At 53.1% G+C, this 44,814-nt stretch carries 43 protein-coding genes and 3 tRNA genes; 29 read left to right on the top strand and 17 right to left on the bottom strand.

Going from position 1 to position 44,814, the window contains the following annotated elements; translation table 11 throughout:
• From AC128V_RS01010 to AC128V_RS01000, 3 genes are all read left to right on the top strand, one after another.
• The coding region (locus tag AC128V_RS01010; protein WP_482762820.1) for a hypothetical protein at nt 1-128 on the top strand (128 nt) is incomplete at its 5' end.
• A gap of 29 nt (nt 129-157) precedes the next feature.
• Nucleotides 158-229, top strand: a tRNA-Gln gene (locus AC128V_RS01005).
• Between the two features lie 22 nt (nt 230-251).
• Nucleotides 252-635 carry a hypothetical protein gene (locus AC128V_RS01000; RefSeq protein WP_482762818.1) on the top strand — a complete coding sequence of 128 codons (384 nt, stop codon included), beginning with the start codon at nt 252-254 and terminating at the stop codon, nt 633-635.
• On the opposite strand, the gene AC128V_RS00995 is transcribed toward AC128V_RS01000, so the two are convergent.
• On the bottom strand, nt 632-1,267 hold the full coding sequence (locus tag AC128V_RS00995; protein ID WP_482762817.1) for an MBL fold metallo-hydrolase: 636 nt from the start codon (nt 1,265-1,267) through the stop codon (nt 632-634). The two genes, AC128V_RS01000 and AC128V_RS00995, sit on opposite strands and share 4 nt — an antisense overlap.
• Nucleotides 1,268-1,320: 53 nt before the next feature.
• Between AC128V_RS00995 and AC128V_RS00990 the strand changes: the two genes are divergently transcribed.
• Nucleotides 1,321-2,214 carry a diacylglycerol/lipid kinase family protein gene (locus tag AC128V_RS00990; protein WP_482762816.1) on the top strand — a complete coding sequence of 298 codons (894 nt, stop codon included), beginning with the start codon at nt 1,321-1,323 and terminating at the stop codon, nt 2,212-2,214.
• A gap of 45 nt (nt 2,215-2,259) precedes the next feature.
• A tRNA-Glu gene (locus tag AC128V_RS00985) sits at nt 2,260-2,332 on the top strand.
• Between the two features lie 46 nt (nt 2,333-2,378).
• Here the strand turns inward: AC128V_RS00985 and AC128V_RS00980 are convergent.
• Nucleotides 2,379-3,617 carry an MFS transporter gene (locus tag AC128V_RS00980; RefSeq protein WP_482762815.1) on the bottom strand — a complete coding sequence of 413 codons (1,239 nt, stop codon included), beginning with the start codon at nt 3,615-3,617 and terminating at the stop codon, nt 2,379-2,381.
• Between the two features lie 56 nt (nt 3,618-3,673).
• Here AC128V_RS00980 and leuC point away from each other — a divergent pair, with 56 nt between their 5' ends.
• From leuC to AC128V_RS00950, 6 genes are read left to right on the top strand one after another with little or no spacing between them, the layout of a single operon-like run.
• Nucleotides 3,674-5,089, top strand: a complete 1,416-nt coding sequence (gene leuC, locus AC128V_RS00975) for a 3-isopropylmalate dehydratase large subunit (protein WP_482762814.1) — start codon at nt 3,674-3,676, stop codon at nt 5,087-5,089.
• Nucleotides 5,090-5,695 carry a 3-isopropylmalate dehydratase small subunit gene (gene leuD / locus AC128V_RS00970; protein ID WP_482762813.1) on the top strand — a complete coding sequence of 202 codons (606 nt, stop codon included), beginning with the start codon at nt 5,090-5,092 and terminating at the stop codon, nt 5,693-5,695.
• Nucleotides 5,696-7,012 carry a UDP-N-acetylglucosamine 1-carboxyvinyltransferase gene (murA, locus tag AC128V_RS00965; RefSeq protein ID WP_482762812.1) on the top strand — a complete coding sequence of 439 codons (1,317 nt, stop codon included), beginning with the start codon at nt 5,696-5,698 and terminating at the stop codon, nt 7,010-7,012.
• A 4-nt stretch (nt 7,013-7,016) separates the two neighbouring features.
• On the top strand, nt 7,017-7,778 hold the full coding sequence (locus AC128V_RS00960; RefSeq protein ID WP_482762811.1) for a lysophospholipid acyltransferase family protein: 762 nt from the start codon (nt 7,017-7,019) through the stop codon (nt 7,776-7,778).
• Nucleotides 7,775-8,776: an NAD(P)H-dependent glycerol-3-phosphate dehydrogenase gene (locus tag AC128V_RS00955; RefSeq protein ID WP_482762810.1), complete on the top strand. Its 1,002-nt coding sequence runs from the start codon at nt 7,775-7,777 to the stop codon at nt 8,774-8,776. Before AC128V_RS00960 ends, AC128V_RS00955 begins: the two co-directional genes overlap by 4 nt.
• Nucleotides 8,773-9,834, top strand: a complete 1,062-nt coding sequence (locus tag AC128V_RS00950) for a D-alanine--D-alanine ligase family protein (protein ID WP_482762809.1) — start codon at nt 8,773-8,775, stop codon at nt 9,832-9,834. The genes AC128V_RS00955 and AC128V_RS00950 overlap by 4 nt, the downstream gene beginning before the upstream one ends.
• Here AC128V_RS00950 and AC128V_RS00945 read toward each other — a convergent pair.
• Entirely contained in the window at nt 9,831-10,274 is a 444-nt protein-coding gene (locus AC128V_RS00945; RefSeq protein ID WP_482762808.1) for a DUF3515 family protein, read from the bottom strand. The two genes, AC128V_RS00950 and AC128V_RS00945, sit on opposite strands and share 4 nt — an antisense overlap.
• 23 nt (nt 10,275-10,297) lie before the next feature.
• Between AC128V_RS00945 and AC128V_RS00940 the strand changes: the two genes are divergently transcribed.
• Nucleotides 10,298-11,293, top strand: a complete 996-nt coding sequence (locus AC128V_RS00940) for a thiamine-phosphate kinase (protein ID WP_482762807.1) — start codon at nt 10,298-10,300, stop codon at nt 11,291-11,293.
• Here the strand turns inward: AC128V_RS00940 and dapD are convergent.
• A complete protein-coding gene (gene dapD, locus AC128V_RS00935; protein ID WP_482762806.1) occupies nt 11,290-12,240 on the bottom strand; it encodes a 2,3,4,5-tetrahydropyridine-2,6-dicarboxylate N-succinyltransferase in 951 nt (316 codons plus the stop codon). The genes AC128V_RS00940 and dapD overlap by 4 nt on opposite strands.
• Before the next feature lie 30 nt (nt 12,241-12,270).
• Here dapD and dapE point away from each other — a divergent pair, with 30 nt between their 5' ends.
• Nucleotides 12,271-13,341, top strand: a complete 1,071-nt coding sequence (dapE, locus tag AC128V_RS00930) for a succinyl-diaminopimelate desuccinylase (protein WP_482762805.1) — start codon at nt 12,271-12,273, stop codon at nt 13,339-13,341.
• A 65-nt stretch (nt 13,342-13,406) separates the two neighbouring features.
• Entirely contained in the window at nt 13,407-13,580 is a 174-nt protein-coding gene (locus AC128V_RS00925) for a DUF3117 domain-containing protein (protein WP_482762804.1), read from the top strand.
• On the opposite strand, the gene AC128V_RS00920 is transcribed toward AC128V_RS00925, so the two are convergent.
• A complete protein-coding gene (locus tag AC128V_RS00920; protein ID WP_482762803.1) occupies nt 13,581-14,210 on the bottom strand; it encodes an O-methyltransferase in 630 nt (209 codons plus the stop codon).
• Between the two features lie 65 nt (nt 14,211-14,275).
• On the opposite strand from AC128V_RS00920, the gene AC128V_RS00915 reads away from it, so the two are divergent.
• Nucleotides 14,276-14,626: a sec-independent translocase gene (locus AC128V_RS00915; RefSeq protein ID WP_482762802.1), complete on the top strand. Its 351-nt coding sequence runs from the start codon at nt 14,276-14,278 to the stop codon at nt 14,624-14,626.
• Here the strand turns inward: AC128V_RS00915 and AC128V_RS00910 are convergent.
• The 4 genes from AC128V_RS00910 to AC128V_RS00895 are packed head-to-tail and all read right to left on the bottom strand — an operon-like array spanning nt 14,623 to nt 18,930.
• Nucleotides 14,623-16,086, bottom strand: coding sequence for a succinic semialdehyde dehydrogenase (locus AC128V_RS00910; protein ID WP_482762801.1), 1,464 nt, complete (start codon nt 16,084-16,086; stop codon nt 14,623-14,625). The genes AC128V_RS00915 and AC128V_RS00910 overlap by 4 nt on opposite strands.
• 8 nt (nt 16,087-16,094) lie before the next feature.
• A complete protein-coding gene (locus AC128V_RS00905) occupies nt 16,095-17,195 on the bottom strand; it encodes an Mrp/NBP35 family ATP-binding protein (RefSeq protein WP_482762800.1) in 1,101 nt (366 codons plus the stop codon).
• Complete coding sequence (locus AC128V_RS00900; RefSeq protein WP_482762819.1) at nt 17,192-17,695, bottom strand: DUF1003 domain-containing protein; 504 nt, start codon at nt 17,693-17,695, stop codon at nt 17,192-17,194. Before AC128V_RS00900 ends, AC128V_RS00905 begins: the two co-directional genes overlap by 4 nt.
• A gap of 2 nt (nt 17,696-17,697) precedes the next feature.
• Nucleotides 17,698-18,930 carry a magnesium transporter MgtE N-terminal domain-containing protein gene (locus tag AC128V_RS00895; RefSeq protein ID WP_482762799.1) on the bottom strand — a complete coding sequence of 411 codons (1,233 nt, stop codon included), beginning with the start codon at nt 18,928-18,930 and terminating at the stop codon, nt 17,698-17,700.
• A gap of 47 nt (nt 18,931-18,977) precedes the next feature.
• Between AC128V_RS00895 and AC128V_RS00890 the strand changes: the two genes are divergently transcribed.
• Nucleotides 18,978-19,493, top strand: a complete 516-nt coding sequence (locus tag AC128V_RS00890) for a YflT domain-containing protein (RefSeq protein WP_482762798.1) — start codon at nt 18,978-18,980, stop codon at nt 19,491-19,493.
• Here AC128V_RS00890 and AC128V_RS00885 read toward each other — a convergent pair.
• Nucleotides 19,473-20,870, bottom strand: a complete 1,398-nt coding sequence (locus AC128V_RS00885) for an aminopeptidase P family protein (RefSeq protein ID WP_482762797.1) — start codon at nt 20,868-20,870, stop codon at nt 19,473-19,475. The genes AC128V_RS00890 and AC128V_RS00885 overlap by 21 nt on opposite strands.
• Here AC128V_RS00885 and AC128V_RS00880 point away from each other — a divergent pair.
• Entirely contained in the window at nt 20,828-21,757 is a 930-nt protein-coding gene (locus tag AC128V_RS00880) for a PHP domain-containing protein (protein ID WP_482762796.1), read from the top strand. The two genes, AC128V_RS00885 and AC128V_RS00880, sit on opposite strands and share 43 nt — an antisense overlap.
• Here AC128V_RS00880 and AC128V_RS00875 read toward each other — a convergent pair.
• Entirely contained in the window at nt 21,727-23,043 is a 1,317-nt protein-coding gene (locus AC128V_RS00875) for a DEAD/DEAH box helicase (protein WP_482762795.1), read from the bottom strand. The two genes, AC128V_RS00880 and AC128V_RS00875, sit on opposite strands and share 31 nt — an antisense overlap.
• A 95-nt stretch (nt 23,044-23,138) precedes the next feature.
• On the opposite strand from AC128V_RS00875, the gene AC128V_RS00870 reads away from it, so the two are divergent.
• Entirely contained in the window at nt 23,139-23,867 is a 729-nt protein-coding gene (locus tag AC128V_RS00870) for a ferritin-like fold-containing protein (protein WP_482762794.1), read from the top strand.
• Here AC128V_RS00870 and AC128V_RS00865 read toward each other — a convergent pair.
• Together AC128V_RS00865 and AC128V_RS00860 are read right to left on the bottom strand one after the other, a co-directional pair.
• A complete protein-coding gene (locus AC128V_RS00865; protein WP_482762793.1) occupies nt 23,850-24,149 on the bottom strand; it encodes a hypothetical protein in 300 nt (99 codons plus the stop codon). The two genes, AC128V_RS00870 and AC128V_RS00865, sit on opposite strands and share 18 nt — an antisense overlap.
• Nucleotides 24,149-24,373, bottom strand: coding sequence for a DUF3107 domain-containing protein (locus AC128V_RS00860; RefSeq protein WP_482762792.1), 225 nt, complete (start codon nt 24,371-24,373; stop codon nt 24,149-24,151). Before AC128V_RS00860 ends, AC128V_RS00865 begins: the two co-directional genes overlap by 1 nt.
• Before the next feature lie 66 nt (nt 24,374-24,439).
• Between AC128V_RS00860 and AC128V_RS00855 the strand changes: the two genes are divergently transcribed.
• Nucleotides 24,440-27,319: a PD-(D/E)XK nuclease family protein gene (locus AC128V_RS00855; RefSeq protein ID WP_482762791.1), complete on the top strand. Its 2,880-nt coding sequence runs from the start codon at nt 24,440-24,442 to the stop codon at nt 27,317-27,319.
• The gene (locus AC128V_RS00850; RefSeq protein ID WP_482762790.1) at nt 27,312-30,389 is read left to right on the top strand and encodes a UvrD-helicase domain-containing protein; all 3,078 of its coding nucleotides are present in this window, start codon (nt 27,312-27,314) and stop codon (nt 30,387-30,389) included. Before AC128V_RS00855 ends, AC128V_RS00850 begins: the two co-directional genes overlap by 8 nt.
• On the opposite strand, the gene AC128V_RS00845 is transcribed toward AC128V_RS00850, so the two are convergent.
• Nucleotides 30,367-31,500 (bottom strand): phosphotransferase, encoded by a 1,134-nt coding sequence (locus tag AC128V_RS00845; RefSeq protein ID WP_482762789.1) that lies wholly within the window; start codon nt 31,498-31,500, stop codon nt 30,367-30,369. The genes AC128V_RS00850 and AC128V_RS00845 overlap by 23 nt on opposite strands.
• 67 nt (nt 31,501-31,567) lie before the next feature.
• On the opposite strand from AC128V_RS00845, the gene AC128V_RS00840 reads away from it, so the two are divergent.
• Nucleotides 31,568-33,196, top strand: a complete 1,629-nt coding sequence (locus AC128V_RS00840; RefSeq protein WP_482762788.1) for an ATP-dependent helicase — start codon at nt 31,568-31,570, stop codon at nt 33,194-33,196.
• Here the strand turns inward: AC128V_RS00840 and AC128V_RS00835 are convergent.
• Both AC128V_RS00835 and AC128V_RS00830 read right to left on the bottom strand, forming a co-directional pair.
• Complete coding sequence (locus AC128V_RS00835) at nt 33,193-34,194, bottom strand: hypothetical protein (protein WP_482762787.1); 1,002 nt, start codon at nt 34,192-34,194, stop codon at nt 33,193-33,195. The genes AC128V_RS00840 and AC128V_RS00835 overlap by 4 nt on opposite strands.
• A gap of 50 nt (nt 34,195-34,244) precedes the next feature.
• Nucleotides 34,245-35,519 (bottom strand): zinc-dependent metalloprotease, encoded by a 1,275-nt coding sequence (locus tag AC128V_RS00830; protein WP_482762786.1) that lies wholly within the window; start codon nt 35,517-35,519, stop codon nt 34,245-34,247.
• A gap of 138 nt (nt 35,520-35,657) precedes the next feature.
• Here AC128V_RS00830 and AC128V_RS00825 point away from each other — a divergent pair, with 138 nt between their 5' ends.
• The 6 genes from AC128V_RS00825 (at nt 35,658) to AC128V_RS00800 (ending at nt 42,115) form a co-directional block, all read left to right on the top strand.
• Entirely contained in the window at nt 35,658-36,731 is a 1,074-nt protein-coding gene (locus AC128V_RS00825; protein WP_482762785.1) for a YlbL family protein, read from the top strand.
• Nucleotides 36,728-39,598, top strand: coding sequence for a UPF0182 family membrane protein (locus AC128V_RS00820; protein WP_482762784.1), 2,871 nt, complete (start codon nt 36,728-36,730; stop codon nt 39,596-39,598). Before AC128V_RS00825 ends, AC128V_RS00820 begins: the two co-directional genes overlap by 4 nt.
• Before the next feature lie 29 nt (nt 39,599-39,627).
• Nucleotides 39,628-39,701: transfer RNA gene (locus AC128V_RS00815), tRNA-Met, on the top strand.
• Nucleotides 39,702-39,793: 92 nt separating this feature from the next.
• Complete coding sequence (locus AC128V_RS00810) at nt 39,794-40,573, top strand: hypothetical protein (RefSeq protein WP_482762783.1); 780 nt, start codon at nt 39,794-39,796, stop codon at nt 40,571-40,573.
• A gap of 91 nt (nt 40,574-40,664) precedes the next feature.
• Entirely contained in the window at nt 40,665-41,864 is a 1,200-nt protein-coding gene (locus AC128V_RS00805; RefSeq protein WP_482762782.1) for a S1C family serine protease, read from the top strand.
• A gap of 5 nt (nt 41,865-41,869) precedes the next feature.
• Nucleotides 41,870-42,115: a DUF3039 domain-containing protein gene (locus AC128V_RS00800; RefSeq protein ID WP_482762781.1), complete on the top strand. Its 246-nt coding sequence runs from the start codon at nt 41,870-41,872 to the stop codon at nt 42,113-42,115.
• On the opposite strand, the gene AC128V_RS00795 is transcribed toward AC128V_RS00800, so the two are convergent.
• Nucleotides 42,108-43,382: a nicotinate phosphoribosyltransferase gene (locus AC128V_RS00795; RefSeq protein ID WP_482762780.1), complete on the bottom strand. Its 1,275-nt coding sequence runs from the start codon at nt 43,380-43,382 to the stop codon at nt 42,108-42,110. The genes AC128V_RS00800 and AC128V_RS00795 overlap by 8 nt on opposite strands.
• A gap of 40 nt (nt 43,383-43,422) precedes the next feature.
• Here AC128V_RS00795 and murI point away from each other — a divergent pair, with 40 nt between their 5' ends.
• Both murI and rph read left to right on the top strand, forming a co-directional pair.
• Nucleotides 43,423-44,244: a glutamate racemase gene (gene murI / locus AC128V_RS00790; protein ID WP_482762779.1), complete on the top strand. Its 822-nt coding sequence runs from the start codon at nt 43,423-43,425 to the stop codon at nt 44,242-44,244.
• Nucleotides 44,237-44,814: ribonuclease PH (rph, locus tag AC128V_RS00785; RefSeq protein ID WP_482762778.1), on the top strand; the 578-nt coding region annotated here is incomplete at its 3' end. The genes murI and rph, both read left to right, overlap by 8 nt.

The following is a 44,814-nucleotide window of genomic DNA, read 5'->3' as shown; positions in this document are numbered from 1 at the left end:
ATGCTTTTGGTCCAATTCGAACCGCCTTCTCGGGGAGAAGGGTTACCCCACCGCTTTTCGAATGCATGGAGTTCTTAGGCAAGCAAAGAAGCATTTCTCGACTAGAGGCTTTCGCATCCGCGCACTAAGATAGAGCGTCGGGCTTAGGCCCAACCATTGGGATATGGTGTAATTGGCAACACGAAGGTTTCTGGTTCCTTTGTTCTTGGTTCGAGTCCAGGTATCCCAGCAATTTAGATCCGGAGGTAAAAATGCTTGATGCATTTGCCTCCGGTTTTCTAGTTTTTGCCTTCACAGCAACCGCGCTATTTCAACTAGCTCTCGCCTTTGGCGTACCGATGGGTGAGTACGCCTACGGTGGTCAAATGCCTGGCAAGCTGCCAATCCCATATCGGGTTGCAAGCAGTATCTCCTTTTTCCTAACCCTTGCAATTGCAGGGCATTACCTAGCTCAGCTCGGGGTTGTGCCAAAGCTACTGAGCCCGGATCTAAATCAGTGGGTCAACTACGGTTTGATTGGATTTGCGACTCTTGCCGCCGTGATGAACAACATCACCAGATCGAAAAAAGAAAAGCGGCTCTGGGGTTCAACCACCATTGCGATGCTGATCGCAGCTGTGATTGTCGCGCTCTAAGCGCTAATTGACTCACCCGGCAGTAGGTAGCTGAACTCTCCACCGTGTTTGGTCACATACTCGCGGATGCGATTGTTTTGAAGCTGGTGGCCATTGTCATTCAGGATCGCGTTGTGGGTAGCAAATGCTCGCTTTGGTTTTACTGCATCTAGGTAATCAATTAGGTCCGAGATCTTCATCCATGGCGCGGCTGACGGGCAAGCAAGCACTTCAAATGGGTAGTCGCACTGGGTGTAGCTATCACCGGGGTAGAAGAGCTTGGAATTCACCAGCACTCCAACGTTCTGCACCAGTGGGATCGAGCGGTGAATTTCCTGGTGCAGATCGCCAAAGAAATCCAGTTTGAATTCACCGACTGTGACGTGTGAACCGTGGGCTACGACCTCACAGCCAACCTCAGCCAACTTCGCTGCAACATCCTGCGGTCCAAAAAACTTGAGGTTTGGGAACTGGGCTTTGATTGCTGCTAGGTGCGGCAGGTAACTGTGGTCATCGTGCAGGTGGGTTAGCACGATCGCAACTACGTTTTCTAGTTGCGGAAGTGTCGGTGAGTAAATGCCCGGGTCAACTAAAAGCTGCTGCGAAGATTCTTCGAGTAGTAAAAAAGCATGTTCGAATTTGGTGATTTTCATAGTTACCGCCTCAAAGAACAGTCTATGTTTGTGTCATCTGTGAAAGGTCGGCAATGAAGCCAATTGGAGTTCTGGTAAACCCCGCGGCAAATCGAGGTCGTGGAAACCAGGTTGGTGAACAGGTTTTCCACCAGCTTTCTAAGGCAGGCATCCCTGCCATAAACCTCTCCGCCGAGTCAGCAATAGCTGCAGCATCAAAGGCCCAAGTCGCAATCAGCGATCAAGAAATCTCAGGCGTGATTGCCGTTGGTGGCGATGGCACCGCGCAGTTGGGTGTGAACATATGCGTTCCCAATCAAATCCCGCTCGGCATAGTCCCTGCCGGTACCGGAAACGATCAGGCTAGAGAGCTAAAGATCACACTTGGTGATCCGGCAGCGGCTATCGAAAACATCCTTGCCTCCATAGACTCTCCTAAGCGAGTAGACGTAATGCGGGTGGTAACCGGTGAGCGAGAGTTTTGGTCCTTCGGGTCTATTTCTGCAGGCTTTGATGCGATCTGCGCCAAGCGAGCCAATGGTTTGAAGTGGCCTAAGGGCCCAAACTCCTATGTGGCAGCAATGCTGCTGGAGCTTCCAAGTTTCAAGCCCATCGAGTATCGGCTAACCGTGGACGGTGAACACCGAACCGTACGTGCAATGCTCTGCGGTGTTGCAAATATCCAAAACTTTGGCGGAGGAATGAGAATCTCTCCGGAATCTGACTGTCACGATGGTGAGCTAGAGGTCTTTATCCTGCACGAGGTTTCAAGGCCCAGGCTATTGAGGATCTTCCCAACTGTTTACAAAGGCGAACACGTCAAGTTTCCAGAGATAGAAATATTCAAGGCCAAATCCATTCGGCTGGAAAATGACAACTACCCAATTTCTTGCGACGGTGAAATCGTCGGACACGCTCCATTTAGCGTCGAAATCCACCCTGGAGCGTTGCAGGTCTTTAGCGCTTAGATTGCCAAGTCCCTGGTTTTGTGGCAAACTTCTCAGGTTGCTTTCGGCTCCATCGTTTAGCGGCCTAGGACGCTGCCCTCTCACGGCAGTAGCGCGGGTTCAAATCCCGCTGGAGTCACGAATTCCGCCTCTGATTGACCTTTGGTCTTAGGGGCGGATTTCTTTTATCCTCGCCAGCGTTTAGAAAAGCTGGTTGCCACCACGATAAACACCACCGGGATCAACGCCGCGGCATTTAGCCCGCCAAAGGTGAAAAGCAGCAGGATGGTGCCGGAAATCGCTCCACCAAAAGCGCCAGACAGGTTCATCAAAGAGTCGCTAAATCCCTGAACCTTAGTCTTTTCATCGGTGGGCAGCACCTCGGTGAGAAGTGCACTGCCAGCAACTGTTGCGGCTGACCAGCCCAAGCCCAAAAGGAACAGACCGACTATAACCATCTGGAAGTTATTCTGGCCAAGACCTGCAACACCGATGGCGGCAAGGAAGATTAATTGCCCCAGCACAATCGTTTTTATCGATCCGATTCGGTCGGCTAGCAATCCGAATACCGGCGCAAACGCATACATGCCAGCGATGTGCAGTGAGATGGTTAGCCCAACGTCTGACAGTGAGTGGCCGCCAGAACTCAAGTGAGCCGGGGTCATGCTCATTACCGACACCATGACCATGTGGCTCAGCGCGATGGTCAGCACCGCATAGCCAGCCATCGGGCGTTCGCGAATAACCGCAATTGCAGCCTTGAAGCCGGGGTTGATCCTGCGAGCAGGAAGCCCCGCAATTTCCTTGGCAATCAAAAGCGGATCGGGTCTCAGGCCAAACCAGAAAATCAAAGTCGAGGTGAGCTGGGCAAAGATTGTAAATAGAAATGGTCCGGCCAGATGTGGCAGTCCTATCGCTAAGCCAAGGTTTTCCCCCGGGGAAATGAGATTCGGCCCGACAACCGCGCCAATTGTGGTTGCCCAAACCACTAGCGAGAGGTCTTTGCCTCGAGGGCCTGAAACCGGAATGTCGGCTGCTGCGAAGCGAGCCTGAAGGGAGACTGCCGAACCTGCACCGAGCAAAAATAGTGCCAGCAGTTCGATTGGGAAAGAGCGCAGTGATGTCGCCAAAATCATGCTCATAGCCCCTGTGATAGCTATCGCTGCGCCGGTTGCCAGGGCAACTCGACGCCCCATGCGATAGGCCAGGTTGGCAAGCGGAATAGCGCTGGCCGCACTTCCCAGGGTGCTCAAAGTTGCAGCTGCTCCAGCCCAGGCAGTGGTGCCGGAGAGCTCGACTGCCAGCAGAGCACCCACAGACAAGGTAGCGCCAAGGCCAAAACCACCGAATGCTTGGCCTAAAGCCAAGACCTTCACGGTGCGCTTTTGAAGCCTTGAAAGCTGCTCTGGCTGATAGTTACTCACTACCTAAGCCTACAGCTTGCCGTAAACTTCTAACCTACGCACTCGCGAGGTGAAACATGTCAAACAAGCCGCTTACTCTGGCTGAAAAGCTCTGGAGAGACCACTTGGTGGTCAAGGGCGAAAACGGCGCACCAGATTTGATCTACATCGACCTTCACCTAATCCACGAGGTAACCAGCCCACAGGCTTTTGATGGCCTAAGACTTGCCGGCCGGCAGCTGCGCCGCAAAGACCTAACCATTGCGACCGAGGACCACAACACCCCCACCCAAGACATCCACCTGCCAATTGCGGATTTGACTTCTAGGACTCAGGTTCAGGCGCTGCGCGATAACACCAAAGAATTTGGTGTCCGAATTCACTCTTTGGGAGATAAGAACCAGGGCATCGTGCACGTGGTTGGCCCACAGCTTGGCTTGACCACGCCTGGGCTCACCATTGTCTGTGGCGACTCTCACACCTCCACCCACGGAGCATTTGGTTCCTTGGGAATCGGCATCGGCACCAGCGAGGTCGAGCACGTAATGGCGACTCAGACTTTGCCGCTTGCTCCTTTCAAGACCATGGCAATCAATGTTGAGGGAACTTTGCGTCCGGGAGTGAGCGCGAAAGACATCATCTTGGCCGTGATTGCCAAGATCAGCGCAAGCGGTGGTCAGGGATACGTTTTGGAATACCGCGGTAGCGCGATTAGAGCGCTATCGATGGAAGGTCGCATGACCATCTGCAACATGTCTATCGAAGCCGGGGCTCGTGCCGGAATGGTAGCTCCAGACCAAATCACATTTGATTACCTAGAGGGACGCCCACACGCTCCAACCGGGGCCGACTGGGATGCAGCCCTTACCTACTGGAAGACCCTGGCAACTGACGAGGGCGCTGTTTTTGACGCCGAAGTCTTTATTGATGCAGACAGCTTGGATCCATTTGTCACCTGGGGCACCAACCCAGGTCAAGGTGTCTCGCTGATGGACAGCGTTCCAGACCCAAGCTCAATTACCGATTCCAGCGAGCGCGCAGCCGCAGAGCGTGCCCTGGAATACATGGACCTGCGTCCTGGCACCAAGATGAAGGACATCCCGGTCAACACCGTGTTCCTCGGTTCTTGCACCAACGCTCGTATTGAAGACCTTCGGGCGGCAGCTGAGATAGTCAAGGGCCGCAAGAAGGCCGATGGCGTTCGAATGATGGTTGTGCCCGGTTCGGCAATGGTTCGTTTGCAGGCTGAAGCTGAGGGGCTCGACAAGGTTTTCAAAGACTTTGGTGCCGAGTGGCGCTTTGCCGGTTGCTCGATGTGTTTGGGCATGAACCCAGATCAACTGGGAGTTGGCGAACGCGCAGCTTCGACCTCGAACCGTAACTTTGAGGGACGCCAGGGTAAGGGTGCTAGAACCCACCTGGTCTCGCCGGTGGTTGCTGCCGCAACCGCAGTTCGAGGAACCCTTTCCGCTCCTTCGGACCTGGAGGCGTAAATGGAAAAGATTTCAGTTTTCGAAGGCGTTGCAGCCCCACTAAAGCGCTCGAGTGTCGACACCGACCAGATCATCCCTGCGGTTTACCTAAAGCGAATCACCAAGACTGGTTTTGAAGATGGACTATTTGCCCACTGGCGTGGCCAGGAGCCGGACTTTGTTTTGAACCAGCCGGTATTTCAAAATTCTGAGATTCTGGTGACCGGTCCAGATTTTGGTACCGGTTCATCTCGTGAGCACGCGGTCTGGGCACTTCGAGACTTTGGCTTTAGGGCGGTATTCAGCCCAAAGTTTGCCGATATCTTTAGGGGCAACTCCGGAAAGCAGGGCCTAATCGCTGGCGTAATTTCCGAGAGTGACATGGAGGCTATGTGGGCGGCTATCGATGCCAATCCAGGCATTAGGGCCAAGGTTGATCTACCTGCCCAGTTGGTTACCATCGGTGAGCTAAGCGTGAGTTTCGAAATCGACGAATACACTAAGTGGCGTCTCACGGAGGGTCTCGATGACATCGGGATCACCTTGCAAAACGAGGCAGCAATAGCCGCGTTTGAGGCTAAGCGAGAGTCTTGGAGACCCAAGACTCTTCCGGCCAAAGGAGTCTAAGTGAGCCAAATCACTATCAACGGTGGTAAGCCACTTGCCGGCCGCGTAGATCTCAAAGGCGCGAAGAACCTAGTTACCAAGGCGATGGTTGCTTCCCTTTTAGGTGAGAGCCCATCCATCCTCAGAGACGTTCCTCACATCTCGGATGTTGAGGTTGTTTCTCGCCTGCTGCAGCTACACGGTGTGACTATTGCTCACGATTCGGTGACCGGCGATATGGTGCTTGACCCAGCGAATGTCGAGCAGGCTCGAATGGTTGACATCGATGCTCACGCTGGTAGCTCGCGTATTCCAATTTTGTTCTGCGGTCCACTTCTTCACAGACTCGGCGAAGCATTCATTCCAGGTCTGGGTGGTTGCGAGATCGGTGACCGTCCGGTTGATTTTCACTTTGACGTGTTGCGTGCCTTTGGTGCGGTAATCGAAAAGCTTCCAACCGGAACCCGCCTAAGCGCACCAGATGGACTCAAGGGCGCAAAGATTTCTCTTCCTTACCCTTCGGTGGGTGCAACCGAGCAGGTCTTGCTATCGGCAACCACCGCCTCTGGACTGACAGAACTCTCGGGCGCAGCAATTGAGCCTGAGATCATCGACCTGATTTCGATTTTGCAAAAGATGGGTGCCATCATCTCGGTGGACACCGACCGGGTGATTCGCATCGAGGGCGTGAAATCCCTCAAGGGCTTTACCCACCAAGCGCTATTTGACCGTAATGAGGCTGCCAGCTGGGCAGCAGCTGCGCTGGCGACCAAGGGTGACATCTTTGTCGGTGGAGCTCGCCAGCTGGAGATGATGACTTTCCTAAATGTTTATCGCAAGGTTGGCGGTCAGTTTGACATCGAGGATGATGGAATTCGTTTCTATCACCCTGGCACCGAGCTTCAGCCGGTTGTTATTGAAACCGATGTCCACCCAGGATTTATGACCGACTGGCAGCAACCACTTGTGGTTGCTCTGACCCAGGCCAAGGGCATCTCGATTGTGCACGAGACGGTTTATGAGAACCGCTTTGGTTTCACCGATGCCCTGAACCAAATGGGTGCTCAAATTCAGATTTATCGTGAGTGCCTGGGCGGTAACCCATGCCGATTTGGTCAGCGTAACTTCAACCACTCGGCGGTTATCTCCGGTCCTACTCCGCTGCACGGAGCAGATATTCGAGTCCCCGATTTGCGCGGTGGCTTTAGTCACGTCGTGGCGGCGCTGGCTGCCGAGGGCACCTCGAATGTTTCAAACGTCCAGCTGATCTCTCGTGGTTACGAACGCTTCATCGACAAGCTCGGTGCATTGGGTGCCGACTTCAAGATCGAAGGCTAAGAAAATGGCAGAGGCTAAGTTGCCCAAAGTTCTTCGCGAGAAGAGCTTTGTTTTCACCTTGGTCGCGTCGATCCTGGCCCCAATTATTCGCTTGTTTTTTCGGGTGAAAACCGAGGGTGTAGAGAACCTGCCAAAGGGTGGCTACATCTTGGTTGCCAACCACGTGAACTACTTAGACCCACTAGCTTTTGCCTACTCAGTTTTTATCTCAATGAAGCGCACCCCGCACTACCTTGCCAAAGAGTCGCTGTTTCGGCTGCCGGTAATTGGGGCATTACTTCCTAAGGTCGGACAGATTCCGGTGTATCGCACCGGTCGCTCTAATGAAGAGCCACTGCGAGCAGCCGTGGACTTTCTGAAAGCTGGTCAGGTGGTTGTGGTTTTCCCGGAGGGAACCCTGACTCGTGATCCAGATCTTTGGCCGATGCGCGGAAAATCGGGTGCTATTAGATTGGCAATTGAACTTGGCTTGCCAATTGTTCCTGCCGGTCACTGGGGAATCGAAAAGATCATGGGTACCTACTCAAAAAAGTTCCGTCCAAATCCTTTCCACGTTGTTCGAGTGAAAATTGGCAAACCTATGCGCTTTGACGAACTTCGCAAAGATGGCGTGAGTGCTCAAGAGGTCAACCAAGCCACCGAGAAGGTCATGCGGGCTATCTCTTCAATCGTGGGTGAACTTCGCGGCGAGACGCCACCTAAGGAGCTTTGGGATCCTGCGAAGCATGGTCAGACCGAGATCGGTAACTTTAGGAAGAGCAAGTGAGTCGCGTTGTAGTTATGGGTGCCGGTTCCTGGGGAACCACAATCGCCAAGGTCATTGCCGATGCCGGTAACGAGGTTGTGCTTTGGTCAAGGCGCGAAGAAGTTGCGGTCGAGATTAATGAGACCAAGCGCAATAGCGACTACCTGCCCGGGATCGATCTTCCCTCAAGACTGACTGCCACTAGCGATTTAGCTTTTGCCCTTCAGGACGCCGAGCAGATTTACCTGGCGATTCCGTCTCAAAGCTTGCGCCAAAGTCTTGAGTCTTGGAAAGAGTTCATTCCAAAAAACGCAACCCTGATTAGCTTGATCAAGGGTCTTGAGCAGGGGACCGGCTTGCGTATGAGCGAAGTTATGGCATCTGCAACCGGATTGCCTATGACTCACATGGCCGTGGTTTCCGGCCCGAACCTAGCGTTAGAGATTGCCAAGCAGGAGCCTGCAGCTTCGGTTTGCGCCTGTGCTGATGTGGATCGGGCAAACGAAGTAGCTAGAACCTGCTCGAATGACTACTTCACCGTTTTCACCAACCAGGATGTTATCGGGACTGAACTCGGCGGTGTCCTCAAGAACCTAATTGCTGTGGCAATTGGAATCGTGAACGGATTGGGTCATGGCCAAAACACCAAGGCGTCGATCATGACCAGAGGTTTGACGGAGATCACAAAGTTTGCAGTTGCCCACGGCGCTAGGCGCAGAACCATGTTTGGACTTGCCGGCCTCGGCGACCTAATTGCAACCAGCGAGTCATCGCTTTCACGTAACTTTAGAGCAGGTGAAATGCTCGGCCAGGGATTCACCAAGCGTGAGGTGCTAAAGCGCATGCAGCAGACTGCCGAGGGCCTGAGTTCTGTCGAACCGGTTTTGGAAAGTGCAGTTCAAAAGGGCATCGAAATGCCAATCGTTTCCCAGGTGAGCGATGTGCTAAACGGGCGTATGAAGCCTGAGGACTTTGGTCGCCAGCTGAACCTCGCGGATGACGTCGAGGTCGAATTTTGATTCGGCTAGCTTTGATTTACGGCGGTGCCTCATCTGAGCACAGCGTTTCTTGCGTGACCGCTCTAGGCGTTTACTCGGCAATCGATAAATCAAAGTATGAGGTGATTCCAATTGGAATTACACCTGAGGGAAAGTTCGTGCTGAACCCTATTTCAGCCGACTGGAAGCTGTCGGACAGCCCAACTGTTAGAGACGGCACAGAGGTCTATCCAGCTCTTGGCGGTGGCGTGTGGAGAATGGCAGACGGCACTGACCTAGGCGTTATTGATGTCGCATTCCCAGTGCTGCACGGTCCAAACGGTGAGGACGGTTCGATCCAGGGACTACTTCAGCTGTGTGAAGTTCCATACGTTGGAAATGGTGTGTTGGCATCGGCTGTGGCAATGGAGAAATCCAAGGCTAAAGCGCTATTCCAAAATGCTGGAATTTCCGTTGCAGCAGGTTTAGTTGTCACCGAGAAAGAATTTGATCTCAACCCACAGGGGTTCCTCAAACAGTGCCAAGAGCACTTCGATCTTCCAGTTTTTGTAAAACCATCTCGCTCGGGATCCTCAGTTGGCGTCAGCAAAGTGAAAGAGCTTGAAGACCTAGAAGCCGCGATTATCGAAGCGTTTACTCACGACAACACCGTTTTGGTCGAAACCACGGTGGTTGGCCGCGAGGTCGAATGTGCGGTTTTGGAACTTCCAACCGGTGAGCTAAAAGTTTCCTTGGCGGGCGAGATTGTTGTTACCGGTCGCGAGTTTTACGACTACGAAGCTAAGTATCTAGGCGGCGGAGCCGACCTTTTAGTTCCAACCTCGCTCAGCGCTGCAGAGCTGAATGAAATGCATGATTTGGCTAAGCGAGCTTTTAGAGCGCTTGGGTGTTCTGGTCTTGCTAGGACCGATTTCTTTTTGACTAACTCTGGTTTTATCATCACCGAGGTAAACACCATGCCCGGCTTTACGCCAATATCGATGTATCCATCGCTTTGGCAGGCAACCGGGGTGAGCTACTCCGAGTTGGTTGACACTTTGATTCAGACCGGTCTGAGCCTAGGCACCCAGCCGCGCTAGTTGGTTATCTCAGTGCAGACTTTGGTCGCTGGGATCTTTGAAACAGCATTGGCGAGGGCCTCAAGAGCGGAAACCCCACTTGCCATATTTGAGTCAACAATTACCTCAACCGCGGGGTTTCTGGCGAAGCTGATAAATCGGTAGTTCGGGGCTTGTGAGTCATCAACCAACCAGTCCACGCCACCGGCACTTACGCAGCTAAGAGCCGAAACCTCAACCATCTCAAGCCCGCACCTTGCGATGATTGCGGCCGGTTCACCCCAGGCCGATGTGGCTTGGGCATTGGTGAGGCGCTGGGGCAGTTCCCCAATCGAAGAGGGGTAGCGAACTGAAACCTCCGCACAGGCAGGGTCATTTGCCATGGCTGCCGGCTCTAGGTTTACGGTTGCGGCACAGGCGCTAAGTAGCGGAATTAGCAGTAGAAGCAGAAGTTTTCGCATCAAATACAGGCTAGCGTTGGTTTGTGAATTATTCAGGCCCAACCGTATTTGAACTAGGCGAAGTTGCCGCCCTCAAGGCTGCGGTGAAGAACTTTCGCAAGGTGGAGACCACCTTGGTGGGTTCCGGCGACGACGCTGCGGTAGTTGCAGTTAGCGATGGCCGCTTTGTGGTGACCACCGACACCATGGTTGAGGGTCACGACTTTAGAACCGATTTCTCATCCGGCTATGACCTTGGGTTCAAAGCTTTAGCCAGCAACGTCGCAGATGTCGCCGCCATGGGGGCCAAGCCGATTGCTTTGGTAGTTGCGATGGTGATACCTAAGAACACCACTCAGATGTGGCTGGAAGACTTTGCTCGCGGATTACAGGCCGGTTGCAACCAGTTAGCCCCAGAGTGTGAGATTGTCGGCGGAGATCTAGCCTCCGGAGAGCAAATTGTGATTGCAGTAACGGCACACGGCCATCTCGCGGGTGCTAATCCGGTATTGCGCTCAGGTGCCAAGCCAGGCGACAAAGTCGCTCTAGCCGGCACCTTGGGACGTGCTGCGTGTGGCTTGGATTTGCTGCTGCACCAGGATAAGTCGCTAGCTAAGGCTTATGACGAGTGGGTTGCGGTGCAGCTTCGCCCAACTCCACCGATTGAGCTTGGAGTATTGGCTGCTAAGAGTGCAACTGCGATGCTGGATGTCTCCGATTCACTGGCTTTGGACTGCAACCGCTTGGCTCAGGCATCCGATGTTTCAATCGAGCTGGACCGCACCAAGTTGGAGGGCTACGCAGCAGTTTTGGAGCTGGCCGCGCAATCTATGGACGCCCGAGATGACTTAGCTCGAGACTCAATGGATTGGGTACTCTATGGCGGAGAAGATCATCCGCTGTTGGCTACCTTCCCCAAAGACTCTGAGATCCCAAGAGGCTTCAAGGTGATTGGCCAGGTTGTAAAGCGCCAAAAGGACGCAGTAACCCTTGGGGGAGTTGTTTTAGAGGCGCGCGGTTGGGACTCGGTTAGCTCCTAGGCGTGTAATTCGCTGTTTAGCTCAATACCCTGGCCCTCGCGAGCAATCGCCTCAACGGCTCCGGTTTGAGAATTTCTTCTAAATAGCAGTCCCGGCAGCCCACTGAGTTCTGCTGCCTTTACGACCTGGCTTCTGCCATCAACCTTCAGGGTCACCTTGGTACCGGCGGTGATGTAGAGACCTGCCTCCACGGTGGAATCGTCGCCAATCGAAATTCCCACACCGGAGTTAGCACCCAGTAGCGCGCGCTTGCCAATGGATACCTTGTGCTTTCCGCCACCGGAAAGGGTTCCCATGATTGATGCACCGCCACCAATGTCAGAGCCATCGCCAACCACGACACCCTGTGAGATGCGTCCCTCGACCATAGAGGTTCCCAGGGTTCCGGCGTTGAAGTTCACAAAGCCCTCGTGCATAACAGTTGTGCCGGGGGAGAGGTGGGCACCTAGTCGGACCCGGTTGGCATCAGCAATGCGAACCTTCTTAGGAACCACGTAGTCAATCAGTCTTGGAAACTTATCGATCGAGTGGGCGATGACACCGTGATTACGAAGCGTTACGGTTTTGGCTTCAAAATCCTCAAGTGTCATAACACCGCGATTGGTGAATGCCACAATCGGCAGGTTTGGAATAAGACCCTCAAGATTGATGGTGTTTGGCTGCACCAATAGGTGAGAGAGCAGTTGAAGTCGTAGGTAGGCATCCTGGGTTGAGGTCACCGGATTTGAAAGTTCAATCTCCACGCGAATAACTTCGGTTCTCACGTTGCGGAGTTCGTCAACGCCAACCAGCTCGTCTAGTTCTCTTGGTGAAAACCACTGCAGGTCGGATTTGGGAGCCTCGCCAACGGCTGGCTCTGGGAACCAGGCGTCCAAAACAGTGCCATCTTGTGCAATGGTGGCCAATCCGTGGCCCCAGGCCTTATCAGTTAGGTATGTCGCGCTCATCCTCAACAGAATACAGGTAGCCTTTTTGCCATGGCACTTGATACTTCGAACCTTGTTGAGCTCACGATGGCGATTTGCGACATCGAATCGGTCTCCGGCAATGAGGCGGCGCTCGCCGATGAGGTTGAAAAGCTGCTTTCGGGCCGTAAGCACCTAAGCGTTTTCAGAGATGGCGACGCAGTTGTTGCCAGCACAAATCTTGGGCGTGATTCCAGGGTTGTACTTGCCGGGCACCTAGACACCGTTCCGATTGCCAACAATCTGCCAACTAAGCTGCATCACTTCGAGCGCGAGCAGGTGATTGTCGGTCGCGGCACTGTGGATATGAAGGCCGGCGTGGCTGTGATGCTCAAGCTCGCAGTGGAACTTACCGAACCAAAGTTTGATATCACCTGGGTGTTTTATGACAACGAAGAGGTTGCCAGTGACCTAAACGGTCTTGGCCGCCTAGTTCGCAACCAACCAGAGTTGATCAAGGGTGATTTTGCTGTGCTGTGTGAACCAACCAGCGCTTTAATCGAGGGTGGTTGCAATGGCACCATTCGTATTGAAGTTTCAGCCACTGGCAAAAAGGCGCACTCTGCAAGACCATGGATGGGCGAGAACGCGATCCACAAACTCGCACCTGTTCTCGAAAAATTAGCTGCCTATCAGCCGGAAACTTTAAATGTCGACGGACTCGAATACCGCGAGAGCCTGAACGCAGTTTTGGCTCACGCTGGAATTGCCAGCAACGTAATTCCAGACAGGGCAACTCTTACGGTGAACTACCGCTTTGCTCCTTCTCGCAGCGGTGAGGAAGCAGAATCGCTGATGCGTGCGTTCTTTGCAGGTTTTGAGGTGGTCGTGACGGACCTTGCCGTGGGCGCTAGGCCGGGTCTGAACACCCCGCAGGCGCAGGCTTTTATCGCCGCACTCGGTTCTGAGGTGAAGCCTAAATATGGCTGGACCGACGTTGCGCGCTTTAGCGCTTTGGGAATCCCGGCGGTGAACTACGGACCTGGCGATCCTTCTTTAGCTCACGCCGACAACGAAAACGTTCCAGTAGGTCATCTTTTTGACTGCGAAGCCGGCTTGCGAAGCTGGCTCAGCGGAAACTAATTTGGCTATCTGGCGGTATTTCTGGGATAATTGAGACTTACGCGCAATACCCAGGAGTAGTTCTTATGGCAGCAATGAAGCCTCGCACCGGAGACGGTCCAATGGAGGCAGAACGCGAACCACGCGGCCTAATCGTCCTTCGAGTCCCACTTGAGGGTGGGGGACGTCTAGTCGTTTCTGTAAATGAAGCCGAAGCAACTGAACTTCACAAAGTTCTAGCCAGCGCAATCAAGAAGTAGTTATTCGCCTTTTGCGATAAGTAGCAAGCCGTCCCCAACCATGGAGATGCTTGAGATAAATCCACTCACGTTAGCAAATGCTTTGATTGTCGCGCGCAATGCCCCTGTCTCATCATCACGAAGTGTTGGGTTTGGAACTCGATCCCGCCATAGCGCGTGAGAGATAGCCAAAGCGCCACCCGGTCGAATCAATCCAACCGCAGTCGGCAATAGCTCTTCGAGCTCCAGTGGATCGATGTCCAAAAACACCAGGTCATAGCCACTCTCGGCCATGTTTCCCATTACAGCTTTGGCCCTGCCGGTGATAACGCGAATCCGGCTGGCTGGGATATCGGCAGCTGCGAAATTCTTGCGAGCAACATTTTGATACTCAGGTTCGTTGTCGATTGTGGTGAGGATGGAATCCTTTGAGGCACTGAGTAACCAAAGTCCGGAGACACCGGCTCCTGTGCCAGCCTCAACAATGTTCTTTGCCTTCGAAATGGCTGCTAGAACCGCTAGCTGAGAACCGGTGGCGGGGGTGACTGACTCAACTCCGAGTTGATCGGCATGGTGCCTAGCCTCAGCAATCCAAGTGGGTTCGACGGCATAGTCTTCGGCGAATTTCCAGCTGGATATTTTGTCAATCATGATGTCACTAAGCATAGGTAGGGAATGCCTGCAAAGCCCGGATTCGAAAGCAGTAAACTCAAAGGATGTTTGGTCTAAGCGCTGAGAAACTGATTCTGCTTGCGCTGCTTGCCGTGTTGATTATTGGACCTGAGCGTTTGCCCCACTATTCCAAGCAGCTAGCGGAGTGGATCAAGAAGGCCAGACGCATGGTTGACAATGCTCAGACTCAAATGAAGTCAGAGCTTGGGGATGGTTTTGAAGACCTGGACTGGAAAAAGCTAGATCCGCGTCAGTATGACCCTAGAAGAATTGTTCGCGATGCATTGCGGGAGCCACTGCGCCAGCCAAATGCAGCTGAAAAGCTAAACCGCCCTAAGGCTCATCAGCCTTTGAACGTCGGCGAATCTGCGCCGTTTGACAAAGAAGCGACCTAAAGCCACTTAGCTAGTTTCGTCATTAGCGGGGCCATCTTCTTGTATTCCTTAGCCCTGGTTGGCAAGCCAATTGGCAACTTGTTAGCAACACCGATTGTTCGGGTCTCGGTGAAACGCAGTAGCCCCTGAGGTCCTGATCGCCTTCCCGTTCCAGATTGCTTCATGCCGCCCATTGGGGCTGCCATCGAAGCCATGCTGGCGCGGTATCCCTCGTTGATGTTTACCGAACCAGCCATCAACCTGGATGCGAGCTGAAGTGCCTTGGAGCGATCTCCAACTACCGATGCGTTTAGGCCAAATTCGGTTGCGTTAGCAAGCTCTACCGCTTCGTCCAAGGTGTCATACCCAACCAGCGCCATAACCGGGCCAAATACCTCTTTAGTCATAATTTCTGCAGTCTTAGGAACTGCGGTCAAGACTGTTGGGGCGTAGAAGTTTGGGCCTAGATTCTCCAAGCGCTTTGCGCCGGTCAGAACCTTGGCACCCTCGGCCACCGCACGATCAACAAATCCAGAAACTCGATCCATCTGAGCTTTTGAGGTGAGGGATCCGACATCGTGTGAATAGGAATCCGAGGATCCAACAGTCATGGACTCAATTCGGCGCTTCAAAATAGTTGCAAACTCAGCGATTACCGTATTTGGAACGTAAAGACGTTCGATAGATACGCAGAGCTGACCGGCGTTACCAAAAGCTGAACCCAGGGCAATTTCTGCTGCCTGCTCGAGGTTTGCACCAGGCAGCACGATCAACGGATTCTTGCCACCAAGTTCAAGGCTGTAGCCGATGAGTCTCTTGGCCGCGCGCTCCGCGACGATGCGACCGGTCGGAGTAGATCCGGTAAACGCGACGTAATCAGCGTTGTCGGTGACGGCATTTCCTACCTCATTGGCTTCACCTTGCACCACCTGCCAAATCGCCTCTGGGACTCCAGCCTTGATTGCCAATCCTCTAGCGAAGGCGACGGTCTTGGCGGTTTGATTATCCGCCTTTTGGACCACGGCATTTCCGGCCATAAGAGCTGGTAAGACATCCATCATGGTTAGCGCGAGCGGGTAATTCCAAGGGGTGATGATGCCAACCACTCCAACCGGGGCAGGCTCTACAAATGCAGTCAACATAACTGGAACACCGGCCTTGACGCGCTTGCGGCGCATGAGCTTCGGGGCAACCTTGGCGTAGTAGGAGATGGCTCCAAGTGCTCCGGCAACCTCTTCGAAGGCGTGAGAGCGGGACTTGCCGGTTTCTGCCTGGAGCTGGTCCATCATGGCTTCTTGCTCTTTTGCCAAGATCGCAGCCAATTTTTTGGCAACCAGCGACCGGTGCTGCACCGACTTTGCCCAGCTAGGCTGCACCACTCGACCAAGCTGAAATGCGTGGGCAACTTCTTCAGCGCTAAAGCCCTGGATGTCGTGGAGCTTCTCCCCGGTGAGCGGGCTTACGACCGAAATTAGATTCATAGCTATATCTAACGGGGTTTTAGACCTAAAGACTTCCCACTTAGGCCAATTGGTATCGAAGCAATTTGCTTGGCAAGCTCGACAATCTGAATTGAAATCTCGTGTTCTGGGTGTGAAACCACAAGCGGCACACCCTGATCCGAGGCCTCTCGGAGCTCGCTGCTAATCGGCAGCTGGGCTAAAAGTTCTACTGTCTGTCCACTGAGAGTGCTCAATCGATCGGCAACAGCCTGCCCACCACCCTGACCGAAGATGTATTGATTTCCGGAATCGCTGGGTAGATAACTCAGATTCTCAATCACCCCAAGGATTTCCTGACCGGTCTGCAATCCAATCGCTCCGCTTCGCTCCGCCACGGTGGCAGCAGCAGATTGCGGGGTGGTGATAACCAAGGAACGTGCTTTTTTCAAAAGCTGCCCCAGGCTGATTGCGACATCTCCGGTGCCAGGAGGAAGGTCAACCAACAGATAGTCCAGGTCACCCCAGTAAACGTTGGTTAGAAATTGCTCAATTGCTCGATGCAACATTGGTCCACGCCAACCGACAGGTTGGTTATCGGTGACAAAGAATCCGATTGACATTACCTTCACGCCGAAGGCAATCGGAGGCAAAATCAAATCGTCCAACTGTGTTGGATTCTCACTGATGCCCAGTTGCCCGGGAATGGAATAGCCAAAGATATCGGCATCTATCAGCCCAACCTTGTGGCCAAGTTCAGCTAGAGCAACCGAAATATTCGTGGTTAGCGTGCTCTTTCCGACCCCACCTTTACCGCTTCCGACGAAGATCACCTGGGTGAAGTTATCGTCTTGGGCGAACGGGTTGAATCTCAGTGGCGCATCACCGCGCAGCTTTACCTTCAGCTCATCGCGTTCGGCTTGGGTCATTACAGACATGGTTAGCTCATAAGAGGAAAAGCTCTCACTGAGAACCTCGCGAACATCTCGTTCGATCTTCTGCGCTGCCGGGCAGCCTGCAATTGTGAGTTTTACGATGACCGAAGCTGTGACATCGGTTTCGGAGGTGATCTCAACCATCCCAAGCTCGGTGATTGGGGCTCTGAGCTCTGGGTCAATAACCAGCTTCAAAGCGGCTAGCGCTTTGCTCATTTGGTCTTTTTAGGCTTGTTTTGCAGCTCTTCTAAAAGCTCTCGCACCGCTTCGCGCAGTTCGTCCTTGACGAAGTCCTTGGTGGCAACTTCATCCAGGGCAAGCTTGAGCGCTGCGACCTCGCGGGCCAGGTATTCGGTGTCGGCTAGGTTTCGCTCAGCACGCTGACGGTCCTGCTCAAACTTGACTCGGTCACGGTCATCCTGGCGGTTCTGAGCCAAAAGAATCAAAGGCGCAGCATAGGAAGCCTGAAGCGAGAGGATCAGGGTCAAAAGGCTGAAGTTCAATGCTCTCGGGTCATACTGAGCATTCACGGGTGCCAAGGTGTTCCAAGATAGCCAGATCATCACGATGATGGTCATGGTGATCAGGAACGCGCCGGTTCCCATTGCTCGGGCAAAACTCTCCGAGATGCGGCCAACCGCTTCTTGGTTCATGCTCGGGGCACGGAATACTCTTCGAGCCTTAGGGGTCTCGAGAGGTGATTGATTTCTGGCCATCATCAGGCCTCACTTCTCCAGTCATCCGGCAACAGGTGGTCCAAAACATCGTCCACGGTCACAACACCGAGCATGTGACGCTCGGCGTCAACCACCGGCAGAGCTACCAGGTCGTAGGTGGCAAGGTCACGGTGAATCTGCGAGATAGAGGTATCCACGTGGATTGGTTCTTGATCTGAATCCAGTAGCGATGCCAATCGCTCGTGCGGGGGATAGCGCAATAGTTTTTGGAAGTGAACCACGCCAAGGTACTTGCCGGTCGGGGTCTCATACGGTGGCAGCGTCACAAAAACCTGAGCAGCTAGCACTGGCTCGACTTCCTTGCGGCGAATCAACGCCATCGCCTCTGCCACGGTTGTGTCGGCAGCACAAATGATTGGTTCCGGGGTCATCATTCCACCGGCGGTATACGGCTCATACTTCAAAAGTTCGCGAATATCATCCGCTTCCTCTTGGTCCATCAGGTCCAAAAGAGTCTCGGTGCGTTCCTTTGAAAGATTCTGCATAAGGTCCGCTGCGTCGTCAGGATCCATCAGGTCCAAAACCTCGGCGGCTCGCTCATCCTCAAGTTCGTTCATGATCTCGAGCTGCTCTTCCTCAGGAAGTTCTTCGAGCAGATCGGCCAAACGTTCGTCATCGAGTTCCTCTGCAAGCGCGATCATTCGGTCTTCTGGAAGCTCCAGCACTGCGGTCGCCAAGTCGGCCGGGCGAAGATCAGCGACCGTTGAAAGTAGCTGTTGAGCATCTTGCTCGGCCGGGTTTTGCTTGTTCTCCTGAACGTCTTGCCACATCACAAACTCAGTTGGACCCTTGGCAAACGGTAGTGCTGTGTTCTTTGGCCTTCGGACAAATAGCTCGCTCAGCTGCCAGTCGCCACGCTTGTTCTTCTCGATGGCGAAGTCTTCGATGGTGGCATCACCTGAGCCATCCAACAGGGTGACCTTGCGGCCGAGGATCTCTGCAATCGCGCGCACTTCTTGGCCACGCTGTGAGAAGCGGCGTAGGTCAATGAAACCGTTCGTCATTAGTTGGCCAGGGGCAATTGCAGTGACTCGTGCGACTGGAAGAAAGACCCTTCTACGGCCGGAGATTTCGATTACAAAGCCGGTTGCCTGGGGTGGCAATGACTTTCGGTACGCCATTAGAACGTCAATGACTTTTCCAACTCGATCTCCGAGTGGGTCAAAGACGCCACAGCTAGCCAATCTGGCCACGAATACTCTGGTTGCGCTCACAGAGATAACCTTATTCTGCAAATGCAAACTTCTGGCAAAATGCTTACATGACAGATGTTCGCCCTAACCCAAAAAATGGCCGTCCTGGACCTACCGTCCCAAAGGGTCACTCACTTGGCGAGTTCCCGAATTACCAAGATGCCACCAAGTTGGTGGAGCGTCTGATCGCGGGCGACTTTGCGCCAAACAAGATCTCGATCATTGGTCACGACCCAGTTTTGGTTGAACGAGTTCGAACTCGACTGGGCTATGGGCGTGTAGCGCTCTCAGGAGCTGTCACTGGTTTTTGGTTGGGTTTGATTTTCGCATTGCTAATCGGCGCTGGGATTGAGGTTTCCCCAGAGGGCGGGGTGAACTACCTGCCGCAGCAGTTCTTCTCAGTTTTAGTGGTGGCAGCAGGCTTGGGCATGCTGTTCCAAATCATTAGATTCTCGACCACGAAAAACAAGCGATCATTTTTGTCATCCCAAATGCCAATCGCCACTCGTTACGAAGTAATTGTTCCAAACGATGATGCGCTACCAGCGCTGAAGATTCTGGGACTAGCCGGCAGCTCCGAGTAGTTCCTGGGCGTACCAGGCTTCTATTTCAGCAGTGGTTCTTGGCAATCCCGCCGAGAGATTCTCAACTCCGGTTTCGGTAACCAAGACGTCATCTTCAATTCTCACGCCAATCCCACGGAATTCCGCAGGCACGGTTAGGTCATTAGCGTGGAAATACAGCCCTGGCTCGATGGTGAAGACCATGCCCGCCTGCAAGGTGCCCTCTTGATACATCTCACGTCTTGCTTGCGCGCAGTCGTGCACATCCATACCTAGGTGGTGGCTGGTGCCATGCACCATGTAGCGGCGGTGGTGCTGGTTTTCCGGCTTGAGCGACTCCTCTAGAGTCACCGGCAAAAAGCCAAACTCCGACACCTTCTGCGCGATAACCTCAATGGCTGCGTTGTGGATGTCCTTGAACTTGATGCCCGGTTTGGCAATTGCAAACGCTGCATCCGCGGCGGCTAACACGGCATCGTAAATCTGCTTTTGCTGCTTGGTGAACTTGCCGCTGACTGGAATGGTCCTGGTGATATCGGCGGTGTAGAGCGAATCGAGTTCGACACCAGCGTCGACCAGAATCAAATCGCCCTCTCTCACCTCACCGTCGTTGTTGGTCCAGTGCAGCGTGCAGGCGTGTGCGCCGGCGGCTGCGATGGTTCCGTAACCGAGGTCATAACCCTCAAGACGTGCTCTGGAGAAAAATGCCGTCTCCACCACGCGCTCACCGCGCAAGTGGGTCTTAGCCTTTGGAAGCGAGCGAGCGACATCACCAAATCCACGAATCGTGACGTTGACCGCCTCGCGCATTTGGGAAATCTCGTAGTCATCCTTGATGAACCTTAAAGTCGAAAGTGCTTCCGCCAACTTGGCATTTTTAGGGGTTACGACCTTGCCAAGTTTCTCAAGATGCTTTGGAAGCTTCGCTAGATCCTCGGTTTCAATCCCGAGCTGGTTAGCTACCTGAAGAAGGCTTGGTCTTGCTCCCACCCAGAATTCGCCAATCATGTTGTTTGCGAAGAATTCGTCCGAGGTCTTGTCCGCGGTTGGCATCAAGTAAAGAGTTGAGCGGACCTTGGTTTTACGCGCGTCAATTACCAATACCGAGCCTGGGACTGTTGCAGAACCCCAACCGGTCAGGTGGGCAAATCCAGAGAATGGGCGATAGCGATACTCATCATCATTCGAGCGAACCTTTGGCTGCCCCGCCTCAATTAGCAGAACCTTGCCTTTGAACTGCTTAGCAAGTTCTGCTCTGCGCTTCTCGGTGAAGTTCGCTACATCCCAGCGCGGTGCTTCTTGGTCCTGAGAATCATCCCAATTAGAAGCGATGTACTTCAAAAAGGCTTTCGATTGTGGCGTGCGCGATCTGTTGGACGGCTGTGACTTTTTTCCCATGCCACTATTCTCTACCTGTGATCGACCTTCATGCACACACTAATTTTTCGGATGGTAAAGATACCCCCACCGAATTAGTGCAAAATGCCGCCCGTGCTGGGATTCAGGTGCTGGCGATCACCGACCACGACACCGTATCTGGCTGGGATGAAGCGCTACAGGCCGCCCAGAACATTGGAATTGGGTTGATCCCCGGTATTGAAGTTTCGACTCGAGCGGTAACGCCATCTGGCCATGGCGTAAGCGTCCACATGCTGGCCTACCTGCCAGACCCAAATGATCAAGCGCTGATTGGTGCGCTGAATCGAACCAAGGAATCCAGAATGGTTCGTGCTCGCGAAATGGTGTCGAGGCTCTCGAAGGATTACCCAATTGACTTTGAAATGGTGCTCAGACAACTGCCTGAAGGTTCAACAATTGGAAGACCGGCAATCGCTGATGCCTTGGTCGAAGCCGGCATCGTGCCAACCCGATCGGATGCCTTTACCTCGATTTTGCATCGGAGTTCTAGCTACTACGTCTCTGAAAAATCCCTTGACACAATTGAGGCCATTGGTTTGATCAAGCGCGCCGGGGGAGTCAGCGTTATGGCTCACCCGCTGATCGATTTTCCACCGGGCGCAAAAAGGGAAGATCTTCCCAGGGCGCACTTTGAAACTCTGATTGAGGCAGGGCTGGATGGCTTGGAGGTAGATCACCGAGCTGTGCCGGATGTTGCGAGGCACTGGCTTAGGGATATGTCGCTAAAGCACAACCTGATTGTTACCGGGTCGTCGGATTACCACGGGGTGGGCGGCAAAGACAACCTGCTTGGCGAAAATGTGACTTCGCCTCAGATGCTTCAGCGAATTATTGATCAAGCCTCAGGCTTTGAACCGCTCACATAGTTGCGTGATCGGTTGCGATCGCGCCTAGGTGCTTGCTTAGTCGGTTCGGTTCTGGCAGGTTGCTGCTGTCTTGGCTTTGAATCCCTTACCGGCTCTTTAGTTGAGCGGGCAATGCGACCCTTGGTGCCAGCCGCAATGCCGAGCTCCTCAAATAGGTGAGGGGAATTCGAATAGGTCTCTTGCGGCTCAGGCTTTTCCAGCTCGAGCTCGCGGTTGATGTGTACCCAGCGAGACATGTCGTCCCAGTCCACAAAGGTCACTGCAACGCCGAGCTTGCCGGCACGACCAGTTCTACCAATGCGGTGTAGGTAGGCCTTCTCGTCCTCAGGAACCGAGTAGTTGATTACGTGGGTTACGTCGTCAACGTCAATTCCACGAGCAGCAACTTCGGTTGCGACCAGGATGTCTTTTTTACCTGCGCGGAAATTCGCCATCGAGCGCTCGCGGGCTTCCTGGCTCATATCTCCGTGCAATGCAGTGGCATTGAAGCCACGGTCAATTAGCTCTTCGGAGAGCTTGGCGCTGGTGCGCTTGGTGCGAACGAAGATTACGGTCTTACCGCGGCCCTCGGCCTGCAGGATGCGACCTACTACTTCATCCTTATCCATCGAGTGAGCGCGGTAAACAAACTGCTTGATGTCAGCTTTGGTCTTACCCTCGTCCGGATCTTGCACTCGAATGTGGATAGGTCGGTTTTGGTAACGACGAGCGAGATTCAGAATCGCTGCCGGCATGGTTGCCGAGAACAACATGGTCTGGCGACCGGCCGGAGTGAAACTGAAAAGCTTCTCAACATCTGGCAAGAAACCAAGGTCCAGCATCTCATCGGCCTCATCCAAAACCATGAACTTGATCTTTCCAAGATCCAAAAGCTTTTGCTTGGCAAGGTCAATTAGTCGGCCCGGGGTTCCAACCACTACCTGAGCACCGGCCTTGATCTGAGCAATCTGACCTTCATACGCCTTGCCACCATAGATGGCTGCAATTTGGGTGCTTCGGTTTGAGGCTGCAAGTTCTAGGTCTTCAGCAACCTGCACAGCAAGTTCGCGGGTTGGAACGACGACCAACGCCTGAACGCCGTGCTCTGGGTCTTTTCCAAGGGATTGCAGTAGCGGAAGGCCAAAGCCTAGGGTCTTTCCGGTACCAGTCTTGGCCTGTCCGATAACGTCGGTTCCAGATAACGCAACTGGAATAGCTTGTTCCTGAATTGGGAATGGACTGGTGATTGATTTGGAATCTAAAGCGGCACAGATGTCTTCATCGATGCCAAGGGAACGAAAGTTCAAGAATTCTCTCCATTGATTTGCCACTCCCGTTAGTGGGATGCGGTCGCAAGTTATAAGCTTTTCAGGTGTTGGATTGGTTGCGCAGACTCCGCAAGGTGTCCCAGAAGCTTTCGCTCCCCTCGCGTGATGCGAGCTCGGGTAGAAGCCAAATTCAACTCAACCCTGCCAAGCTTACTCCTTTGCCTGAAATCTACCTAGGTCGGCTTGCTCACCTCACGGTCAGCATCGCGGAGCAGCTAGACCAGCAGTCGGAAACAGCCGGTGATCAAACTCTCTCTAAGAAGCTTCACCTGCTCTCCAATAGGTATTACTCAAGGCACGCAGAACTGGTTCCGCTGCTGACAAAACTCGATGTGTCTCCAGCTGAGCTTGACGCGCTTTACGGAAACTCAATCAATCAGCTGCTTAGTCGGACTAAAGGCGCGGACTTTTACGAAGAGATGATGCGCGACTACATCGTTTTTGGAATGTTGGAAGACTCATTCCGCAAACTCGCTAAGGGTCTAGCGGCCGCTAGGCGAATCAAGGTTGAAGAGCTTTTGTCTCACCAGGAGCTTGAGCAGCTATCGCAGTCCACGCTGTTTGACGCAATTGCTCAAGATCCGAAGCTCGGCCACCGACTTGCTCTTTTTGGCCGCATGGTGGTGGCGGATTGCTTATTGGAGATTAGAAACACAGTTAGTTTTGAAAAGGTTTTGCTCACTGGCTCATTCAAGAACGATGCCGACAAAACCCGTGCTCAGTTCAAAGCACTCGAGCCATACACCTCAGAGTTGATTGCAGCGCACACGGTGCGTATGGATCAACTAGGCCTTAGCGCCTAGGCGAATCTCGGCCAACTTCTTTTCCTCGGCCAATGCCCTAGTACGAGCTAGGTAGCGAGTTCCGAAGATCATTGCGGCGGGCATCGCCAACATCACGATGAACCAGATCCAGGCTTCGTCGTAGTGAAAACCAGCCCAGGTGAGAATAAGCCAAATCAAACAGCCCGAGACCAGCGATATTCCGGCCGGGACCAGCTTGCCGTAGTGCTCGGATCTGGGAAGTACGAAAGGCGCAACCAGAGCCAAAATTGCGGCGTATGCCAAAAGAACCAGAATTTCCATTAGGCGAGGAATCCAACTCTGCGGCTTTGCTCCGCTCCAATTTCAACGAAGGCAATGCTCGATGTTGGAACCAAAATGGTCGCTCCCTTATCGTCTTCAAAAAAGACCAGGTCCTGCTTTGAAGCGAACGCAGTCGAGATCAGGGTAGAAACCTGCTCAGAGCTCAGGTTTGTTTCGAAACTTAAGTCGCGCTGATTCTCGCGTATGCCAATTCTGATTTCCATTGCACTCCTTTGGGGATTACTAGGTTACGACATGAAAAAGTCACAGCGTGCAAATAGATTTGACTAGTGGTCGAAAACAATCAGGTATTTGCTCAGGGTGCAGTTGATGCATCGGGCGAATTCAACCTTCGATCCCTATTTGAAATCAGTTCAGGTCAGCACATTGTCCTAGGTGCGCCTGGTGCCGGAAAGACCACCGTTTTGCGCCATTTCGCGGCTGCGCTTGAAAAAACAGTTGATCCATCCCACATTTTGGTGCTGACTCCAACCCGACAATCCGCGAGCAAGCTGCGCGACCAGCTGGCTTTAGAGGGCAAGCGGGCAACTTCCGGGCCACGTGCCCAGTCGGTAACAAGCTACGCCTTTGGCCAGTTAGCGGCTAGCAACCCTGAGATGCGATTGCTCTCCGGTGCCCTGCAGCAAAGCATTCTTCGCGAGTTGATTGAGAAAAGCCCGAGCAGTCCATGGGGTTATGACCTGCAGACCATTGGATTGCAGGGTTTTATTCAAGAGTTGAGAGATCTATTTGCGGTTTGCATCGAAAATGGCCTCTCAACTAAGTGGCTGATGGAAAAATCTCAAGAATTCAGTCATCGCGGTTTGGCAATTGCTGCGGAACTAATACCGGCTTACGAAATCGAACTTGAGGCCAAGGGTCTTATTGACCCATCGCAATTGATTCTCAGTGCGTGTGAACTGCCATCGCCAGATTACAAATGGGTGCTTGTCGATGACGCCCAGGATTTTTCGAAGGCTGGGCTGGCCCTGGTTGGGAAAATAGCTCAAAACGCCAACCTTGTGCTGTTTGGTGACCCGGATAGCACAGTGCTTGGTTTTAGATCTGGCCTTGTGGACGGATTTGTCGGTGAGTTCTCTGGGGCGACAAAGCATTACCTAGAACCCAATAACAGTTTTGCCCATGAGCTTTCGAAATTAGCCTCAAAGCTTCCACCGCAATTGGCTGGTCCTCAGCGGCCGAGACCGGTTGGTAGCTTAGGCCAGATTCGGACTGCGCTATTTGACAATCAGGTGAGCGAAGCCGACTGGCTGGCCAGTGAAATTAGACAACGCAGAATGAAAGATGGCCTGAGCTGGGGGGATTTCGCAGTTGTTGCCAGAACCAGAACTCAACTGGATCAGTTGGCTTCGGCACTTGCGGCTCGCGAGGTGCCGACCGCAACACTCGGGACAAGTCAGGCGCTGAGAGATCAGCCCATGGCCAGGGCGCTATTGGAAACCGCGCAGCTGGGGCTTAGAAGAGTTGACCAAAATTCTGTGATCGAGGTGCTGCATTCGCCTATTTTCGGTCTGGATTCGATATCCATTCGAAGGTTGAAGCGCCAATTGGCACAGCAATCAGATTTAGATCAGGTACCTTCCTCAGAGCTACTTATTGCGGCATTAGAAGTGGAAATCGAACCAAGCACTCCTGAATTTAGAAAGCTTGGAAAACTAAGCGCTCTAATTCAAAACATCAAGTCTTTGGCCGACTCAAGCGCACACGAATTACTGTCGGCAATTTGGTCGATAGTTGATCACTCAGCACTGCAGGTGCTCGCCAAGGGGTCCTCAGAGGTCGCACTCAGTGCTAACCGCTCTCTGGATTCGGTACTTGAGCTATTCGCCGCTGCCCAGCGTTTTGATGCCAATCAGCTGGGTACCGCCTCTGATTTCGTCTTGGCGCAGCTGGAACAGGCGGTGCCAGAAGACTCTCTGGCTGCCAAGGGTCTGCGTCCTGCGGTGCAGTTGACCACGGCTGCCGGGCTTTCGGATCGCAGCTATCAGGTCGTGTTGTTGCCGCGCCTGCAAGACGGAATCTGGCCAAACCTAAGACCTAGGAGTTCACTTTTAGGGGCTACCTCACTCTCTGGCTTCCTAAATGGCAAGGTGGCGCAACCCATGCTTCCGGTTCGTTCCGAACTAGACGATGAGATTCGTTTGCTTTACAAGGCAATCGGAGCTGCCCGCTCCGAGGTAATCATCACGGCGATGGTTTCCCAAGAGGAGCAGCCGTCGCAATTTTTCGAGATGCTAGGGCTTGCACCCCAGCGCCATGAGCAGCCAATCAGCTTTGATCTTCGACGTCTGGTTGGAAGTTATCGCCGAGCCCTTGCATCCGGTGACCAATCAGTTGCACCGCTATTGGCAGCGCTCGCGCTGCTGCAGGTACCAGGAGCTAATCCAGCCGGCTGGCAGGGACTGTTGCCAATTTCCACCGATGAAGCGCTAGTGGTCGACGGTGAAGACATTCGCTTCTCGCCCTCGAGGCTCTCCGCCTTCGAAAAGTGTCCGGTGCACTGGTTCATCCAGAATTTTGGAGGAGATGGCTCTGGCTTTGAGGCGTCACTGGGCACATTGCTGCACGCGGCGCTAGAAGTCTCTAAGACGGAAGCCGAGCTTGAGAGCTTTGTGGAAAGCAACTGGCACACCTTGGAATTTGAAGCAAGCTGGCAGTCCAGTGGGCAAAAGCGCAAAGCGCTGAACATGGTGGCCGCCCTGGGTGAATACCTGCGCAGCGCTGGCGAATTAGTATCTGCCGAGCAAAAGTTTGAGGTGAAAATCGGACGCTTGGTTATCGCCGGCAAGATCGATCGAGTAGAGCGCGATGCAGATGGCGGTCTCAGAGTGGTGGATCTAAAGACCGGAAAGCCACCAAGTGCCCAGGAGGTAGTGGCTCACAGGCAGTTAGCGGTCTACCAATTAGCGGTTCGGGAGCAATACGGCGAAGAGATGGCTGGCGGCCGAATCGTAGCCGTTGGAGATCAGCGCTTGAAAGTGCTCGACCAGCCACCAATATCAGGAGAATTCGAAGGGGAGATTCTCGAACTTCTAAAAAGAGTTGAGGACGGAGCGGGTGGCAATAGCTTCGTGGCCGAGATAGCCGATCACTGCAACGAAGATTCAAACTGCCAACTGCTGATATCCAAGGTGGTAACCAGTGGCTAAGTACTCTTCGGACCAAGTCTATAAGTTACTCTCGCCACACTCTTTGACTCAGGAGCAAAAGGCTGTCATCGAAGGCGCTTCAAATACCTCTCCGACCTTGGTGATTGCCGGAGCTGGCAGCGGCAAGACCGAGCTAATGACGGTAAGGGTTCTATATCTAATCGCCAATTCACTGGCCCTGCCCTCGGAAATTCTCGGGCTCACCTTCACCCGCAAAGCAGCGAGCGAGCTGTCCGCGAGGGTGAATCAAGCACTCTACAAATTGCGTGAGAGTGATATGTGGCCAGCTGAACTACAGCAGGATTTCACTCCTCCAAATATCACCACCTACAACTCCTTTGGAAACGACATCTTCCGCAAACTCTCGTTGGCGGTTGGTTATGAGTCAGATGCCACGTTGCTAACGGAGGCAAGCTCAGTTGCTCTGGCTGATGAGCTGGTCCGCAACCTAAAGGGCGACTTACACCGCAACCTAGAGGACTGGGACAAGACCAAGGATTACTTGATCGAGCTGGTGCTATCGCTGGCTTCAGAGATTACCGACAATCAAGCAACCCCAGAGACCGTGATTGCTACTCTCACTAGTTTTGCAGGGCAGATTTCCGGATTACCCAAAAGCGATAAGGGAGAGCCGGGTCAGTTCCAATACGTCACTGACCTACTGGATGCCGCCGCGCTCAATGTGGTGATTGCCGAGCTGGTTGCCCAATACCTAGCGCTGAAAAAGAGAAGGAATCTAGTCGACTTTTCAGACCAGGTGGCCCTGGCCTTGAGCGCACTCACCGGGGAATTTGAACACGGCTATCGATTCGTTTTGCTCGATGAGTATCAGGACACCTCGAGTATTCAAACTCAACTGCTTGCTCGCTTGTTTTTCGCTCAGGCGGTTTTGGCCGTCGGTGACCCGAATCAAGCAATTTACGGTTGGCGCGGCGCGAGTAGCAATAACCTCGCCGGTTTCCATTCGGACTTTGGCTCTAAACAGGCTCAAACTTTCCAGCTTTCGACCTCCTGGCGATCCGGCCAGGCGGTGGTGGATGCGGCCAACCAACTTACCCAAGCCCTCAATGCCATCCAGCCGGAACTAGCCCCGGTAACTCTGACACCGGGGGTGGCAAATCGTGAGAACTTCGTAACCGCTGAAGTATTTCAAGACGAGTTATCCGAGGCAGAAGCGGTAGCTGACTGGTTTGAAAGAAGCCTCGACGAAGATAAGTCCGCTGCACTGTTACTGAGAACCAAAGCGAGCATGCCGCTTTATGCCAAAGTCATCTCACAGCGGGGCATAGCGGTTGAAGTATCGGGGCTATCGGGGCTGCTACAGCTTCCCGAAGTTATGGATTTGATTTGCGCTTTGAATGTGGTGCAGCGACCAGAGTCCGGAGCTTCGCTAATGCGCCTACTCTCGGGCCCACGATGGAGGATTGGGCCAAAAGACCTAGCCGAACTTAGCGCTACTGCTCAGCGTCTATCGAGGATCAGATCTGAGGTTACAAGCGCTATGCCAGTGACGATTGTGGAGGCGCTGGATGAACTAGTTCGTCCAGGTGCACTGGAGTACTCGAACTTCTCTGAAATCGGCGGAGCGCGTTTGGTTATGGCAGCCAAGCTATTGCGAAAGATGCGTGCCACCTCGAACATCTCTTTAGCCCAATTCGCCTGGGTGGTAATTCGAGAGCTAGAAATTGACATCGAGCTATTCGCGCACTCAAGTGCGCCAAATCCACTGGCGAACCTGGAAGCTTTTATTGCTCGAATTGCCGAGTACGAACAGTCTTCGCTTCGCCCTTCCCTTTCGGGGCTGCTCTCTTGGCTGGATTACGCCACCGAAAAGGAGAACTTTGAGCTTCCACGCCTTGGAGCTAAAAAGGGCACGGTCCAGATTATGTCGGTGCATGCCGCGAAAGGTTTGGAGTGGGATTTGGTGGCCTTGGCTCAGCTGAACAAGGGCTCCTTCCCGGTCGATGGCAAAGGAGCCAAGGGCTGGTTAGCTGCGGGCAAGCTGCCTTTTGTCTTGCGAGGTGATTCAAACGTGCTTCCTGTCTTTAGCTACCAGAACGCCACTACTCAAAAAGAACTAAAGGCAGCATTCGATCAGTTCCAAGAGCAAAATCGCCTAAGGCAGCTAACTGAAGAGCGAAGACTCGCTTATGTAGCGGTCACTCGGGCAAAGTCCGCTTTGCACATCACTGCCTCGCACTACAAGCTGGGCAATAAAAAGCCCAGGGAGCTCTCCCCATTTCTAGTTGAACTTATTGAGAACTCTTTAGTTGAGCTGGTCAATGAGATTCCTGATGTCCAAGAGATCAACCCGCTGGATGGGCGTAAGGAGCAAACTGTTTGGCCTTTTGATCCGCTTGGCGATAAGCGCCAAGAGATTGAGTCGGCCGCTGCCTCGGTAATCAGTTCTGCACCGGCAAGCCTTGAGAGTTTCACAGAACTTGCATTGCTGCTGGAGGAACGTGAGCGCGGTAACTGGCTCGCAGCCCCAGATCTGCCAAAGCGGCTAAGTGCCTCTAAGGTCATGCAGCTGATCACAAATCCACAGGAGTTTGCTGACTATTTGGCTAGGCCGATGCCTGCGCCGTATAGCCCAGTTGCGCAACGCGGCACCGACTTCCACCGTCTGCTCGAAGAACACTGGGTTAGAGATGCTGAACTGGCCGATCAAGATTGGGCGGAAGAGGATTTGGAGCTCAAGGCAAACTTTGAGAATTCTCGATTCGCCACCCTCAAGCCTGACTTTGTCGAACAGTCCATCGAATTTGAAATTGCCGGCCTAATCGTGGTTTGCAAAATCGATGCGATTTTCGCCCAGTCTGGTGGCTTCTTGATTGTGGACTGGAAATCCGGTTCCGCACCAAAGTCTGAAGCCGACCTAAAATCTCGGGCGATCCAGTTAGCGCTGTATCGAATTGCTTTTGCGAAATGGCAGGGTATTGGGCTGGAAAAAGTGTCCGCGACTTTCTTCTTTGCCTCAGATGGCAAGGAAGTCATGCCAGATCGATTGCTTTCAGAGCAGGAGTTGGTAACTGCGATCGAGGATGCTAGAACAGCTCGTCGAGGCTAGTTTCTTCAGTCTTTGGGTCTTCCTCGGCTGATTCCTCGGCTTCAGCGCCAGCGACCTCATCAAAGATTGATGCGGCAGTTACTTCCTCAAGATCTTGGCTTTCAGTAGCTTCCGCCACAGCGCTTAGTTCCTGTGTCGGCGTTGCCGCAGGAATGATCGCTGCTGCAGCGGCCAAGCCAACAAAACTGGTTGCGGTCAGATCCTTTAGGTTTCCGGCTTCAAGGTTGTCTTTCAGCTCAGCCAAGAGTTCTTCGGCTTGCTTGATCTGTTCTTGGTCACCAACCGCTAGGCAGTGCAGCAGCCATGTTCCCAGTTCCAACTCGGAGTAGAGCATCGCACGCTGAGCAAAGTTCTCATCGGTCGTAGGTCGAGCAGCGCGGTAGTGAATCATGGCGTCTTCGAAGGTTGAAGGTAGCGCTCCACCGGAAAGCCAGCGGAAGTCTTCGGCTGGGTCGCCGATTGATAGAGAGTTCCAATTTGCAAGTCCAACAACCTGCTGGCCATTAATCAAAACACCATCAGAGCTAATTGCGCCGTGGGTGATGGTGGAGTGGAAACGGAATAGACCGATGTCTTCGAGGGCCTGCTCCCAGCGGCTAAGTAGCTGAGCCGGAACCTTGCCGGTTGCAGCCATCTTGTCTAGCTCGGAAACCTTTTGATGCAGGATTGCGGCCGAGTCATACTGAGGCAGACCGGCATCCACGATTGCTTCGACTGAAAGTGAATGCAGAGCTGCCAACGCTTCGCCAAAGGACTTTGAGAATGGCCCTGGTCCGAGGCGAGAAAGGTCTGGACTGGAGCCCTCAAGAAGAGTGAACAACACACCGGTTGTTCCTTTTTCATCTTGGGTTTGTCCAAGCGATTCTGGAATCTCAAACGGTAAGCGAGAAGAGAGGCGACGCATGGATTGAACCACCATCTGCTCGGTTGCCAATTCGCTTATGCCTGCCGAGTTGGCAGGAATCTTGAACTCATAGGCTTGCCCATCGGCGCCCCAAAGTCGTAACGTCTCCAAATCTGGATTGGAGTCAACTTTCAAGTAGTGCCGGAAGTTTTTTCCAGGCGAAGCATCGGCTGCCAGTGCAGCTAAAATCAAAGCAGGTCGTCCCACATCTCACAGGTTAGACGGTCAATGCCCAGCAAGCGGTCAATGCCACGCGAACCAAGAGGATTCCCAATTGAACTCGGACCAGTCTGATCTCGACTTCCTAGCGGAACTTGATGACGACCAGAGGCTTGCGGCTGAGGCTTTGCTCGGGCCGGTCTGCATAATTGCAGGCGCTGGCAGCGGCAAAACCAGAACCATTTCCCATCGAATCGCGCATGGCATCGAAACTGGTGTCTACACCGCGAACCGTGTCTTGGCTCTCACCTACACAAATCGTGCGGCAAGTGAACTTCGATCCAGGATGCGCGACCTCGGTGCTGAAGGTGTTCAGGTCAGGACTTTTCACTCGGCAACGCTTAGCCAACTGCAATTCTTTTGGCCTCAGCTCACAGAGTCACTGGCACCGAAACTGATAACCAACAAGCTCCCTGTCCTCAAGGATGCACTTGAGGAATTGAAGCTTCGGGTTTCGGATGAAGATCTGCGAAGCATCGCATCCGAGATTGAATGGATGAAGTACGGCTTAATCTCTTTGGACGAGTATCAAAACCTAGATCGCCCCAACATCGCGTCTTTCTCGAAGGACAAGTTTTTGGAGGTTGCCGGAAGGTTTGAAGCGGTCAAGCAGCAGCGCAGACTTGCCGATTGGGAAGATGTTCTGCTGCTAACAACAGGCCTACTGAGAAACGAAGCTCGCATGCTCGCTCACGTGCAGCAGCAGTATCGGCACTTCACGGTTGATGAGTACCAGGACATCTCGCCCCTCCAGCAGTCACTGCTCGAGACTTGGCTGGGGGACCGCGAAGAGCTTTGTGTTGTGGGCGACCCCAGACAAACCATCTACACCTTTGCCGGAGCTGATCCGAGTTTTCTGACCGGATTTATTGGCCGCTTCCCAAGCGCTCAAGTCTTTGAGTTGAACCGAAATTACCGAAGCAGCCAGGAGATAGTTCAGCTGGCTAATCGAGTTGCCGAGCATGGAGAGCTCGAAGCGGTGCGAATATTCAGTTCTCGTCCCGCTCACCAAAAGTTCTCCAGCGCACTGGCTGAAGCAAAGTGGATTGCGGAGACGATTTCTGAAGCAGTGCAGTCCGGAACCGACCTTGGTGAAATTGCTGTGCTTGCGAGAATCAATTCCCAACTTGAGCAAGTGGAATCAGAACTGACAAAGCGTGGCATCAAGTGCCAGGTGAGGGGCACTGGACGTTTCTTCCGACGACCAGAGATCATGCAGGCCATGATTGCGCTCAGAGCCCTGCAAACTTCTGAGCTAACTGAGCCACTTTTTGTTTCGGTGAGCAACATCATTTCTTCGCTTGGTTGGAGTTCACGTTCGGATGGGTCCGAAAAGTGGCTCGGGTTGAATTGGTTTATTGAGGTGCTCGAGGAGTTTGCCGGTGATGTCAGCTTGGATGAGTACCTTCGCGAACTGCAAGAACGTGAGCGGTCCGGTCACGAGCCTGTAATGGCGGCAATCTCTCTTGCCACCATCCACGCGACCAAGGGTCTTGAGTGGAAGTTGGTTTTCCTCTGCGGCCTAAACCAGGGCTACTTCCCAATTTCCTATGCCCAAACCAGTTCTGAGCTAGCCGAAGAACGCAGGCTTTTCTACGTTGGACTTACCAGGGCGAAGGACCGCCTGTTGCTATCCAGTAATTCAGATAAGCCGGTGTCGGAGTTTCTTAGTTTCGTCTCTTAGCGACAGCCGCAGTTTGTATCTGGCAGCACGCCTTCCACAATTTCTCCGGTCTTTGAATAGAACTCGAGCGGATTGCTTGCATCTTCAAGCGGATTGTCGATCTGATTCAGAATTCTTCGCACTGCAACACTCACTGCTGCCAACATGCTCACCGAATCGGCGAGGTCGCGATCTAACTGCGAGAGCTGAGTGACTGTTGCCAGCCAACTCGGATCTTCTTGCATTCGGTAGATTTCTGAGCATGCCAGGCAAGGGGTTGTTCCTGGATTCACCAGTTGCGAGATACTCGCACCGGATTCTGTGAAGCAAATCGAAATGTGGGGGACATCTCGCGTCATCCAAACCTGGTAATCCGCCGGATCAACCACATCATTTGCAATAAGCATCGCAGCTGAGATTCGATCCAGGCCACTGGTGAGCCGAGTGTGAAGTTGCAGCTCGTCTCGCTTTTTCCCGAGGTGTTGTTTTGCTGCTTCGTGTCGAGTTAATCCGATTGCCATTGGGGCGTATCCGAGTTCGTTGGTGTCCGGTCTTCTAACTCTCGTGCCATCGAATGTGATTAGTGTTCCAACACCAGCCGTGTAGAGGGCTTTGGCTGCCAATAGACCGGTTCTTCCAAGGCTTGAAACGAAGACTTTGGCAAGACCGCGTTTCTTGATAATTGCTGCCGGATCTTGGAAATCGGCTAAGAAGACCCTCATGATTTCTGCAAACCGCATTTCGACATCACTTTGATCTAACTCAGGCAAGAAACTGCTGGTCTGTCGAATAAGTGGAGCCAGCCGATTCAAAATCAAATTCAGTTCCGGTTCATGGATTTTTGCAAGTCTGGTCAGGTTTCCAAATTGAACGTTGGTGACGCCCTGCTCCAAGATATCAACCACACGGTGCTCGGCTTCGGATTGGATTGGTATTAGCGTCGGATTCGAATAGCCGTATTGCCGGATGTTCTCCGAGTGCCAGATGCGAGCAAGGCTAGGGTTTATTTGTTTGACCATTGAGAAAGAATTCCGCAAAGCGAAATCCCTCGTCGACGGTTTTCCACAGGCTAGTTGCCGAGAAGTTTGTTTAGCTCACTGTCGAAATCATCATCGCCACCAGATAGTCGCTTGATCAAAGCGCTCGGGTCTTGAATGTCTTCCGCACTTGGCAGAAGGTCTGGGTGCATCCAAATTGAATCTCGCACCCCAGTGCCAAGCTCAGCGGCCAGCCGCTGCCACATTGCCATGGCTTCACGCTGCAATCTAGGTCTCAGCTCCAGCCCCAGCAGGGTTGCAAAAGTCTTTTGCGCAGCGCCTACTGCTTGACGTCGACGCAGCAATTCAAACACCTGGTTGATGCCGGGCAGTCGGCTAGCTGCGCTAAATGCCACGGCATCGGCCCAGCCCTCAATCAAGGCGAGCGTAGTTTCGATGCGTACCAGTGTGGCCTCTTGGTCAGCTGTTCTAGGTGTAATTAGCCCGCCGGATTCGATTACCAAATTGAAGGTGGTGGGATCGCTTGGATCGATTTGCTGGGCAAGGTTCTGGATCGATTCCGGGTCAATCTTCAGCCCCGCGGCAAATTCAGAGACCTGGGTTGCTACCTGATCGCGCAACCAACGGTTGGAGGCGTATAGCGAAGAGACCGCCAGCTCTCGGATGGCAAGGTAAATCAAGACCTCAGACTTGGGTGTTTCCAAATCCTTTAGAAAATCCTCGACGTTTTGGATCACAAGACCAGGTCTTGTCGAAAGCGGAATCCCAATCTCGCTAGCGCTGAGCACGTTCTCGGAAAGTTTTCCAACGGATTGTCCAAGCTGAGCGGCGAACATTGAAGCACCGGCATTTTCTAAGAACTTGGTCGCAGGTCCAATCATCCCAACCAATTCCTCGGGCATCACCTGGGTAAGGTTCTCACTCAGTGCCTTGGACATGCTCGCGGCCACCGGTTCCGCGAGGTCCTTGAATAGCGGAATAGCATCTTGCACCCAGAGAGCTCGAGAAAGCTGTTTTAGAGGCTGAGAATTTGCGAATTCGGTTTGCTCACCGAGCCAAAGCTGAGCGATTTCAAAGCTGTTCTGAATTTCCGCGCTGAGTGCTTCACTGGGCTGACGTTGCCCATCTTTGGCAAGTTCTAATGCGGTTTTCGTGGCTAGGTCCCAATTCACAGGTCCGTCGCTATCGGACATCATGGCCTGCACCTGGCCAAAAAGTTGACTTAGGAGTTTGGGGTTTAGGCCAGCTCCGGCGACCTTGGAAAGCTCTTCGGGATTCAATGCTCCAGATTCGAACATGCGCTTGAGGAGCTTCTCTAGCTCTTCTCTATCGCGATTCTCGTCCATTTAGATTCCTAACCTCTGTAAAAAAGGTACTGCCAAAACCCTATACAAGCTGGGAAATAGCTGATGATAAGCGGGCTGTTCGCCCACGGCGTGAGGACGCTAAGGATTCCTGACGGAAAGATTCGTAGCATTGACCCAATGACTTTTTTCAAGACTTCTAACCCGCGACTAAAGCGAGGCAGTTGGGCCATTACTGCCCTGCTCGTGCTGAGCCTGGGAGGACTTATGACCCTGCCCAGCGGATACGTCATTGAAAGACCCGGACAGGTCTTCAACGTAATGGGTGAAATCGACGATAAGCCGGTGATTTCTGCCAGCGATGTGAAGACCTACGAGAGCAAAACTCGATTTGACATCACCACCGTTTCCCTTTTGGGCAATCGCGACTCGACCCCCGGGTGGTTGCAGGTGCTATCCGCTTGGATTGATCCAGCCCAGATTGTGCTCCCGCTGGATGAGGTTTATCCACCGCAGCTATCGACCCAGCAGGTCCGAGCTGAATCGACGGCTCAGATGGAAGTGTCGCAACAGGATGCTATTGCGGCCGCACTGACTGAACTCGGCTACCAACTTGATCGTCAGCTATATGTGGCTTCCGTGATTCAGGACACTCCTGCGTCCAAGAAATTGGTTGCTGGGGACTTCTTGCTAGCGGTGGGTGCAGTGCAGGTCTTGACCTACGAGGAACTCAAAGAGCAGATTCAACTCTCCAAGGGGAAACCGATTGTCGTTAAGGTCTTGCGCGATGGAGAAACCAAAGAGTTTGAACTGACACCAGAGAAAAAAGATGACTCTTGGGTAATCGGTGCGATGGTTGGCTACGTCTATGACTTCCCGGTCGAGATTGCGCTTCAGCTCGGTGATGTCGGCGGGCCATCGGGCGGTTTGATTTTCTCGCTCGGAATTATTGACGTCCTGACCGAAGGGTCGCTGGGTGGACAAAACCACATCGCCGGCACCGGAACCATCTCGGCAGATGGCAAGGTAGGACCAATTGGCGGAATTGAGCTTAAATTGATTTCAGCCAAGAACGCCGGTGCAACTTTGTTTTTGGCACCCGAGGGAAATTGCTCTGAGGTAATCGGGCAGATTCCGGAAGGTCTTTCGGTTGTAGTTGTGAAGGATCTAAAGTCAGCACTGCAAGCGGTAGAAGAATTTGATTCAGGAAAACCCGTGCCACCCATCAGCTGCACCAACCAGGAGAAAAAGTGACTCAAGCAAACCTCAGACCTCAGCGCAAGGCATCGCCATTTTCGATAGCCATCGGCATCGTGGCTGTTATTGCAGTGGCATTGCTATCAGCCGCCGGTGTGTTCACCGATCTGCTCTGGTTCCGTCAATTAGGGTTTGAGACCATCTTCGTTACCGAGATTGTGGCTCAGCTAGTGACCTTCCTACTCGGCTGGTTGGTGATGACCTTGTTGGTTGGATTGGGGCTCGCGCTTGCCTGGCGCACCAGACCCGTGTATCTCAAACTAAGTGAAGCCTCGCCATTTCAGGCCTATCAGCAGATGTTCGAGAGCGTTGGGAAGCTGATTCGCTGGGGATTGCCGGTTGTACTTGGAGTCTTTGGTGGCCTGATTGTTGCTCGCCAGTGGCAGGTAATTGCACTCTGGCTGAACGGCTCGGAGTTTGGTCAGACCGACCCTCACTTTGGAATGGATATCGGCTTCTACATTTTCCAGCTGCCGTTTCTAACTTTTGCCATTGGCTATCTCTCCGGAGCGTTGCTATTGGCTGCATTGATTAACGGTGCAGTGCACCTGATCTACGGTGGAATGCGAATCACTGGCCGTGAGATCAAGGTTTCCAAGCCGGCCAGAATCCAGCTCACCAGCTTGGTTGCTATCTACCTAGCGGTCCAGGGAGTAAGCCTCTGGCTTGACCAGTACAGCACCGTTTCCGCATCAGGTGCCCTGTTCACCGGTGTGAACTACACCGCAGCTAACGCGATCATTCCGGGGCTTCAGATTCTTGCGATGATCTCTGTCGCTGTAGCCGTGCTCTTCCTGATCACCGCGGTGATCGGCAAGTGGCGAGTATCGATTATCGGTACCGCGATGATGGTGCTGAGCAGTTTGGTTCTGGGTGGGCTCTACCCGTGGATCATTCAAACATTCCAGGTGGTTCCAAATGAGCGAACCTTGGAGAGCCCATTCCTGCAGCACAATATTGACGCAACTCGAATTGCCTACGGACTAGACGGTGTCCAGGTTGTGGACTACGACGCCAAGGTAGTTGCTGAACCAGGTGCGCTGCGTAATGACGCCAAGACCACCGCATCAATTCGTATTTTGGACCCGGCTCTGGTCTCAGATGCCTTTAGGCAGCTGGAGCAGTACCGTCAGTACTACAGCTTCCCAAACCGTCTGCACATTGACCGCTACGAACTAGATGGCCAGGTGCAAGACACCGTTGTTGCAGTGCGTGAATTGAATCAATCAGGACTTGGAGAATCCCAGTCTTGGTACAACTCAACCATCGTTTACACCCATGGTTTTGGCTTGGTTGCGGCCTATGGAAACAAGCGCGATACCGATGGAAAGCCACTTTTCCTTCAGTCTGGAATCCCATCAATTGGTGCTCTTGGGGAATTTGAGCCGAGGGTCTACTTTGGTGCAAATTCACCGCTCTACTCAATTGTTGGAGCGCCTGAAAATGCCCAGCCGCTGGAGTTTGACTACCCAGCAGGTGCTGATGGTGAAAACGAAACCTACACAACTTTCCAAGGTGATGGTGGACCGAAGATGGGTGATTTGGTTACCCGTTTGGCATACGCACTGAAGTTCCAGAGCGAGCAAATTTTGCTTTCGGATGCCATCAATGCGAACTCTCAAATCCTGTACAACCGCGATCCTGCGACTCGAGTTGCAGAGGTAGCGCCATATCTGACCTTAGATTCTGAGGTCTATCCAGCGGTTGTGGATGGTCGAATCAAGTGGATTATCGATGGCTACACCACCAGCGCCAACTACCCGTTTGCGAATGCTGAGAACTTCAACCTCGCAAAACTGGACTCGGGATCTGATGCCTTTGGTTCGGGACCTTCGACCATCAACTACATCCGCAACTCTGTCAAGGCAACCGTAGATGCATACGATGGCTCGGTAGATCTTTACGCCTGGGACGAAGAGGATCCGATTTTGTCGGCATGGATGGGAATCTATCCGGACACCGTTCAGCCACGTTCAGCCATGAGTGCTGAGCTGATTGCTCACGTGCGCTACCCAGCTGACCTATTCAAGGCCCAGCGTTCGATTCTTGGTCGTTACCACGTGACCGAAGCTGGTGCATTCTACTCACAGCAGGATGCCTGGATGACTCCTAATGACCCAGTGGAGGGAACTGGAATCGGAGAGCTTCAGCCTCCTTATTACCTGACCCTGCAGGCACCGGGTGAGACTCAGAGCAAGTTCTCGCTCTACTCAACCTTTATCCCGCAGTCAACCGGCGAGACAGCTAGAAACGTGCTGACTGGTTACCTGATTGCAAATGCTGACGCGGGCAATCAAGCTGGCAAGGTGAATGCCGACTATGGCAAGCTCACCCTGCTTAATTTGCCAAGGGAGACGATTGTTCCAGGGCCTGGACAGGTGCAGAACAACTTCAACGCGGACAGCAACGTATCGTCGCTGCTAAACCTTTTGCGCCAGGGTTCCACCCGAGTGCTAAACGGTAACTTGCTAACCCTTCCGGTTGGCGGTGGCTTGCTTTATGTCCAGCCGGTATACATCGAGTCAACCGGTGAAACCAGCTACCCGCTACTTCAGAAAATTCTTGTGGCCTTCGGCGACCAAATCGCTTTCGAGGACACTCTGGAAGAAGCGCTTGATGCACTATTTGGCGGCAACTCAGGAGCGGGTGTCCCAACCGAGCCGACCACGCCGGGAACTGGTTCTTCAAGTTCTGGAACCGTAGATCCGGCAAGCCCTGAGCTCTCAGCCGCTTTGGCTTTGGCAAAGCAGGCTATCGAGGACAAGCAGGCTGCTCTGGCCGCCGGTGACTGGAATGCCTACGGTGAAGCCGATGCGCGTTTGGCAAAGGCGGTAGCTCAAGCTCTGGCACTATTGGCGGACTAGCAGATTTCCTGCTAATGTTGGAACTTCGCCGCGGGGTGGAGCAGTTCGGTAGCTCGCCGGGCTCATAACCCGGAGGTCGTAGGTTCAAATCCTGCCCCCGCAACTAAGAAAATCCCCTCAATGAAAATTGAGGGGATTTCTTTTTCCTGTGGAATCTCAAATTTGCAAACTCCCAAACTCATCTAACTTGCACACATGAATTTACTGATTGTTTTGCTCTTTGCACTTGGGGTCGCAAATTTGGCTGTGGATTTTCAGGCCTCGTCATACGACCCTTCGTTGACGGCGAACTCCTTCACCCTAGATCGCGTCGACCACCAGGTCAGCGAGTGTCCAGATGGCATTCCTGGTCAATTTAGCGTTTGTGCTGATGAGGTTGTTGGTGGTGGGGGCGGTAGCTCAGGTGGATCGGGGGAGGTGCCGATGCGGGAATGCCGCTACTTTGCAAATGGCACCATCGATGTCCCGACCATGACCGTAATCACAGCATGGGTTCCGGTCGGATCAAGACCTTGCATCGGAGATGAAGTTCCCAACCCTGTTAGCTCGTCAGGCACCACCGTGACAGCGGAAGAAATTGAACTCAGAGATCGTTTTACCGCACTGGCAGAAAAGCCAGCGGCTTGGTGGAGCCCTGGTTCAGAGGTCGAGTTTGAGGACGAAATTGAGCTTCACGTTCAAGCCAGCACCGAGGTGATCTCTGGGGTTCTGCTTGGAAGATCGGCTCAGATTAGGTTCCGCCCAGTAACGGCTAGGTGGGAGTTATCAAACGGTAAAGATCTTTTTGGCTTTCATCGGAGTTACTTATTTACCAGCCCAGGAAACTACTGGGCAAAGGCCTATGTCGGCTACGAGGTGGATTACAAGTATTCGACCGCCAACTGGGTCTACAACGCGGCTAATTGGGAGCTGGCCTCCAACAAATTGTCTATCGCGGTGGTTGAAAGGGAGCGGAGAACCTTGTTGGTGGGATGATTGTCCTTGGGGATTTCAGAATTTACACAGGTTGAGTTCATAGAATCCCCAGTCTTGCCCGACAGAATTTGGGCAACTCGAAAGGAAACGCATGTCTGAGTGGAATCGCTCTGGAGATAGTCAATTTAGTTTTGGTAACACCTACTCTGCTCCAGTAGACCAAGCTCCAAAGCGCAAGCGTCGTCCAATTCGCGCTCTGGGAATAGCACTGTTCGCGCTAACCGCGGCACTAATTGGTGGCGTAGTTGGATCAACCGCATTCACGCTTTCCTATCTTTCAATTTCCCAGCCAGCACCGGTTGTCGTGAACAACACAGAGAACGTCAACTGGGTAACCGGTGCCGCATCAAACGCCGCACCATCGGTAGTGACCTTGGCGGTTGAATCTGCAGATGGTTCAGGATCGGGGTCTGGTGTTGCACTGACCGAAGATGGCTACGTTCTAACCAACGCCCACGTTGTGACTCTCGGAGGCTTGACTCAGAACCCAAAGATCACTGTTCAGCTTTGGGACGGCTCGGTTTATCCTGCCAAGCTAATCGGCTATGACTCGGTCTACGACCTAGCGGTGGTAAAGGTTCAGGTTGCAGGTCTCAAGCCAATCACTTTTGCAGACTCTGACAATTTGAACGTTGGTGAGGATGTCGTCGCCATTGGTGCCCCACTTGGTCTTTCTTCAACCGTGACCCAAGGAATAATCTCGGCACTAAATCGAACCATCCAGGTGGCAAGTGCAGAGGTTAGTGAGAATCCAGGACTTCAGTTCTGGAACGGGACCGGAAACGCGCCAATCTCACTTCAGGTAATTCAGACTGATGCGGCAATCAACCCTGGTAACTCAGGTGGTGCGCTGGTGAACAACCAGGGCGAGTTAATCGGCATCAATGTCGCAATTGCTACTGCCGGCAATGGCGAAAGCGGAAGCATCGGTGTTGGTTTTGCAATCCCATCAAATACCGCTTTCAGGATATCGCAGGAGATTATTGACACCGGATCGGCAAGCCACGGTCTGTTAGGTGCGATGGTTAGGGATAACACTGTAGAGAACTCAACCTTTTCCACCGGCGCATATGTAGAGAAGCTCACTGAGTCTGGTGCTGCAGAAAAAGCAGGCATCAAGCCGGGGGATATCGTCGTAACTTTTGCCGGTCAAACCGTGACTTCGGCGGCTGATCTCACTGCGATGGTAAGGGCTGAACCGGCCGGTGCAATCGTCGAGGTTGAGGTAATCCGAGATGGTTCCAAAAAAATGTTCCAGGTCACTCTGGGCGATGCCGCTGACCTACGATAGTGGCCATGGCAGAGCAAGATTTTGGCACCAAGGTAGAACAGCAGGTTCACCTCGATCAAGGTGATCACGAGCGTTTCTCGCACTATGTGCAGAAGAACAAGATTGTTGAATCGGCGGTTCTTGGAAGCGCGGTTGTAGCACTTTGCGGCAAAGTCTGGACCCCGTCTCGCGATCCACAGAAGTTTCCGGTGTGCCCAACCTGCCAAGAGATCTACGAGGGCCTAAAGCCTGGGGACGACGAGTCTAGATAAACTCAACAGGAATTGCAGGCTCGCCTTTAGAGAGTCGAAGTGCTCCTGCCGGTAGCTCAGAAATTGCATGGCTGTGGTGCTCTCGAGCTCGCAAAACACCTTGAATCCCTAGGTATTCAGTGGCAATTTCACCATTTGAAATCATCGGCACCTGAAGCACTCGTCCAGCCTGTGGCTCACCAGAAATCAGCTCTGCCTTGGCAACGCCATTTTCCAAGACTCGGCTGGCATGTTTTTTGCCACCGCGGTTGGTTTTGAGTTTTGAGGTTTTGGCAACATCTACCCACTCACCGTTGTCGGAGTGAGCCACAAGCTTGTAGACAAATCCGGCGGTTGGGTGACCAGAACCGGTGACCAAACTGGTCCCTACGCCGTAGCTATCAATCGGTGCGATTGCCAGGGCAGCGATTGTGTATTCGTCCAGGTCGCTGGTGACTGTGATCTTGGTTTGTGCGGCCCCTAAATTATCCAGCTGCTTGCGCACCTCGACAGCAGAGGTGGCTAAATCTCCAGAGTCGAGACGAACTGCACGAACCTTTCCGTCAGTCAATCGCACCGCAGTCGCCACAGCGTTTTTAACATCGTATGTGTCGACCAGAAGTGTGGTCTCAGTTCCCATTGATTCCAGCTGGGCTTGAAATGCCTGCTCTTCGGTGTCATGCAGCAGTGTGAAAGCGTGAGCGCTGGTGCCAGCGGTCTCGATGCCGTACTGAGCGCCGGCAGCAAGATTGCTTGTTGCATCAAAGCCTGCAATAAATGAAGCTCTTGCAGCCGCAACCGCTGCTGACTCGTGAGCGCGACGTGAGCCCATCTCAATTAGTCGACGGCCGGCCGATACTGATTTCATTCGGGCAGCTGCCGACGCCACCGCCGAGTCATAGTTCAGGATCGAGAGAATCACAGTTTCCAGAATTACGGCTTCTGCAAAGCTCCCCTCCACGGTGAGCACCGGGGAGTGACCGAAGTAGAGTTCACCCTCACGATAGCCAAAGACATTTCCCGCGAATTTATAGTTTGCAAGCCAAGTGAGAGTCGACTCGTCCACAACCGAGTTGGTCCTTAGGAAATCCAGCTCTTTTTCTTCAAACCTAAAGTTTTGGATTGCCTCTAAAACTCGACCAGTGCCTGCAACCACGCCGTATCGACGTCCAGCAGGGAGTTGACGGGTGAATACCTCAAATACGCACTTGCGCTGCGCTTTTCCAGACTTCAGCGCCGCCTGGAGCATGGTGAGCTCGTAGCGATCAGTATTCAATGCAGTAGACACCTCTTTAGCCTATCTACCCAATGAGCTTTAGACTTAGTGAGTGGATTCCAGACCAATTGGTGTATTTGACTCAGGCGTCGGTGGCTTGACGGTTGCTAGAGCGATCATTGACCAACTTCCGCACGAATCTATTCACTACGTGGGCGATACTTTGAATTCGCCATATGGCCCAAAGCCCATCTCTGAAGTCCGACGCCTTGCTCTTGAAGTGATGGATGAATTAGTGGCATCGGGTGTAAAGCTTTTGGTTATCGCCTGCAATTCCGCTTCAGCAGCAGTTTTGAGAGATGCCAGGGAGCGCTACACCGAAGGACTCGGTGTCCCAGTTATTGAAGTGATTCAACCTGCGGTTCGCAAAGCGGTGGGTACTTCTAGAAACCGCAAAGTCGGTGTCATAGGAACCAGCGCTACGGTGAACTCAAAGGCTTACGAAGACGCTTTCGCTGCCGCGGTTGATTTTGAAATCACATCTGCTGCCTGCCCAACCTTCGTGGACTTTGTAGAGCGCGGAGTTACCTCAGGCCCAGAACTGCTTGCGGCAGCAGAGGCTTATTTAGCGCCAATCAAGGCAGCGAATGTAGACACCTTGGTTTTGGGCTGCACCCACTACCCACTGCTACACGCCGCACTGTCATATGTAATGGGCGACAGCGTGAACTTGGTTTCATCGGCTGACGAGACTGCTAAAGATGTTTTTAGAGTGCTAACCGAACACGATCTTTTGGCTCCGGTATCCGCAAAGCCAAGCTACAAGTTTTATGCCACCGGTAATGCCAAAGAATTCGAAAGCCTGGCCAAGCGTTTCTTGGGACCTGAGGTTAACGATGTAACCCACCTGGAGCGAAAGGCACCAAATGAGTAGGCCAAACGGAAGAGCTGAACACGAGCTTCGCGAAGTCAAAATTGAACGAAACTTCACCATCCATGCCGAAGGGTCTGTGCTGGTTTCCTATGGCAACACCAAGGTGCTGTGCAACGCATCTTTCACTCCCGGAGTCCCTCGTTTCAAGAAAGACTCTGGTGAGGGCTGGGTAACTGCTGAGTACGCAATGCTCCCGCGTGCCACGCACGATCGTTCCGACCGCGAAGCAGTGAAGGGAAAGATCGGTGGCCGCACCCACGAGATTTCTCGACTGATTGGTCGTTCGCTTCGTGCGGTGATTGACGTGAAGGCACTGGGGGAGAACACCATTGTTTTGGACTGTGATGTTCTGCAGGCCGATGGCGGAACTCGCACCGCTGCCATTACCGGAGCTTTTGTTGCACTTGCCGATGCTGTTGCGTGGGCAAAGAAGCAGGGGCTGATAGCCAAAAGCGCCAAGCCATTGATTGACACGGTCTCTGCCGTGTCGGTTGGAATCATTGATGGTGTTGCAGTGACTGACCTCGAGTATGTCGAGGATGTCAGGGCAGATACCGACATGAACGTTGT

It is taken from the genome of Aquiluna sp. (assembly GCF_965064355.1).
The sequence above is the reverse complement of the archived record's forward strand: the minus strand, read 5'-3'. Positions and strand labels throughout refer to the sequence as shown.

Bases quoted from the DNA above. Each gene is read 5' to 3' on its own strand.
- AC128V_RS00920 (WP_482762803.1), bottom strand. From the start codon at position 14,210: ATGATTGACAAAATATCCAGCTGGAAATTCGCCGAAGACTATGCCGTC.
- AC128V_RS00835 (WP_482762787.1), bottom strand. From the start codon at position 34,194: ATGGTCAAACAAATAAACCCTAGCCTTGCTCGCATCTGGCACTCGGAG.
- AC128V_RS00960 (WP_482762811.1), top strand. From the start codon at position 7,017: ATGGCAGAGGCTAAGTTGCCCAAAGTTCTTCGCGAGAAGAGCTTTGTT.
- dapE (WP_482762805.1), top strand. From the start codon at position 12,271: ATGGCACTTGATACTTCGAACCTTGTTGAGCTCACGATGGCGATTTGC.
- AC128V_RS00800 (WP_482762781.1), top strand. From the start codon at position 41,870: ATGGCAGAGCAAGATTTTGGCACCAAGGTAGAACAGCAGGTTCACCTC.
- AC128V_RS00900 (WP_482762819.1), bottom strand. From the start codon at position 17,695: ATGGCCAGAAATCAATCACCTCTCGAGACCCCTAAGGCTCGAAGAGTA.
- AC128V_RS00995 (WP_482762817.1), bottom strand. From the start codon at position 1,267: ATGAAAATCACCAAATTCGAACATGCTTTTTTACTACTCGAAGAATCT.
- AC128V_RS00805 (WP_482762782.1), top strand. From the start codon at position 40,665: ATGTCTGAGTGGAATCGCTCTGGAGATAGTCAATTTAGTTTTGGTAAC.
- dapD (WP_482762806.1), bottom strand. From the start codon at position 12,240: ATGAGCGCGACATACCTAACTGATAAGGCCTGGGGCCACGGATTGGCC.
- AC128V_RS00810 (WP_482762783.1), top strand. From the start codon at position 39,794: ATGAATTTACTGATTGTTTTGCTCTTTGCACTTGGGGTCGCAAATTTG.
- AC128V_RS00830 (WP_482762786.1), bottom strand. From the start codon at position 35,519: ATGGACGAGAATCGCGATAGAGAAGAGCTAGAGAAGCTCCTCAAGCGC.
- AC128V_RS00915 (WP_482762802.1), top strand. From the start codon at position 14,276: ATGTTTGGTCTAAGCGCTGAGAAACTGATTCTGCTTGCGCTGCTTGCC.
- AC128V_RS00905 (WP_482762800.1), bottom strand. From the start codon at position 17,195: ATGAGCAAAGCGCTAGCCGCTTTGAAGCTGGTTATTGACCCAGAGCTC.
- AC128V_RS00885 (WP_482762797.1), bottom strand. From the start codon at position 20,870: ATGGGAAAAAAGTCACAGCCGTCCAACAGATCGCGCACGCCACAATCG.
- AC128V_RS00860 (WP_482762792.1), bottom strand. From the start codon at position 24,373: ATGGAAATCAGAATTGGCATACGCGAGAATCAGCGCGACTTAAGTTTC.
- AC128V_RS00825 (WP_482762785.1), top strand. From the start codon at position 35,658: ATGACTTTTTTCAAGACTTCTAACCCGCGACTAAAGCGAGGCAGTTGG.
- AC128V_RS01000 (WP_482762818.1), top strand. From the start codon at position 252: ATGCTTGATGCATTTGCCTCCGGTTTTCTAGTTTTTGCCTTCACAGCA.
- AC128V_RS00890 (WP_482762798.1), top strand. From the start codon at position 18,978: ATGACAGATGTTCGCCCTAACCCAAAAAATGGCCGTCCTGGACCTACC.
- leuD (WP_482762813.1), top strand. From the start codon at position 5,090: ATGGAAAAGATTTCAGTTTTCGAAGGCGTTGCAGCCCCACTAAAGCGC.
- AC128V_RS00910 (WP_482762801.1), bottom strand. From the start codon at position 16,086: ATGAATCTAATTTCGGTCGTAAGCCCGCTCACCGGGGAGAAGCTCCAC.
- AC128V_RS00990 (WP_482762816.1), top strand. From the start codon at position 1,321: ATGAAGCCAATTGGAGTTCTGGTAAACCCCGCGGCAAATCGAGGTCGT.
- AC128V_RS00865 (WP_482762793.1), bottom strand. From the start codon at position 24,149: ATGGAAATTCTGGTTCTTTTGGCATACGCCGCAATTTTGGCTCTGGTT.
- leuC (WP_482762814.1), top strand. From the start codon at position 3,674: ATGTCAAACAAGCCGCTTACTCTGGCTGAAAAGCTCTGGAGAGACCAC.
- AC128V_RS00945 (WP_482762808.1), bottom strand. From the start codon at position 10,274: ATGCGAAAACTTCTGCTTCTACTGCTAATTCCGCTACTTAGCGCCTGT.
- AC128V_RS00925 (WP_482762804.1), top strand. From the start codon at position 13,407: ATGGCAGCAATGAAGCCTCGCACCGGAGACGGTCCAATGGAGGCAGAA.